Consider the following 51,185-nt stretch of genomic DNA (forward strand, 5'->3'; position numbering starts at 1 on the left):
GTTTGGTTTCGTCAGCTGCGACATCCGTGATCAGCTTCAGGCTGTATTGGCTGTAAATTCCGGCGCTGAGCCTTAATTCAACCTTCAGATCGATTCCTCCGCCCGTAATCCGGTAGCTGATTCCCGCCACCAGCATCGAGGCGCTGCATTTGATATGATCCTCTTTCGCCTGGTAGGGGCGGGCATATTCAAAATCCATCAGCCGTTCAAAATAGACGGGCTTATTGTCCGGATTCAGGGCAAGCACACAGATATTGAATTTCCCCTTATAATTGATCTGTCCGTTTGCGTAGTCGGCGGAAACAGTGTTCATTTCATTCCAGATATCGATAATTTTCGAAATCGGTATATCCTCCAGCGCCAGAGAACCCTTGTGAATATCGGTATCGTTGATGAATTCAACAGCATTGTCGATGTTTTTCTGTTTGGAGCTGATGTTCAGCTCGTACTGTTTGGAGTAGGCGTCCGTTACCATGGTAACGTCGGAATTCTGATAGGCAGAGGCGTTCACAAACACCCTGGCCTGAACGTCAAAGTAGGTCTGGTCGCCGGAATAATCGTTTTTGATCTGTGCTTCCAGCCCGGCAACCTTCAGCTGAATATTGAAGATACAGTCTTCAGAGGCTCCCTCACAGTCAACCATTTCATTGAACGGAAGCGCGTACTCCATCACTTCCAGAGCGGCTTCGTTATCGGCTGTGGAATACAGGAATTTTACGCATACCTCTCCCTTGATCATCAGCTTGTTTGCGACAGGGGTGTAGTCCTGAAGCACCGCGAACGCGTCGGAACGGACCAGATTATCCGCGGGCGGCTTGCCCTGCCCAAGCTCCAGCACCTCTTCCACCGTAAACTGCTGCTGAGCGAACCCGGCCATCTTGTTGATCTGCAGAGTGCTTTTCTGCTCTTCCACTCCCTCGCCGTCTATGTTGGAGACCACCTCGTTCTCCCCCTGCACAATTACTTTTGCGCATGCGGAAAAAGAACCGTGTATGTCCAGGCGCCGGGGACTGGTCGCACGGCAGTTAATATATTCCACCCTGGTAAACGCAAAAATCTGCGCGTTGTCGGCAGTCTGCTTCAACTGGATGGCGGCGGAAAACGACTGGCTGGTTTCATAGCAGTGAACAGCCGTACCGCCGGGATCAAGATAGAGTATTTTCACGGTGTAGCTGCCCTCCAGCTCCAGTCTGTCCCCTGTAATGCTTCTGGAGGTGATGTGCGGATAAACCTGACATTTCAAAATGCGCTGTATATCGGGACAGTAGTCAGGCAGGCTGATGTCGAGATCCACCGGCTGCTCCTGGCAGCCGTCATAAATCACTTCGCTGGCGGCTAACGCCTCACGGTTAAGCATATAATCCATAAAGGTTCTCTCCTTTTCCTGTTTCTACCTAATTGTTATTCTAATCTTGTACGGTTTATGCGCATTCGCATAAAAAATTACCGGCTGCATCAGCAGCCGGCATCCATTTTTTAATATTCTTTTTTTATGTTAAAAAACTTCCGTAATACAAATCCTAAAAATTTTGAGCTCTTCAAAACGACTACTTTCATCTCACAAACCTCCCATTATGTTCCACACCTTAAAAGTGTGATTCCCAATATGACCAAGATGATCGCTACTATAAACAGGATTAATCCCGTTGGGCAAAAACAAGAGGCAGCCAGCCCGAGCCCAAAAGCAACCGCGCATTTTGCAACCAAGCCATTATTTCGTTGCCCCATCCAGCTCACCGCCATCATAAAAATAAGACGATATTTCTTTTGTCTTATCCTCATTATATTCAGCGGCAAAGATTTTGGTTCGCTTATGACAGTAAAAAAATCAGGGCGTTTCCGCTGTGAACAAAAATCTGCGCCTGATCCTCCGTGATCTCGTTGCTGACGCCGAGCGGATAAGCGGAGGAAATAGACGCTTCCCTGAGCGGATATTTCATTCCTTCATAGCTCACCGTACAGAAACCGACGCCAAAAGGGAAAACGGAAACCGTCCGGCCTTTCATCCCGCTCAGCGTCAGCTTTCCGCCCGAAAGCAGGAATACCCGGCAGTCCCTGTCCGCAATCGCCGCTTTACAACCCTGGGAAGCCAGATACTGCAGCGCGCAGAAATTGGAAAAGGAATGATCGATCCTTCCGCCCAGAGCGCCGAAAAGGGTAAAATCACGGTATCCCCTTTTGATCGCTTCCCTGATGGCCGCCATCATATCGGTATCGTCTTTTTCTTTGTTCAGGCGGATCGTTTCAATGTCCTTCGGCAATTCATTTTTTACAGAGTCGAAATCGCCGATGAGCAGATCGGGTGTGAGATGATGCTCCAGCGCAACGTCCAGACCGCCGTCGGCGCAAATAATAAAAGAATGATCACGGTCGATTTCATTCAGAATTCCGCCGTATTCGCAGGGCGCCGAACCGATAATCACGCATTTTTTCATTTCATATTCCATTCTTTCAGATCTTTCACTTCATTGTACATGGCGACATAGCTTTCGTGACGGGATGTGCTGATCGTCCCCTCTTCCACCGCTTTCAGAACCGCACAGCCCTTTTCGCAGGTGTGGGAACAGGAGACAAATTTGCACTGATTCAGATAGGGTTCAAATTCCCGGAAGCAATACTGAAGGTTTTCCTTTTTCACCAGATCATAGCGTTCCACGCTGATGGAAGAGAAGCCCGGCGTGTCCGCAACATAGGTATTCTCCCCCAGCTTTAAAAAGGCAACCTGTCTTGTGGTGTGGCGGCCGCGTCCAAGCTTCTGGCTGATTTCTCCGGTCTGTAGATGGAAGCGCGAATCGATCCTGTTCAGAAGAGAGGATTTTCCGACCCCGGAATTTCCTGTAAAAGCGGATATTTTGCCCTTCAGTAGCTTCTCTACCTCTTCAATTCCCTCTCCCGTAGCCGAAGAAACCGTAAGCAGCGGGATCCCGGTCGTCTGATAAATATCGTTCAGCCACTGGCAGTCTTTCAAATCGCTTTTGGAGATCACGATCACAGGCTCAATCCCCTTGTCCTCCGCCGCCGCAATGGTTTTGTCAATCACCAGCGTGCTGGGGGACGGATCGCAGATCGACACGACGATCACCAGCTGATCGATGTTTGCAACCGGCGGGCGCACCAAAGAATTCTTCCGTGGGAGTATTTCCTCGATCGTGCCTGTCCCGTCTTTCTCCAGACTGACGGTTACATGGTCGCCGACGAAAGGGGTCACCTTATTTTTTCGGAAAACACCCCTTGCTTTGCATTCATACAGCGTATCGGCGGCCTCCACATAGTAGAAACCGCCGATACCTTTGAGAATGGTACCGTTTATCTTATCCATAAGCATCAGTCCGAAGGAGTGATGACGCCGCTCGGGATCTCGCTGCTTCCCCCCGTACTGCTGGCATTGTTATACGGATAGCTTTCCCCCGCCGTGGAAGTGCCCGCGTCAAAGTCAAGCGTAAACTCCTGATACTTGTTTCCGTCCAGCTGAATAATCAGCTGCTTTTTGCCGCTGCTGCCTTTAAAAGTAAGCTGGCATACGTCGTTATAGGACGGGTTCACGGTCTTTTCCGTCTGGAGCTCATTGCCCAAATACGCTTTCAGGTTGATGTCGTGCGTTACTTCCTTCGGGAGCTTGACAAAGACATCGATGGATTGCTCCGATTTCTTGCCAGAGCTGACGACAATGGATACCGCGCTGCCTTTCACAGCCTGCACACCGGGCAGCGGGGAGGTTTCGATGACCACGTCTTTCGCTTTATCGCTGTCGTCCCGTGCGGTAATGTCCCCGACTGTCAGACCCGCCGCGATAATTTCCGTTTTTGCATCCTCGATACTTTTGTCGATCACGGCAGGAACGGGCGTTTTTTCTCCCTCGCCGCCGGTGCTGACGTAAATCTTCACCTTGGTTCCCTCCGTGACCTGTGTCCCTGCGGGGGGATCGGTATTTTTGACATGGCCCTTATCGGTTTGGTCGTCCACCACGGGCAGGACCTCGTACAGCAGATTGACCTTTCCCAGATCGGCGATCGCTTCCTCCTGCGTCTTGTTGGAAACGTCGGGAACAGAGACCGGTTTGCCGCCCGCGTTAATGGTAAGGGTGATTTCCGCATTCGCTTTTACGGTCGTGCCCTCTTTGGGGCTTTGGCTCAGAACAATTCCCGTTTTCTGAGTGGAGTCGTTTTTTGTTTCGGTAACAAAGGTCAGATTTTTATACTGGTCGTTGTTCTTTACTTCTTCCTGTACCTCATCGTAGGTTTTTCCGGTAAAATCAGGCAGTACAATATTGCCGGCTCCGCTGTTGCAGCTGTGGAACAGCGCGGCGATGCCAAAGCCGATGACGACAATCAGAAACGCGGAGGCAATCCCCGCAATCACTAAAGAGGCAGCCGATTTTTTCTTCTTCTTTTTGGGCGCTCTGGACGGTTCCTCCTCATATTCGTAATTATCATTGTACGCGGAGGGTTCCGCTCCCTTTACCGTGTTGATCGCGTCGATATATTTGGTAGGCTTCTCGTCGATAAAATATTTGTACTGGAAGCTGATGCTGGGATTTCTCCGGAAAGCTTCGATATCCCTGAGCATTTCCGCAGCGGACTGATACCTTTGCGCGGGATTTTTCTGCATCGCCTTTAACGTGATTTCCTCCAGTCCTTCCGGTACGGAGGGGTTGATCTCCTTGGGGGGCTTGGGGTCTGCCTGCAGCTGCATAATGGCGACGGAAACAGCGCTGTCGGCTTCAAACGGAAGACGGCCCGTAATCATTTCGTAAAGCATGACCCCTACGGAGTAAATGTCCGCCTTTTCGTCGGTCAGATCGCCCCTCGCCTGCTCCGGCGCAATGTAATGGACCGAACCGATCGCTTTGTCCGTCATCGTCCGCGTTTCACTGCGCGAGAAACGGGCAATGCCGAAATCGGTCACTTTGATCGTGCCGTCCTGCAGCAGCATGATGTTCTGGGGCTTTATGTCGCGATGGACGATTCCCTTTTCGTGAGCGTGCTGAAGCGCGCGCAGAATCTGGACGGTAAAATGGATGGCCTCTTTCCATTTGATTTCCTTCTGCTGATCCAAATATTCCTTTAGCGTAATGCCATCGATAAATTCTTCGACAATATACTGGATTCTGTCACCAAAGCTGACGTCGTAAACCTTGACAATGTTTGGGTGGGAAAGCACCGCAATCGCCTTGGACTCATTTTTGAAGCGCCGGATAAACTCGTCGTTTCCCAAAAACTCGTCCTTGAGTATTTTGATCGCGACCGTACGGTCGTCGATCGTATCATACGCGCGGTAAACCAGAGCCATTCCGCCGGTACCGATCAGTTCATGTATTTCATAGCGTCCGTCGAGCCGTTTCCCTGTGTATTTATCCATAAAATCAACTCCTGTCAGCAGTAGTTTTCAATGATGACAACCGTAATGTTGTCACCGCCCCCACAGTCTTTCGCGAGCGTTACAAGCTTGTCTGTCAGGCTGTCGGCATCCGTGGTTTTGGACAGCGCAAAAATCTGTTTGGCGTCGATATAATTTGTAAGACCGTCCGTACAGATCAGAAGCATGCTGCCGGAACGAAACTCATTTTCGCAGTAATCAATTTGAATGGAAGGTTCGACACCCAGCGCACGGGTGATGATGTTTTTCTGGGGATGGATTTTTGCCTGCTGCTCCGTAATGTCCCCGTTATTAACCATTTCCTGTACCATGGAGTGGTCCGTAGTCAATTGCCGGATATTATTTTCCGTTATTAAATATGCCCTGCTGTCCCCGGCATGGGCAATATGGGCCACCCCGCCCGAAACGATCACCGCAACCACGGTCGTTCCCATACCGGCAAGCTGAATATGGTTCATTGCTTCGTCATGGACGGCAAGATTGGCGTTGTGAATCGCCGTCAGAATCAGATCCTTTACGGAACTGTCAGTCATCCCTTCCTGATAGGACGCGGCAATGCTTTCGGAAATTTTCTCTACCGCAATTTCACTCGCAACATTGCCTCCGTTGACGCCGCCCATTCCGTCACAGACAACGGCCCAAGCGGAATTTTCGGAAAAGGCGCCGCTTTTGCAGGCGTCCTGATTGGTTTGTCTGACAAGGCCAATATCACTTTTACTGAATACTCTCAACATTGGCCACCTCCTCTTTGTGCCTGCGTCTGAGCTGTCCGCAGGAAGCATTGATATCCGAGCCGAGCGTCCTCCGGACGGTAACGGTAATTCCTTTGCCCGAAAGGATACGGCTGAATTTTTGCAGTCGGTCGGCGGAGCTTTTTTGAAATCCGGTTCCGCCGACATCATTGACAGGAATCAGATTGACATGGCTGAGTATCCCGCTCAGTCTTCCCGCAAGCTCCCTTGCGCAGGCGTCGCTGTCGTTCACCCCGCGGATCATAGCGTACTCAAAAGAAATCCGGCGGCCCGTCATATCGGCATAGTACCGGCACGCCTTCATCAGTTCCTCCATTCCCCATTTCCGGTTGACCGGCATGGTTCTGGAACGGATTTCGTCGTTCGGCGCGTGCAGGGACACAGACAGGGTGAGCTGAAGCTTCTTTTCCGCAAGATCATAAATCTTATCCACAACGCCGCAGGTGGAAAGAGAAATGTGCCTCATCCCGATGTTCATTCCCTCATCGGAAGAAACCAGCTCCAGGAAACGAAGCACGTTCTGATAGTTGTCCAGCGGTTCTCCCATCCCCATCATCACAACATTGGATATCCGGATACCGGCATCCTTCTGGGCTGACTGAATCTGCGCAAGCATTTCGGAAGCCGTCAGGTTCCTGGAAAAACCGCTTTTCCCCGTTGCGCAGAACGCACAGTTCATTTTGCAGCCGACCTGTGTGGAAATACAGAGCGTGTGACCGTGATGGTAGTCCATCAGAACGCTTTCCACATATTCTCCGTCATTCAGGCGAAACAGATATTTTACGGTTTCATCCAAACGGGATTCCAGTCTTTTTTCTATCACAGCATTCGCTATGTAATATTTTTCCGACAGCTCCTGCCGGAAGGCTTTCGACAGATCGGACATTTGTTCAAAATCTTCCGCTCCGCGATGCAGCCATCTATAAACCTGCAAAGCACGAAAAGCCGGTTGGCCGTCAGCGGCAAAATCGGCTTTGATTTCTTCGAGAGTCATTGATTTCAGATCCTGCAAACTCAAGACATCCACTCCTGTTTTCTTCGAAAAGCCGCGATAAAGAAGCCGTCCGTCCCGTGAACGTGAGGCATCAGCGTCAGCTGGTTCTCCGGTTCCCCTTCGACGGCATGACAAACCTGACCGGGCAGATTGAGAGGCAAAGGCTCAAAGCCATGGCTGTTCCGAAGGAATCTTTCCGCCACCTCGCCGTTCTCTTTCGGGTTCAAAGTGCAGGTTGAATAAAATAAAGTTCCATTCGTCTTGACCAGTTTTGATGATTTACACAGAATAAGGTACTGCAAATCAGGCAAACTGTCAATAGCTGACGGTAATTTATACTTAATTTCCGGTTTTCTGCGAAGGATCCCGAGACCGGAACACGGCACGTCGCAAAGGACTTTATCCGCCGGGGGCAAATCGTCTTCCGCAGCGGAAGCGTCCCGTGCGGCGGCGCTGATTACAGAGAGCTTTAAGCGCTGCGCTCCCCGCCGGATCAGGTTCACCTTTCCTTTATATTTGTCAAAGGCGAGAAGCTCACCTTTATTTTCCATGAGCTCGGCCATGGTAAAGGCTTTGCCTCCGGGCGCGGAGCATACGTCGACGACCCGCTCGCCGGGAAGCGGATGAAACAGGAAGCAGCAGAGCTGAGAAGAAAGATCCTGTATGTGAAACAGGCCCTCCCGGTAGCTTTCGAGCTGGCCGATTGCGCCCGTCTGCCGCAATTCAACAGCCTGCTCCAGCCAAGTAACGGGAACAGCCTTTACACCTTCCGCATTCAGCTTTTCAATTAAGTTTTCCTCAGAAATATAAATATTATTCGTTCTGGCAAATACGGGCGGCTTTGAAAAAGTGCTCTCCAGCAAGCGGAGCGTACATTCCTCGCCATAGGATTTTTGCCACAGGGAAATCAGCCATTGCGGGCACGAATACTGAATGCTGAGAGACAGCAGCCGATCCTTTTCGGCATCGGGAATCTTTAAATTTTCAAGATTTCGGATCAGAGACCGAAGAACCGCGTTAATAAAGCCAGACGCCTTTACAGCATTGTTTTCTTTTGCAAGAATAACGGATTCATTGACCGCGGCCGACTTTGGAATTTTTTCAAGGTACAGAATCTGATAGGCGCCCATGCGCAGGATTTCCAGTACCTGTGGGGAAAGCTTTTTCAGCGGCATTTTAGAAAAACGGCTGATGAAGTAGTCCAGGGTGATCCGGCGTTCCAGCACTCCGTAAAAGATCGCGGAGGCAAGCGCCTTGTCGCGCGGTTCCAGAGAAAAGGAAGGCAGCGTTTTGTCCAGAACAATATTGGAATAGCCTTCGTTCACATCGACATGCAAAAGAGCGGCCAGTGCTGCGGCTCTCGCACTGTCCATCAATCCCGGCTCCTTCTGTTTCCGGCGAGCACAAGCAGCCTCAGCAGGGACATAATGGCGGTAAAGCTTGCAGCCAGATACGTCATCGCCGCCGCCCGCAGGACTTTTTTTGCGCCCTCCAGCTCATCAGGATACAAAATACCGGCCTCGTCCAGCGCTCGGATCGCCCGGAAGCTGGCGTTGAACTCAACGGGAAGCGTTGCGAGCTGGAACAATACGGAAAAACTGTAAAGGGCGATTCCCAGATTCACGACGAAATCGTACTGAACAGGCAAAAACAGCCCGACAATAATCAGCGGAACCGCGAGCCGGGACCCGAAATTCGTAACGGGAACCAAAACAGCGCGGATTTTGTTCGGCAGGTATCCCTGCGCGTGCTGGATGGCGTGACCCGCTTCGTGAGCGGCTACGCCAAGCGACGCAATGGAGGTAGAAGCGTAAACCTGGTCCGAAAGGCTGATCGTATTGTCCCGGGGATCAAAATGGTCGGTCAGGTTTCCGGAAACGCGCCGCACCTGTACGCCGGGAGCGCCGCCGAACTGCGCAACGCTGGAGGCCGCCTGTGCCCCCGTCATATTTCCTGCCGTTGAGATACGGGAATATTTTTCAAAAGTCGACTTTACCCGAAACTGTGCGATCATTGTCACAATCAGCGCGGGCACAATATATACGAAATATGTATAGTCAAAATAATAAAGTCCCATACCCATGATTCATCCCTCCGTTGTTTTCTTTATTTTACCATAAAATCTTCGCCGGTTGGATGCCCGCGAAGAAAATCTTTTCCGTTCATTTTTTTCCCGCCTTCGTATTGAACTTCCACAAGCTCAAGGGCGGTCTTTTCCCCGCAGCAAACGACAAACGAGCCGCCCGCCGCCAAAATTTCGCCGGGTTTTCCTTTGCATTGGCCAGCCGGTCCGGTCCTGTGAATTTTCAAAAGCCTGCCGTGGTAGGTCGTATTTGCCACAGGCCACGGGGAAAGCCCCCGGACCAGATTGTGGATCGTACCGGCCGGCTGATTCCAGTCGATACGGGAAAGCTCTTTTGTCAGCATGGAGGCATAGCAGGTATTTTCCTCGCTCTGCGGAATGCGCTGGATCGTTCCGTCCTCTACTTTCTGAAGAGTTTCGACGATCAGATCCGCGCCCATCAGCGAAAGCCGGTCATGCAGCTCGCCGGAGGTTTCCTCCGGACCGATCTCCGTCCGGGCGGTCAGCAACATATCTCCGGTGTCCAGCCCCTCCGACATATACATTGTGGTAACACCCGTAGCCTTTTCCCCGTTGATCACGGACCATTGAATCGGGGCGGCTCCGCGGTATTTCGGCAAAAGGGACGCGTGAACATTGATGCAGCCGTAAGGCGGGATCTCCAGAACCTCTTTCGGCAGTATTTTTCCGTAGGCGACGACGACGATCACGTCCGGCTTCAGATTCCGGATCGTTTCGGCGGCTTCGGCGGTGCGAAGCGTTTTCGGCTGAAAGACCTCGATATTTTTTTCGGCGGCCAGCACCTTGACCGGAGGGGGCGTAAGCGCATAGCCTCTCCCCTTCGGCTTGTCTGGCTGCGTAAAAACAGCGCGGACGTCATGCCCCGCGTCAATCAGGCTTTTCAGGCACGGAACGGCAAATTCCGGCGTTCCCATAAAGACAATACGCATTGAATCACCCGCTTTTCTTATTTTAACTTCGCCAGCTCTTCATCACTCAGCATATGAATCACATGCGATTTGAACAGAATGCCGTCCAGATGGTCGATCTCATGGCACATCACCGTGGCGAGCAGTTCTTCCCCTTCTATTTCAAAGGATTCCCCTTTGCGGTTCTGGGCCCGGACCTTCACATGCATCGGGCGCTTTGTAATGCCGTATTGCCCGGGGGCGGACAAACAGCCTTCCAAACATTCCTGCTCCCCGCTCTGTTCCAGAAAAACAGGATTGATCAGCTCGATCGGGCCTTCGCCGATGTCGATGACAACGGCCCTTCTCAAAATCCCCACCTGCGGCGCGGCAAGACCGACTCCGTCGGCGCTGTGCATGGTTTCCTGCATATCGTCCAGCAGGATTGCGAGCTTTTTGTCAAATTTATCTGCCGGACGGGAGACTTTATTCAGGAACGGGTCTCCCTCTTTTATAATGTTTCGTATCGCCATAATTATACCTCCAAGTTACATAATACTGTCAGGGTTCATATCCGCAAATACCGATACCGAGGAAAATTCTCGCACCCCCGCAAACCGAATCAGCAGGCGGGAGATCATTTCCCTGAATTTTGTACGATTGCGGCATTTAATGATCAATTTATATCTATATTTATTACTTACTTTCCCGATTAATGCCGGAGAGGGGTCCAGCACCCTCATCGGCTGCCAGGAATACTCGCTTTGTGCAAGAGTTCTCAGCATATTTAAAAAGACTTTGCTGGCTTCCCGCACCTTCGCTTCCGTACCGCCCACAAAACCGACAACACAAATATCTGAAAAAGGAGGATAGAGCATCGCTTTTCGGATCGCAATTTCCCCTTCATAGTATTCCTGATAATCCTGCCTGGCGGCAAGCTTGATAATATCGTTTTCCGGGGTAAAGGTCTGAATCATCGCTTTCCCCGCAAACTGACCGCGGCCCGAACGGCCGACTACCTGTGTCAGAAGGTCGAACGCGCGCTCATAGCTTCTGAAATCGTCGCTGTAAAGCGTCTGATCGGCCGAAAGCACACCGACAAGCGTAACATTTTCAAAATCAAGCCCTTTTGCGACCATCTGCGTCCCGATGATAATGTCGTATTCTCCTTCGGCAAACTGCCGGAGCTTTTTCTCGTAGGCAAACCGCGTCATCGTCGAGTCGGTGTCCAGCCTCAGTATACGCGCATCGGGCAAGAGCTCCCGCAGCTGCTGTTCAGCCCGCTGCGTGCCGTAACCGGTGAAGCGGACTTTATTTTCATGGCACTGGGGGCATTCCTTGATCAGGGGCATGGAATAGCCGCAGTAATGGCACATCAGGCGGTGATTGGCAGAGTGGTAGGTCAGCGAAATGCTGCAGTTCGGACACGTCATTACATGGCCGCAGGCCTTGCAGGAAACGAATGTGTTATATCCCCTGCGGTTCAGAAGAATAATCGACTGACGGCCGTTTTTCAGGTTCTCATCCAACGCCTGATGCAGAACCGAACTCAAAATCGTAGTGTTTCCGCTTTCCACCTCCGCATTCATATCCACCACCGTTACTTCCGGAAGGACGGCGTTGCCGTAACGGGTGGAAAGGACATTAAAGCCGTAGCGCCCGTTCTGTGCCAGATAATAGCTTTCAATGGACGGAGTCGCCGAGGACAGTACAAGCAGCGCCTTATGGTAAGCGCAGCGAAACTTTGCCACATCCCGCGCATGATAGCGCGGGGACGATTCCGATTTATAGGTGTATTCCTGTTCCTCATCCAAAATAACGAGTCCCAGATTTTCAAACGGAGCAAAAACCGCCGAACGCGTCCCAACCGCGATCAGCGCTTCCCCGTTCCTGACTCTTTTCCATTCGTCCATGCGCTCCCCAAGGCTCAGTCCGCTGTGAAAGACAGCGACGTCCCTTCCGTAGCGCTGGTGAAACAAAGAGATCGTCTGAGGGGTAAGGGAAATCTCCGGTACCATCACGATCACGCCGCGGCCGTCCGATCTGACCGCATCGATCAGCTTCATAAAAACGGACGTTTTGCCGCTGCCGGTAACACCGTACAGCAAAGAAACGCCGCCGCTGCCGGAAGCGTATTGCCGGTATAAATTCGCGTATGCCTGCTGCTGCTCCGCGGAAAGGACGATGTCTTCCGCGGGCCCGCCGTTCTGGATATGATCGTAGGGATTCCGATAAATTTCAACCTCGTAGTATTGCGCGAGTTCCTTTTTGACCAGCGCGTTCACAACCACGGGGGTAACACCCGCAAAATAACAGAGTTCCTTTAAAGAAGCGCTGCCGACGTCGCTGAGAAGATCGTAAACGCTTTTCTGCTTCAGCGTCAGTTTATGCGGTTCCTGATTTTCGGTTAACCGCACCATTTTCTGCGAGGCGTCTCCCACCTGCCGGACTGTTCCGCTGCTTTTGACCAGGATGTTCGCCTTACAGAGCTTTTCGGGGATATTGGAATCACCGGAAAGTCCCAGCTCCTTTAAAAGCTTATCACGGTCGACGCCGGCGCCGGCATGGGAAAGATAGAGAACGATCTGCTTTTCAACTTCGTCCAAGCCGTCCATATCCAAAGAAGGAATGGGAACGGCAAGCGAATACTCCGTCCTGATTTTAAAATTGATTCCCGTTGGCAAAAGCAGCTTGACGGCATCATAAAGCGTGCAGAAATAATGCTCCTTCAGCCAAAGAACAAGGCGGAGCGCCTCCTGGGAAAGGAGCGGAGCCGGGTCCAGAAGCTCCAAAACCGGCTTCAGCTTTTCCGCGCTGTCCCGACGGGTCAGGGCGAGGACCATTCCCTGCCGCTTGCTGTCGGCCCCGCCGAAAGGCACCATTACACGGCATCCCGGCTTCACCGCTGCGAGAAGCCCGGAGGGAACCGTGTAGTCAAAAGCTTTATCAAAATGATAAACGGTTTTCTCTACCGCTACTTTTGCAATGGTAAAATCGGACATTTTATACCTCGCCGGATTATTCTCTGGAACGGCTGTCGGGCTCGACGATCCTGTATTTATTTTCCATCAATTCGTGAACGGCCATATCAACCGGTTTTTCAATCAGGATTTCTCCCCTGTTTTCAGCATCGGCCGCAATTTCTCTCGCTCTTTTTGCAACAGCGATCACGAGGGAATAACGGCTTTGATTTGGTCTTACAATCAAATCTGCGGATGGTTTAAGCATGATTCAGTATCCTTTCAATTAAAAGATGATCTCTCTTTACCTTATGCTTTTCGGCACAAATAATGTGAGTAATTTCGTCGACCGCATGATCGACCGTATCGTTAATCACAGCGTAATCGTAGTGGACCGCTTCCAGGATTTCCTTTTCGGCGGCGGCAAGCCTTTTTTGTACCGCTTCTTCGCTTTCCGTTCTGCGGTCCTTCAGCCGCTGCTCAAGCGCCGCGAGCGAGGGGGGAAGGATAAAAACACTGACGCTGTCGGGACATTTCCTTTTAATCTGGGACCCGCCCTGCACTTCGATTTCCAAAATGACATCATCCCCATTTGCAAGCCAATGATCAATCGGTTTGCGCGGAGTACCGTAAAAATTTCCGCAGTATTCCGCGCTTTCAATCATTTCGTCCTGTTGCGTCATTCTGATAAATTCATCTCTGTCCACAAAAAAATAATCTCTGCCGTGGACTTCTCCCTCACGGGGCCGACGGGTTGTGGCCGATACGGATAAGCGGATATTCGGATTCTTTTCCAGCAGCTTTTTCAGGATCGTATCCTTCCCCGCACCTGACGGACCGGAAAAGACAACCAGAAGCCCCTTATTCTTCATCGTCTTCAAGCTCCTCGTCGGTGAGGTCCTCTTCGCGGTCGTTCAGCCTGTTGGCGACGGTCTCCGGCTGAACGGCGGACAGGATCACATGGTCGCTGTCCGTGATAATCACCGCTCTGGTGCGGCGGCCATAGGTTGCGTCGATCAAAGTGCCGCGCTCCTTCGCGTCCTGTATCACGCGTTTGATCGGAGCGGATTCCGGACTGACAATCGCAACAAGCCGGTTGGCGGAAACCATGTTGCCAAATCCGATATTAATAAGCTTCATAAAGACATCCCCCTCCATTGCCTTGGCAATGATTACTCTATATTTTGTATCTGTTCGCGGATTTTTTCAATCTCCGCTTTGATGTCCACAACCATGTACGCGATTTGGGAATCAATGCATTTGGAACCGATGGTATTCGCCTCACGGTTCATTTCCTGTACGATAAAATCCAGTTTCCGGCCGATCGCCTCATTGGAATTCAGCATATTGGAGAACTGTTCAAAATGGCTGCGAAGCCGTACGGTTTCTTCAGAGACAGCGATCTTATCGGCAAAAATAGCCGTTTCGGTCAGGATTCTCTGTTCGTCGATATTGCTGTCGCTCAACAGCTCGGTCAGCTTCTGGGTCAGCTTCTGCTGATATTCGCTTACGGTCTGGGGCGAGCGCTCCTCGATTTTCCCGACCGTCTGCAAAATCGATTCCGCACGCTGCAAAACATCCGCCTTTAAGCGTTCCCCCTCTGTTTCCCGCATTTTCAGAAACGCGGTCAGCGCCCGGTCGGTGACCTGCCGGACGGAATCCCAAATGATCTGCTCGTCTTCGGGCGCCTTATGGACGGTGAAGATGTCGGAATACCTTGAGACGGTCCCCACGGAAATGTCGTCCCGCAGATTGTACCGCTGCGCAAGCTCCCGCAGCGCATTCACATATCCCGCCGCCAGGGAATGGTTGACCAGCACCTGGGCATCCGTGTCCTCCATGGTCTCAATGGAAGCATAAACGTCGATTTTTCCTCTGGAAATTTTGCTTTGCAGGTAGGATTTCAATTTTTCATCCAAAAAGCCGTATCCGCGGGTGATTCGGGATGAAAACTCAAAATATCTGTGATTCACGGATTTAATTTCAATGATGATGTCCCTTCCGCTGATCACTTCTTCGCATCTTCCAAAGCCCGTCATGCTTTTTATCACGCAGTATCATCTCAATTCACTTTCAATTTATCGTGCAGGGTTCTCTTTCATTTTGAACAAAGAGCATTATTAATAATAATATCAGTTTTCCATAGGAATTGTCAACTAGAGCAAAACAATTCAGCCCCAATTTTGGGGCTGAATTGATCGGGAAAAGGATATTAGACTGGATGAACCATTTTTTCGGCGTCCGCGTGCTTTCCGTCAATGCCGTATTTTTTCTCCGCGCGTTTCTTGAAGAAGTCGGCAGCGACCTTCGGGAACTGAGCGTAGGAAAGAACGTCTTCCTCCTGCTCCGTCCACTGGGCGCACTCTTTGCGGAGGGATTCAAGTTCGGGCTGCAGCAGGTCGGCCGGACGGCACGTGATTCTCGGCGTGTCGCCGATGATCTTCTTCGCAAACTCGTCGTCGATCGGCAAGGGAGTGGAGCCGTATTTTCCGGCGACCAGATCCTTGAATTCATTCGTGCACATTTTGTAACGCTCGCCGGTAATGACATTGTACACGGCCTGTGTGCCGACGATCTGGGACGTAGGCGTAACCAGCGGCGGATAGCCGGAATCCTTGCGGACACGCGGGACTTCCTGGAGGACCTCCTCCAGTTTGTCTGCCTTGCCGGCCTGCTTCAGCTGTGAAAGCAGGTTGGACAGCATTCCGCCCGGCACCTGATAAATCAGGGCCTTCGTGTTTGTCGCCAGCATACTGGGGTCGAGCAGTCCGCTCTTGATGTATTTCGCCCTCAGGGTCATGAAATATTCCCTGATTTCGTTGAGCAGAACCAAATCCAGGCCGGTATCGTATTCCGTTCCCTTGAGCGCCGCCACCATGGACTCCGTCGGTGTATGGGAGGTCCCCAGCGCCAGGGGAGACATAGCCGTGTCAAGCAGATCGGCACCGGCTTCCACGGCCTTCAGCTCACACATGGAAGCAAGGCCGGAGGTATAATGCGTATGCAGCTGAACCGGGATTTTGACCGCGGATTTGACGGCCTTGACAAGGTCGTAGGTTTCGTAAGGCGTTAAAAGGGCGGCCATATCTTTAATGCAGATGGAATCCGCTCCGGTTTCCTCGATCCTCTTCGCATAATCGATATAATATTCATGCGTAAAAATCGGGCCGGTCGTGTAGGAAATGGCGACCTGTGCGTGAGCGCCCTCTTTTTTGGCGGCCTTGATGGCGACATTCAAATTCTTGATGTCATTCAGGGCGTCAAAAATTCTGATAATATCAATACCGTTCGCTACGGAGCGCTGGACAAAATATTCCAGTACGTCGTCGGCGTAATGGCGGTAGCCAAGCATATTCTGCCCTCTGAAAAGCATCTGCAGCTTTGTGTTTGGGCAATTTTTGCGCAGGGTCCTCAGCCTTTCCCACGGGTCCTCGTTCAGGAAGCGGAGACAGGCGTCGAAGGTGGCGCCGCCCCAGCATTCCAGGGAATGGTACCCGACCTTGTCAAGCTTATCAAGGATGGGCAGCATGTCTTCGATCGGCATTCTGGTTGCAATCAAAGACTGGTGGGCGTCGCGCAGGACGGTTTCGGTAATTCCAATTTTTTTAGCCATGATAATACCCCCTTACTGGAGGGAAACAAGAGGAGTGCCGGAATCGACACTGTCCCCTTTGTTTACATGAACCGCCGCGACGGCAGCGTCGTGCGGAGCCATAATCTCATTCTCCATTTTCATCGCCTCTAAAACAAGCAGGACGTCTCCCTTTTTCACAGCCTGGCCCGGGGCTACGTTAACGGAAACGATCGTGCCCGGCATCGGGGAGGAAATCAGTTCCGCATCGGCCGGAACAGCCGCTTTCGGAGCGGGAGCCGGCGCCGGTGCAGCGGGTGCACTTGCCGGAGCAGGAGCGGGGGCCGCGGCCTTGGCAGCCGGGGCGGCGGGTGCGGATGCCGGGGCAGAACCGCTTACTTCTTCAACCTGAACATCATAAACAGTGCCGTTGACGGTTATTTTAAGGTTTTTCATATGTTTGACCTCCTAAATAATTCAAATGGATCCGCGGTGACTATATCTGAATGTTGCTGTGTTTCTTGGGAAGACCGGAAACTCTTTTGCCCGATATCATCTGCAGGGCGGCAATCACGCGGATTCTTGTTTCCTCCGGCAGAATAATATCTTCCACAAATCCGTGGGCGGCGGCGCCAAACGGAGACGCTTCCGTCGTTTTGTATTCTTCAATCAACCGCTTACGGTCCTCAGCGGGATCGGCGGAGCCCTTCAGACGGTCATTCCAGAGAAATACGGCCGCGGTTTCCGGTGCAAGCGGAGAAACCACTGCGTTCGGCCACGCCATGGTATAATCGGCATTGGCTCCGCGCCCGGCTGCCGCAACGTAAACCGGACCGTAAGCCGATCCGGTAATGACGGCGACTTTTCCGGTCGTCGCTTCCGAATAGCAGCTGGACAGCTTGGAAGCTTCCCGCAGGGAAGTGAATTTTTCAGCGTTTACAAAGGTGACGACCGGCAGTGAAAACGCGTCGCAGAACCTTACAAAGCGCGCCGCCTTTGCGCAGGCATCCGCATCCAGCACACCGGTCAGGGCAACGACGCCCGTGGTTGAGCCGTCGATCTCGGACAGTCCCGTGACAGCGGCTTTACCATATTTTTCACTGAGCTCCAGAAAGCTTTCGTCATCGCAAACCGCCGACAGAATGGAACGGAGATCGGAATCATCGGTCAGGTCGGCCGTATCGGCGGAACCCTGGATATCCAGAATCGGGGCCCCGGAAAGATTATTGGAGGGCAGAAGGGTAATCAGCTTGCGCACGGAAGAAATCGCGTCCTGCTCGTCACCGGCAGCAAGATGGCAAACGCCCAGCTCTGCGGCCTCATCCGCGGAACCGTGTTCCCCGTTGGTATCGATGGTCAGCTCGCCCTTATCCGACATCACCACAATATCGGCGCCGGCGGCGATCATAGCGGACGTGCCGATACAGGGACCCAGCACGAGTGAAATCTGGGGAACAACGCCCGAAAGCTGATTGGCGGTCAACAGAATGTCGCCGTAAGCCGCCAGCATATTACCGCCCTCTTTCAGCCGTCCGCCGATAGAATCGTAGATCCCAACGACGGGAAGTCCTGTTTTAAGGGCAAGATTGTATAATTTTTTGATTTTTGCAGCCTGTGCGCTCGACATGGAGCCGCCCGCAACATCGCTGTTCTGGGAAAAAGCGTAAGCGGGGACGCCTTCAATTGTACCATAACCCGCGACAACTTCCGTATAGTCTTCCCCTGACCTGGACAAGCTGTCGATTTCATTGAAGCTGCCTACGTCAAATAAAGTGCTGATACGTCGATAGCCTGTCGCGTTTTTCGCCGTGTCACGGGCGGTGCGCAGCCGTTCCGAACAATCGACCTTACTCATTTTCAATTCCTCCGTTTTATATGAATTCGCATGTAAAAAAATTAACGAAATCAAATTAAGTATAATATATTACAAAGAAGTTCGCAAGTATTTCCGGAAAATTCTGTTTATTTTTTACATATCTTTATAAAATTCGACAGAGGACTTGTGAATTTATCATTTGACCATAGAAAACCGCATCCGGAAAGGAACTCCTGAAGACCGTCGATCCGGGATTCCATCCGATAGGCGCCGATCGTCGCTCCGTAGGAGGCGGCGGCCCGGAGCATACTGTCCGCGCACAAACGGCCAGGGGCATCCAGCTCTTCCAGACTTTCACACCCGGCGATCTCCATTTTCAGCATCCGGATCACCGAAGACTGCATGTCGACGACCACATAGCCCAGCTCCCGATCCCCTTCCCTCATCATGAGAACCCGCGCGTTATTTTCTGCGGCGGGGACGGTCCGTATGATTTGGGCGGCTCTGTCCTGGTCGTTTAATATCAGAATGGAAATCATCCTTTTCACTCCCCGCTTCTTTTTGCTGCTTGTCCGCTTTTGCCCCGGCGGTAAGCTTTTTGACTTCCTCAGCGGTAAGGGGCCGCCACGTTCCGGGCTGGAGCATTCCGAGCTTTACGGGACCGACCGCAATCCGCTTCAGCCGTGCTACTTCCAGACCGAGCTGTTCGCACATTTTGCGGATCTGGCGGTTTCTTCCTTCGTACAGCACGATTTCCAGCACCACGCGCCCCGCCTCCTGGGAAAGAACGTTGACCTTGGCCGGTGCGGTTTTTCTGCCGTCGATTACGATGCCCACCGCTATCTGGGTCAGCTGGTCTTCCGAAATGGAAGGATGCACCGTTACGCGATAGGTTTTGGGAATATGCAGCGACGGGTGGGTCATCGCGTTGGCAAATTCCCCGTCGTTCGTCATCAGCAGAAGCCCTTCGGACTCCCGGTCCAGACGCCCCACCGGATAAATACGCTCCGGCACATCCTTAATGAGCTCGGCCACGCATTTGCGGTCCATCTCGTCACTCATGGTGGTGATAAAGCCGCGCGGTTTGTTCAGCATGATATAGACCGGCTTCACATGAGTGTCCAGCAGCCTGCCGTTCACGCTGACCTTATCCTTTTTCGGATCTACCTTATCGCCGATTTTTGCTGTAACGCCATTCACCTTTATTTCCCCGGCGGAAATCATTTCTTCCGCCTTTCTTCTGGAAGCAACCCCGCAGTCCGCAAGCATTTTTTGCAGCCTAACATCTTTTGCCATCGTGTCATACATCCTTTATATTTCATTTATAGAAACAGATTTTTTACCCAGTCCCAAACTATCTGGAAGCTGTTTTTGTGGATCGCAGCTCTCGGAACCTGCCCGTCGGCAATCAGATCCGTTGTGGCAAGCGTTTTCCCGTTCAGCGTGTACCGGACAACGCCGAGCGTCTGCCCTTCCCGTACGGGCGCATAAAAAAAAGAGGGCAGTTCGACAGTCCTTTTTATATTCGGTATTTCATCAGCGGTCACAACGATTTCTTTCCCCTCGCTGCCCTTCACCATAATCCGGTTTGACGAACCGCCCACAACCGGGATCCGCACTGTGAAAGAGGAGTCGTCAACGGGATACGAGGACAATTGCGCGAACCCGTAATTCAGCATTTTCTGATGATCGTTCCAATCGTCCGGCGCATCCAGCGTAACCGCGACCAGACAGACCCCATCCCGCTCCGCCGAGGAGACCAGGCATCTTCCGGATTTTTTGGTAAAGCCCGTTTTCACCCCGATACAGCCCTCATACATGCTCAGCAGCTTGTTGTGATTGGTAAAGCGGATGGTCTGAGCCGGATTCACATATTGCACGGTGACCGCCTTTTGGGAGGCGATTTCCGCAAAATCGGGATTCTGCATCGCCGCCATGGCCAATTTGGCCAGATCGCTGGCCGTTGTATAATGCGCCGAATTGTCCAGGCCGGAGGGCGTGACAAAATGGGTATCCTTCATGCCCAACTGCTGCGCCCGCTGATTCATCAGCTCCGCAAAGGCCTCTAAGGAACCGCCTATGGCAATGGCCGCGGAATTGGCCGCGTCATTTCCCGAAACGACCAGCATTCCTTCCGCCAGAGATTTCAGACTGAGCTTGTTGCCGGGCTTCAGACCCATGGAGGAACCCTCTACCCGAACCATGCCGTCCGTTATGGTAACGATTTTATTATCCACCGCGGCGGTTTCCAGCGTAATCAGGGCAGTCATGATCTTTGTCGTGCTTGCCATGGGCCGTTTGTCATTTTCGTTCTTCGCGTACAGTACCCGCCCATCGTCCGCGTTCATCAATACCGCCGATTTTGCCGAAACCTGCGGCTGGCCCTCCGCCCATACGGAAACCGGAAAGGAAAAAGAGAAAAAGAACAGACATAACCATAAAGATATTTTCTTTTTTAACAAAACAACCACCTGCCTATCCATTTATATGCAAGCGGTTGCTTCAATATTGAAAAATTATATTTGCGGGTCGTCCAGTTTCACGCCTTTTGTCTGTGAAACATCCTCCCCGTTTTTGTTTTCAGTGTTTTTTGCTTTTTTTCCTTCGCCTTTTTTGTTAAAAAGGCCGTTGATTTTATCGACCACCTCGGGGAACATGCCGATCACTCTGTCCGCGGTATTGTTGTACGGATCAATCTGCAGCATTTTCACCGAGCCGTTGCAAATCGTAATGAAGGCTACCGGATTGATGGAAACGCCGGCTCCGGTACCTCCGCCGAAAAAGTTCTTTTCCGACTGGACTTTACTTGGGAAGTCAGAACCGCCGGAAGCGAACCCATAGCTGATCTTGGAGATCGGAATAATAATGGATCCATCCGGTGCGGTAATCGGGTCGCCGACAATGGAATTGATGTCAACCATTTGTTTGATTTTTTCCAGAGTTGTATTCATCATGCCTTCAATAGGATGATCGCTCATTTTTAATGCACCGCCTTATCTGTCGTTTTATTTATTTTCGCCGGGTTTTTTATATTTATTTTTTTCAGCAGCATCAGTGATTTCAATAGCGCGGGCAGCATGGACGAAAGAATAAAAAGCAGCTTCGTTTTTATTTCGCAGGTAAAGAAAATCCGGCTCTCCTTCTCATTGAAGTCGGGAGCGATATGGATATGATAGTCCTTGCATTTCACCCGGGTAACAAGCACCGACATCGCGGGATAAACCACGGAACAGGTGCATCCGTAGGAAATGGCGGCCTGCGCGGCGTCTTCATCCGCAACCGCAATATCGACAAAAATACGCTGAATGACGACGTGAGAAAAAAGCTTTTTCGCCGCCCCTGTGGCAACGGAGGCAAATTCACTGATGATGTTCAAAAAGCCGGATAAGCCCTTCCGCTTTATTATGTCCCTGAATTTTGAATATGCGTCACTTTTTCCCTTTGTTTCTTCCTTTCCAGTTTTTTCCGGTTCCCCGGCTTCCCGGGGTTCCGGCGGAATTCGATAGCTGAAAAACAAATACTTGATTTTCGCGGAAAACTCCTGTTCAAAGCAGGCGGAAACAGAAACGGGAAAGAGCAGAAGGACAAAAAGGAACAGGGCAATTCCCAAAATAATCCATAAAGCTGTCATAATGCCTCCTGCCGTTCATCCATTTATCCGGTCATCCGGCGGAAACATCCGCCATTTCCTCTGCCTCGTTTTCCTCCCGCCGAGATTTTTCAAGAGGAGGAAGCTCGCTGAGAGAAGAAATATTCAGGCACCGCAAAAAATTCGGCGTGGTGCCGTAAAGCAGCGGCCTGCCCGGAAGCTCCAGCCGGCCCCGCTCTTCGATCAGTCCCTTCGCAGTCAGACTTCCCAGCACGCCGGAACAGTCCACACCGCGGACCTGCTCCACAAAAGCCTTTGTTACCGGCTGATTATAGGCGACAATGGCAAGCACCTCCATGCCCGCCTGGGACAGGGGGGTGTTGCGGCGCATATCCAGAATCTGTCGGACATATCCGGCATATTGGGGATTGGAGCACATCTGATAATGATCTTCCAGCTTTACAATCTGGACGCCCGCGCCTTCGCGGTTGAACTCGTCCATTAAATTTTGAAGCATTTTCGCGGCGGTGGACTTGTCCAGGTCCAGCGCATCCGCTATTCTGTCAATGGAAACCGGATCTCCGCTTGAGAAAAGAATCGCTTCTATTGCTCCCTGAAATTTCTTGATCTCCAATTTTTCACACCGCCATTGATTAATTTTACCACCGCGCTGCAACTGCCGCCCTCAATGCGCACCCGCTTCCCTTTCACCAGCTCCAGGACCGCCAAAAAAGTAGCCACCAGATCGGATTTGTCCCGTTTTTCCTCAAACAATTCTTCATATCTGATGCCGTCCCTCTGCCAAAGGCGGCGCAGCACATAGATGATCCGGGAGGAAACCGTTACGGTTTTGTGCGTAATAAGGTGGGAAAACGCTTCGGGAGGCGGCGGAATCAGGCGCCTGCCCCTCCCCACCGCGTTATGATAAGCATGAAAAAGCTCCGCGGGCGTATGATTGCGCCGGTAAGTGGGATCAACCTGTATTTCAGCAGGTTCACGGACAAAAGCGTTAAAGCTGAAATGTTCGGCTAAAACCCGCGCGACGCGCTTGCATTCCTGATATTCCAGAAGCTGTCCGCTCAGTTCCCGCCGAAGCTCGTCCGCTTCCTCGTGCTTCGGGAGCAGATAAACGGTTTTCATATAGACCAGCCGCGCCGCCATCTCCAGAAAATCGCTCGCGATATCCATATCCTGTTCCTTCATTGCCTGTATGTGCTCCGTGTACTGGTCCAGAAGCTCGGCAATCGGAATCTCACAGATATTCAGCTTGTTTTTGGCAATCAGATAGAGCAGCAGGTCAAGAGGCCCTTCAAAAACAGGCAGCCGATAGGATAGTTTTTCCATGATTCTTCCCTTTTATAACAGGCCGAACAGTTTGAACGGAAGCTCCGCCAGCCACAGCACAACGTTCAGGCAGGCGTTCTGCAGGACGGCAAGGGGAACGCGGAGCATACCGCTGAACAAGACCACAAAGGCGATCATGATGATAATGTTCTGGTACCTGTAATAATTGTAAAGCGCCTTACTGGACAGAAAAGCGCCCAGAATTTTGGAGCCGTCCAGCGGCGGCAGCGGAATCATATTGAACACCGCGAGGGCGACATTGATCGTGATATAGGCGATAAAGAAGGTCTGGACAAACACAGGGACATTTGCTTTCAGCGCAATCCAAAGCCCCTGATAAATCACGGCGCCGACAAGAGACGCCAGCAGGTTGGACAAGGGTCCCGCCAAAGCCGTAATGGCCATGTCGCGTTTCGGGTTTTTAAAGTACCGGGAATCAACCGGAACCGGCTTCGCCCAGCCAAAGCCGAACAGAAGAAGGAACAGCGAACCGACCGGGTCAATGCTGGCGAGCGGATTCAAAGTCAGTCTGCCGCTGTATTTGGCAGTTTTGTCGCCAAGCTTGTAGGCAACCCAGCCGTGCGCATATTCGTGCAGAGGCAGAATGCAGAAAATGATAAACAGGGTAGCCAGTATTTGGGATAAAGCGGAAGCCATGTCAAACGGCTGTCCTGAAAAAACATCACTTATCATGTTAAACAGCATATCATAGTCTCCTTTATGGGATATTATTATAATACCTTTCGCCCTAAAAAACAAGCAAGGCGATAAAAACCGGAAGATTTATCGCTGAAATTCATTTTCCTGGGATAATATCATCAAAAAAGCCCCGAAAAGGCTTGCAATTCCATTTATTATCTGATAGAATACTACTGTTGCGATTCTATAAACAGTCCTTTTAAAGGAGGTGCAGACACATGGCAAAATGTGATGTTTGTGGCAAGGATATGGCTTTCGGTATTAGGGTCTCCCACTCACACAGACGTGCGAACAGAACTTGGAAGCCCAATATTAAACGTGTTAAAGCAGTTGTGAACGGTACTCCTAAGCGTATTTACGCCTGCACCCGTTGCTTGCGTTCCGGCAAGGTAACCCGGGCCGTCTGATCGAAAAACATTATGTTTAGAGGAGCCTTGAAGGGCTCCTTTTTTCTGCGTAAAAGAAGGGATAAAGCAGTGCCGCTATGACCGATTCATAGCGGCACTGCTTTTATGTTTTGTGATTAATCGTGATTTTCTTTTCGGTCCCGTTCTTGATTCTTTCAATATTGGTTCTGTGCTTATAGATCAGAACAAAACCCATACAAAATGCAACGGCGGTCGTTATCCATACATAAGAAATCGGAACCGGCCCGGCGGCCGCCTGGTTTCCCCTGAAATCGATAAAAAAGGTAATGATGAATGTGGCAACCGGGAAAGCCGCCGCCGCGCAGATGGAGGACAGAGAGACAATCTGGGTGCTCAGGAACAAAGCCAGAAACACACCGATCACGATCAGGAACACACGCCAGTCGATCAACGCGATCATTGCGGCGCTGGTCAGTACGCCCTTTCCGCCTCTGAAACCGAAATAAATCGGATAAATATGTCCGAAAACGCAGGCCACACCCGCAATATAGGCGCCGTACTGCGCCACGACGTGCGGGTTTATCGCCAGAGGCGCCGCAGCCTGGCTGCAGACATACTGAAAAACCGCCCTGCCGATCATAACGGAAACCGCGCCTTTGGCAAAATCAAAAATAAAGGTAAAAATCGCAGCCTTGACGCCGACGGAACGCAGGACATTGGTCGCCCCCGCGTTTCCGCTGCCCAGCGTGCGGATATCCACATTATTATCGAATACTTTTGTAAAAATGATAGAAGAACTGATACTTCCTAAGAAATATGAAACAAGCGCTACTAAAACCGATGGCAGTGCAAAATCCCTAAGATAACTGAACATCAGTAACTCCTCCTTACTTATCTCCTCGCTCGCGCACAATCAGCCGGATGGGGGTGCCTTCCAGTCCAAAAGTTTCTCGGATTCGGTTTTCAAGATACCTTTGGTACGAAAAATGGAACAGCTGTGCGGAATTTACAAAGCATACAAAGGTAGGCGGTTTGACCGTCGCCTGTGTCATGTAATAGATTTTCAACCTCCTTCCCTTGTCCGTCGGCGGCTGGACTCTGGCCACAGCCTGCGCCAGGACATCGTTGAGCATGCCTGTGGCAATCCGCATGGAGTTGGAGTTCGCGGCATGCTTGATCAGGTCAAAGAGACGGTCGAGCCTCTGACCTGTTTTTGCTGAAATAAAGATCATAGGGGCGTAGGACATAAAAGAAAAATCGTCCTCCAGCTTTTTGCGGTATTCTGTCATGGTACGGTCGTCTTTTTCTATGATATCCCATTTATTGACGACAATGACGCAGCCCTTCCCCGCTTCGTGCGCCAGACCGGCCACCTTGGAATCCTGGTCGGTAAACCCGACCGAGGCGTCTATCATGATCACGCAGACGTCGGCCCGTTCTATCGCCATCTGCGCACGGATGACACTGTATTTTTCAATGGAATCGTCCACTTTGCTTTTCCTGCGGAGCCCTGCGGTATCGATCAGCGTAAAACGCCCGTACTGATTTTCAATGGTCGTATCGATCGCGTCCCGCGTTGTGCCGGCAATGTCGGAAACGATGCATCTTTCCTCGCCGGAAATTTTGTTCACAAGGGAAGATTTCCCCACGTTCGGCTTGCCGATGATGGCGACTTTAATGATTTCACTGTCGGTCTCGTCTTCTTCCTCGGCGGGAAGATGCTCCACAATCCTGTCGAGCAGATCGCCGGTACCGTGGCCGTGAACGGAGGAAACCGCTACCGGGTCGCCGAGCCCCAGATTGTAAAACTCGTAAAATTCTGCCGGAGGTTCCCCGATCGTATCGCACTTGTTGACGCAGAGGATCACGGGTCTTCCGCTTTTCAGCAGCATAGCCGCGATATCGGAGTCAGTGGCCACAACGCCCGTACGGATATCCGTAACAAGCACAATGACGTCCGCCGCGTCGATCGCAAGCTGGGCCTGCATCCTCATCTGGGTTAAAATTACGTCGCCGGAATCGGGTTCAATACCGCCCGTATCGACAATGGAAAAGGTTCGGTTCCCCCACTCGCATTCTCCGTAGATTCTGTCCCTGGTAACCCCCGGGGTGTCGTCTACAATGGAAAGGCGTTCACCGATCAATTTATTAAAAAGTGTCGATTTTCCGACATTTGGCCTGCCTACAATTGCAACTACAGGTTTAGCCAATCACATCAACTCCCTAATACTGTATTCAAAAGCTCATATCCGTCATTGGGAGATACGGTAACTTTTATATTCAAGGCTTTGCTCAGATCGTCAAGGGAAAGATCATCCAGAAAAATATCTCCCTCGCGGCGAAGCATAACGGCGGGCACAATCAGCTCGTCGCCTAAGTCTTTCCCTTTTAACTGCCGTATGATATCGGTACCGGTTATCAGCCCCGTAACATTTATGGTCTCCCCAAAATAATGATTCATGATTGGAATAAGATTACATGCTAAATTATTGCATTTTATTCTTAATTCGTCAAGTAAAGAGTTCAGAAAATTATAAACGCTTGTCCCTGTTACCAGCGTAACCCGGCGGGGTTTGGAAGGAGCCTGAAAATCCTCCAGAGCGCTCTCAAATTCCTGCTTCAGGTTCGCCATCAGGCCCACCCCGTTTTCCAGCTGGTCAAAATCGCCGTAGAATTCGGCGGGCGGGATGGGACGCCCCGCCTTCAGGTAGAATTCGTCCGCGGCGTAGCAGATTCTTTCCCCGAACTCGTCCGTAAAGCGGTCCCCGAATTCCTCCAGAATCCGGACGGCCGCTTCCGCGGAATCCCTGTCGAACGACTCAAGCGGGAACAGCCCTTCCCGGAACCGTGTCAGGCCGACCGGCACGGCGGCAATGCTCTGCACCGCCGGATAGAGGCTTCCCAGATCGGTCAAGCTGCGTTTTAACTCTTCCCCGTCGTTGATTCCCCTGCAGACGACGAGCTGCGTATTCATCTTGATGCCCGCCTGCGCGAGCCGGTACAAGATTTGGAGCGATTCCCCGGCGAACCGGTTCCCCATCATTTTTACCCGAAGCTCGGGATTTGTGGTGTGAACCGATATGTTCACGGGACTGATGTGCATTTTTATGATTCTGTCGACATCATGATCGCTCATATTGGTCAGCGTAATATAATTTCCGAACAAAAAAGAGAGACGGGAATCATCGTCTTTGAAGTAAAGGGTACTGCGCATTCCCTTCGGCAGCTGATCGATAAAGCAAAAAATACATTTGTTGCGGCAGGAATGCTGATCATCCATCAAATAAGTCTCGAATTCCAGCCCGATCGATTCGTATTCCCCTTTTCGGATGGAGACCGTACGGGGATTCTTGCCGCCGTCCGTCAGCAGAAGGGACAGGTTTTTGCTCGTCTCGTAAAAACGATAGTCCAGAACGTCATTAATCTCATTGCCGTTGATGGAAACAAGCGTTTCCCCCGGCAGTATCTTCTTTTTTTCGGCAGGGCTGTCCCGATCGACCGATAGAATCTTAACTGACATAATAACTCCTCTGCTGCACAAAGATTTCATAAAAAAATAAGAGAAGGATCGCTCCTTCTCTACATTTTTGGAAAATCAAACAAAGCTTATGCTTCTTTTTTGATTACTTCCCTGCCGTTGTAGTAACCACAACTGCCACAAACTCTGTGCGGAGTCTTCCACTCGCCACATTTAGGGCATTTCACCAGAGCAGGAGCACTCATCTTCCAAACATTTGAACGTCTTTTATTCTGCCTTGCACTCGACAATTTTCTCTTTGGTACCGCCATCTTCAGCACCTCCTTATAAAACTCAGACTAATCTATTAGTTTTTTAAGAGCCTCCAAACGAGGATCAATCTGATGAAAATCACAATCGCATGTTCCCTCATTCAAATTTTTCCCGCAGGAAGGACACAGGCCTTTGCAATCATCGCTGCATAAATACTTGGACGGCAGCTCAAGCAAAATATCCGCCCGGATCAGCTCGTCCAAATCCAGCTGGTAATCGGGAACCTCCACATAGCTGACGTCGTCCTCGTTTTCCAAAGACAACACCAGGGTGTGCCAAAAGGTATTATGACAGCATTTGTCGATCTGCTTCATGCATCGGTCGCACGGAATGGAAAATTCAAACGAAACCTCGGCGTTAAGCTGCGCAAAGCCGTCCTGACCTTTCACGGTACCCCGTACCTTCACAGGCGAAACAAAGGGATGATAGCCATTGATATCGGCAGATGACAAATCCAGCAGGTAGTCAAAGGAACAGCTTTCCTCCCTGTCGGAAAACACCTTTTTCAAATCAAGAAGCATAATTACACCTCAGCACTACATTAGCTTATTATATAGATTTATCTATGTTTTGTCAATAGAAAATTACAATATATTCATATTCATAAAGAAGCTGCCGAAGACGAAACGCCTGCGGCAGCATTATGAAAGAAAGGTTTGCCCTTAGCTTTGAACGGAGAAGGAGCGGATTTCCTCCGGCAGCTCCTCTTTGCTCGCGGAAACAAGAAGCGAGATCGTAGTATCGGCCTGCGTGGAAAGGGCATTCATTTTTTCCGTAAACTGTACGAGGGCTTTCATATCATGCCCAATTATCTTTAAGGTGGAATCAACAAAAATATCCGTCAAGTCATAGTTGCCTGCACAAATACCGCTGATAAAACCAACGAGTGCGTCTGCACCCTGAATTCCGTATGCGTCGCTGTCGATCAGCCTTACCTGATGGGATAAATCGTAGGTCAATTTCAGACCTTTTTCAATGACTACAACATTGCCGTTTGATTTTTTGGCCGCGTCGTTTGCACTTTCGATCAGCTTTTTTGTTTTTCCTGAACCTTTTTTGCCAACGATAAGAGTTATCATGAAAACTCCCCCTATATTATATTATTTCCGCAAAAGCGGAGAAAAACCCTGCTTTTGCTAGTTCTTTAATCTCGCCTCCAAAGCACTCTTTTCCGATTCATAACCCGGCTTGCCAAGAAGGGCGAACATGTTTTTCTTGTAGCTTTCAACTCCGGGCTGGTTGAAGGGATTTACGCCGAGCAGGCTTCCGGAAATCGCACAGGCCTTTTCAAAGAAATAAACCATGTAGCCGAGCGTCTCTTCAGAAAAATCGGGTGCACGGAGTACAACGCTGGGGACACCTCCGTCAGCGTGTGCCAGAACAGTTCCCTCAAATGCTTTTTCATTGACATAGGCCATGCTCTTTCCCTGCAGAAAGTTCAAGCCGTCAACATTTTCCGGGTCCGTTTCTATAAACAAATCTTTTTTCGCTTTATCGAATAAAACAACCGTCTCAAACAGGGAACGTCTGCCGTCCTGAATGTATTGACCCATGGAATGCAGATCGGTCGAGAAAATAACCGAAGCCGGGAAAAGGCCCTTATGATCCTTGCCTTCGCTCTCGCCGAACAGCTGCTTCCACCATTCGCACATCATAGCGTAACACGGCTCATAGCTGACGAGGACTTCGATCGCCTTTCCCTTGCGGTATAAAAGGCTGCGGGCGGCTGCATACTGATAGCACGCGTTGGTGTCCAGGTCCGGATTGTTCAGCTCCTGCTGCGCCTTTGCCGCGCCGGCCATCAGCGCGTCGATATCGGCTCCGCTGACCGCGATGGGCAGAAGGCCGACGGCCGTCAGCACGGAGTATCTGCCGCCGACGTCATCCGGAATCACAAAGGTTTCATAGCCTTCCTCCCCCGCAAGCTGCTTCAAGGTACCGCGCGCCTTGTCGGTGGTGCAGTAAATCCTCTTGCGCGCTTCTTCCCTGCCGTATTTCTCCTCCAGAAGCTTGCGGAGCACCCGGAAAGCGATCGCCGGCTCGGTCGTAGTGCCGGATTTGGAAATCATGTTGATGGAAACGTCCCTGCCCTCGCAGAGCTCCAGAAGCTCGCTCAGCGCGGAAGAGCTGATACTGTTGCCGGTAAAATAGATATCCGGGGTATTTTTCCTGCGCAAATTATAATTCGGGGAATTCAGAAATTCGATTGCCGCGCGTGCGCCGAGGTAAGAACCGCCGATGCCGATGACAATAAAAACATCGGTATCCGACTTGATCTTTTCCGCCGCCGCTTTGATACGGGAAAATTCCTCTTTATCATAATCGGAAGGAAGGTTTACCCATCCGATAAAATCATTGCCCACACAATTTCCTGAATGCAGGGCCTCATGGGCCTGACGGATCTGCGGGGCAATCGCCGTGTATTCATTTTGTCCGATGAAACTTGAAAGATGTTTTAAATCCAGTCTGACAGACATTTTAGTTTCCTCCTAAATGATACCTTCGATATGATTATATTACAATATATTGGCTGCATTTGCAAGGAGGAGCACTATATTTTATAATTATTTCATAAATTCTGTTCAGAGCATTTTCAGCAGATATTTTGCCAAGAGCCGGAAGGCGGAGCCAAACGTTATTTGGGAAACGGCATCTTTTGCACGGATATTATACTCCTTCACCACCTCGTCCCCGAGCTTGCAGGTGATTTTTCCCACGACCTGGCCTTTTGTCACCGGGGCCGTGATTTCCGGCTGAAAAGAAACGCTGTATTTGATTTCTCCGGCCTTTCCTTTCGGCACCAGAATGCTGCCGTCCGTTTCGGCGGTCGTTTCCACCGTATCGCTCATTCCGTTCAGCACCGGGACGGGCTTCACGGCCTCCTGCGGAACGGTGGGAATAGTCACGGACCAGTTGGCAAAGCCGTAGTCCAGCAAAGCGGCCGCAGCAGAAAACCGCGTCTTCGTGTCCGCTGCGCCCAGCACAACCGAGATCAGCTTCACGTTGTCGCGCTCGGCGGTGGCCGTCATACAGCTGCCCGCTTTTCCGGTGGTTCCGGTTTTCAGCCCGGTGATCCCCTTATAGGTTTTCAGAAGCTTATTGGTGTTGACCAGCTGAGTCTTGCCGTCACGGATATTTTCCATCCAGATTTTTGTATAGTCGAATATTTTCGTATGTTTTATCAGCTCACGGGACATCAGCGCGACATCGTACGCGGAGGTGACGTGCCCGTCTTCGTCGAGGCCGTTGCAGTTCTTAAAAAGGGTATCCTTCATGCCGAGGTCCTTTGCCTTCTGATTCATCTGCTGCAAAAATTCATCCTCGCTGCCGGAAACATACTCCGCCAGCGCTACGGCCGCATCGTTCGCACTGGCGACTACCGTAGCTTTCAGCATGTCGTCCACCGACATCGTCTCCCCCGGCTTCAGCCAGATATCGGAGCCGCCCATGGACGCCGCGTGCTCGCTGGTGGACACCATATCGGTAAGCTTGATTTTACCGGAGTCAAGCGCTTCCATAATGAGAATCAGCGTCATGACCTTCGTAATAGACGCGCAGGGGCGCTTTTCATGTGAATTCTTCTCGTAAAGTATTTTTCCGGTCTGCGACTCCATCAGTACGGCTGAAGGGGCTTTCACCTCCGTGTCGGACAGTGCAGCCGCTTTCACCGGCAAAACGGAAACAAGCATCAGAACCACGAGGAAGCATGCCGACAATTTTTTTAACTTCATCTCCAGCACCTCCAATTTATTAGTAATTCTTATGCCAAAAAAAGAGGTTCTATCCATAAAAAATGAGGCCGAATCAAATTCGGTCTCATTTTTACCGTCTGACAGGGATTCCTTTTTGCGAGAGATATATTTTCAGTTCCGGAATCGTGATTTCCCCGAAATGGAAGAGTGAAGCCGCCAGAACCGCGTCCGCTTTTCCCGCGGTGAACGCGTCGTAAAAATGCTCAGGTTTTCCCGCCCCGCCGGAAGCAATCACCGGAATATTGACGCTTTGCGAGACCGCCGCGGTCAGTTCCAGATCATACCCGTTTTTGACCCCGTCACAGTCCATGCTGGTCAGAAGGATCTCCCCCGCGCCCAGCCGGGCCGCTTCCACAGCCCATTCCACGGCGTCTTTTCCCGTATCGACGCGGCCTCCGTTTTGATAAACCGTCCAGCCGCCCTCTTTCCTGCGTTTCGCGTCAACCGCGCACACGACGCATTGGCTGCCGAACTTTTCCGCGGCCTCGCTGATCACGGCGGGGCGGTTCAACGCGGCGGAATTGACGGAAACCTTGTCCGCGCCCGCCCGCAGCAGGGCTGTAAAATCATCCACCGTTCTGATTCCTCCGCCGACTGTGAACGGAATAAAAATCTGTTCGGCCACCCTGCTGACGATGTTCAGCATGATGCCGCGTTCATCGGACGACGCAGTAATATCCAGCAGCACAAGCTCGTCCGCCCCCTGTTTGTCATATTCGATGGCGGCCTGCACCGGATCTCCCGCATCGCGCAGATTGACAAAGGAAGTTCCTTTTACGACCCTGCCGCCGTTTACATCCAGGCAGGGGATAATCCGTTTTGCATACATAATCATAACCTCCGCGCGAAAATCAAGAGACAAACGATACGAAATTTTTCAGCATCCGCAAGCCTGTTTTCCCGCTTTTTTCCGGATGGAACTGGGTTGCGAACAGGTTGCCGCGCTGGACGGAGGCGTCGATGGCGACCCCGTAATCGGTGGTGGAAGAGACGACCCCCGGGTCTTCCGCTTTCAGATAGTAGGAATGGACAAAATAGACATAGGGATCGGGTTCCAGATTTTGAAAAAGACCGCTGTTTTCTTTTACGGAAAGAGAATTCCACCCGATATGCGGGATTTTCAGCCCCGTCTCCGCGGGAATCCTTTGAATTTTCCCTTTTAATACGCCAAGCCCGCTGATTCCCGGAGTTTCCTCGCTTCCTTCAAAGAGGAGCTGCAAACCGAGGCAAATTCCCAGAAAGGGCTTGCCGCTCTCTATAAAATCGAGCACCGGGGTCACGAAATCGGCTTTTTTCAGGCAGCTCATTGCGTCGCCAAACGCACCCACACCGGGCAGTATCGCGGCGGAAGCGTGTTTCAGCTCCTCCTTGTCCGCCGTGACGAGGATGTCACAGCCGATAAAATGAAAGGCCTTTACAACGCTCTGCAGGTTTCCGGCACCGTAATCGATCACAGCAATCATCATACATTATCCTTTTCATTAGGTCCGAATAAGACAAAACTCTTGATTTTGCAAACAAGGACGAAACTTTCATCCAATTGTACCTCAATTTTATCATGAATAAAAACAAAACGCAATTGATTTAACATATTAATTTATTACTCTATTAAAGTAAAAACTTGTCCGCCGTTATAATTGACATCGTTTCAATAAAAAGGTAAAATATTATTTATGTCTCTTTTGATTCGGAGGAAAAAACATGGATTACCTTTCATTGGTCGGCATCGCTTTGGGACTTGCCATGGACGCGTTTGCAGTCAGCATTACCAACGGAGCGACGACCCGAAAAGTTACGCCGAGATTCTCTTTAAAGCTCGCGTTCAGCTTCGGACTTTTTCAGGCGTTTATGCCCATGCTCGGCTGGCTCATTGGCAAAGCGGGAGAAGGTTTTATCAATGCGGTGGATCACTGGATCGCTTTGATTCTTCTTTCCTATCTGGGAATCAGAATGATGATGGAATCCTCTAAAGAGCCGGAAGAAAAAAGCGCCGGTCAAAGACAGAACGACATCGGTTTCAAGACCCTTGTTACTCTTTCCGTTGCGACAAGCATTGACGCTCTGGCTACTGGAATCCTTCTTCCGTCCGCAGTGGGCGCCAAAACGGCAGCCCTGATGCTTTCTTCCGTTGGAATCATCGGAGCCGTTACCTTTTTTCTTTGCCTGATAGGCGTCTATATCGGAAAAAATTGCGGGAAGCTGCTTTCTTCAAAAGCGGAGCTGTTCGGCGGAATCGTCCTGACGGGCATTGGCGTCAAGATTTTCGTGGAACACATGTTTTTCACGTGATCTGATATGCGGCGCGCATCGCTTCGATCCGCCTGAGCATCTCGTCTTTCAGCGTCTGCGGTGACAGAACGATCACCCGGTCCCCGTACTGCAGCAGCCATTCGATCAGACCGTCGCTGACATACACGGAGGCTCTCACGGTGAAAGCGTTGCTGTCGTGACAGGAAAACTCGATGTCCCCGCCGAATTTATCGACGATCGTTTCGAGCAGGCTGTTGGAGCACCGCAGCACAATGCGCTCCTGTTCCCCGTTGTACATATTGAATGTTCTGCGCAGATAGTCCGCAGTATCGAAATAATCCCGATAGGAACAGACCTCGCTGAACGGACGCGCCTCCAAAGCGGTCAGGGCAATCCGTTTCATCCGGTCCAGCCGGTAATTGCTGACCGTATCGTATTTTTCATAATTCCCCGCCATGTAATATTTATCGTTCTCCCACAGAAGCGCGTATGGGCTGATGGTAAATTCCCGTCCCTCATCCAGCTGCGCTTTTCCGTCCGCAATCACGCGGTGGTGATAGAAAAACGACAATTTTTTACGCTGGGCAATTGCCCGGTTGATGGTATCGATATTATAATAGATTTCTTCATTGTCAAATTTGATGCGATGGTCCACATAGATCTGTTTCAAAACCGTTTCAGCCTGATGACAGCTGAGGAGCTCGCAAAGCTTGTCCGTCAATTCGGCTGTTTTTTTATTGGTGATAAAGGGCGCCGTGAGCACGGCGTCCATCAGCAGACGGACTTCAGCCAGTTCAAAATCGCGTTTTGCTATAAAAAAGCCCTGCCGCGGGGAACGGGTATAGACAATATCCACCCCGAATTTCGTCAGGATATCAAGATCGCGGTAGACGGACTTCCGTTCTGTCCCGATCCCCTCCTGCTCCAGCAGACCGCAAAGCTCCACCGCGGAAACCGGATGCTCATCATCGGAATATTTTCTCAGCAGCTTTAATAAGAATAGAAGCTTCCTTTTCGCGCCGCCATGGTCTGTCAAGCGTTCCACCTGCTTTCCTTTTTTCAAATTATTTTACCATAATAAGGTAGGATTTGGTACCATTCTTTACCAATCTGTCAAAAAACGTATCTTTTTACCATATTGGCCCCTAAAAGACATATTTTGATGGAAAGGAACTTGTAATTTTTGGTGGAAATGATATAATATTAACAAAGTATTTTTTCGGAGGATTGAAGAATGGCTGTAAAGATATTGACTGCGCGGCAAGCGGCCGATCTGGTGCCAAACAATATTAATTTCGCGACAAACGGATTTATGGGCGCCTCGGTTGCCGAGGAAATCGCAGAGGAAATTGAAAACCGTTTTCTGGAAACCGGCGAACCGAATAACCTTACCCTGCTGTTTTGCGCCGCCCAGGGCGACGGAAAAACAAAGGGCCTGAACCATTTTGCCCACGAGGGCCTTGTGCGCCGGGGAATCGGCGGCCACTGGGGGATGGCGCCCAGGCTCGGAAAGCTGGTCATTGAGAACAAAATACTGGCGTATGATTTTCCCCAGGGCGTTACCAACCATATGTTCCGCGATACGGCGGCACATAAACCGGGAACCATCTCCCAAGTGGGCCTCGGCACCTTTGTCGACCCCCGCAGTCTGGGCGGGAAGCTGAATCCCCTGACACGGGAAGCGGAGGACTTAGTCAGCTTAATGGAGATTGAGGGAAAAGAATATCTTTTTTACAAAACCCATCCTGTCGATTTCGCCATTCTGGGCGGCACCTATGCGGATGAGAACGGAAATATTTCCATAGAGCGCGAAGGCGTCCGCGCGGAAACGCTCGCGGTGGCTCAGGCGTGCAAAAATTCCGGCGGCACCGTGGTCGTCCAGGTCGAAAAAGTTGTGGCAGCGGGATCCCTCGACCCGCAAAAAGTGGAAATCCCGGGCGTTCTGGTGGATGCGGTAGTCGTCGTCAGCGATATCAAATATCATATGCAGAACTATGGCACGCAGTATAATCCCGGCTTCTCCGGCGAACACAGAATGGGGCTTTCCGAATTTACCCCGGCTCCTCTGAACAATAAAAAAATCATTGCCCGCCGCGCGGCGATGGAGCTGAAAGACGGCAGCATTGTCAACCTTGGGATCGGCATCCCGGAATACATCTCTTCCGTCGCTCAGGAAGAAGGCATCACCAACAAATTTTCTTTGACCGTGGAGTCCGGTCTCTTTGGCGGAAACCCGCAAAGCGGTATTGACTTCGGCGTCAGCCTGAATCCCGAGGCCATGATTTCCATGCCCTCCATGTTCGACTTCTATCAGGGCGGCGGACTCGACCAGGCGTTTCTGGGCTTTGCCGAATCCGATAAGGAAGGCAATGTAAACGTATCCAAATTCGGCGCGAAGCTGCCCGGATGCGGCGGATTCATCGATATCTCCCAAAACTCCAAACAGGTGTTTTTCTGCGGGACCTTTACGGCGAACGGTTTAAAAACCGAAATAAAGGACGGCAAGCTCCATATTTTGCACGAAGGCAGCGCCAATAAGTTCCGTGAGAGCGTCGAACATATTACATTCAGCGTGAAAACAGCCATCAGGAACCATCTTCCGGTTATGTACATTACGGAACGCGCCGTGTTCAAGCTGACAGAGGACGGCGTTATGCTGACGGAAATCGCCCCCGGCATTGACCTGGAAAAAAATGTGCTTGCCCATATGCCAATGAAGCCGATCATATCCCCCGATCTGAAACAGATGGACGCGCGTATCTTTATAGACGAAAAAATGGGTCTGAAAGAATAAGCCTGAAAACAGACTCCCATTCGCCTGAATAGAATGATGAGGGAGTTCCCCGGTAAAGCCGGGGAACTCCCTCATTTCGTACATAGAAAGGACACCGTGTATACCATAATACACGGTGTCCTGATTTTAGCAGTGCGAGATCACGCGTTGCGGGCGGCCATTGCCTTTTTGACCTCTTCTGTAAACAGAGGCAGGATTTTGGTAACGTCCCCGACAATACCGTAATCGGCTACTTCAAAGATCGGAGCGGTTTCGTCCTTGTTGATTGCAATAATCACGTCGGACTCTTCCATGCCGGCAAGATGCTGGATAGCGCCGGAAATACCGCAGGCAATGTAAAGGTTCGGGCGGACCGTCTTCCCTGTCTGACCGACCTGAATATCTTTCTCAACCCAGCCGGCGTCAACACACGCTCTGGAAGAGCTGACGGTGCCGCCGATCGCGTCGGCCAAATCCTTGAGCAGGGAGAAATTTTCGGGGCAGCCCATGCCGCGGCCGCCGGAAACAAGGATTTTTGCATCCTGGATATCCATTTTATTGGATACCTTCTTGATGATATCGACGATCTCTACATTCTGATGATCCGCGCCGATTTCAAGATCATACTTTTCGACCGGAACCTCCGCGCCTTCGATCGGCTTGATCTTCTGCATAACGCCGGGGCGCACGGTTGCCATCTGCGGACGGTGATCCGGGCAAAGGATCGTCGCCATGATGTTTCCGCCGAAGGCGGGACGGGTCATTCTCAGGTTCTTGGAGCCGTCGTCCGCGATTTCGAGCTTCGTGCAGTCGGCGGTCAGGCCGGTCTTTACTCTGGCGGATACGCGCGGAGCCAGGTCACGGCCGATTGCGGTTGCGCCGTAAAGGACAACTGCGGGTTTGTATTTTTCAATGACGTGATACATGCTGTGTGCATAAGGCTCCGTGGCATAAACCTCGAGCGCCTTGTTGTCGACCATGATAATCTTATCGGCGCCATGTCTGGCCAGCTCTTTGCAAAGGCCGGATACGTTGTAACCAAGCAGAACAGCGGTCACTTCCGTTTCCATATCTTTCGCAAGTTCCCTGGCTTTTCCAAGAAGCTCAAAAGAAACGCCGGCTATTTTGTTGTCGACCTGCTGTACGAAAATAAATATGCCTTTATATTCTTGAATATCCATACTGCTCACCACTTTCAACTATATAATGAATTTTTCTCTGAGTTTCTCGAGCATATACTCAGCCGACTCCTGTGGGTCAAGGTTTACAAGCTGACCCGCCGCCTTCAAGCTCTTTGTAAATGTCTGTGCAACTCTGGTTGGTGAGCCTTTTAATCCGATCTGAGCGTCATCCACTTCAATATCCGCACGGGTAATGGTTTTGACCTCTTTGCTTCTGTATGCGTCAAAAATCCCGCCCGGGGTCATGTAGCGCGGCTGATTCAATTCGCTTAAAGCAGTAATCAGGCAGGGCATTTTCACCTTGAGGATATGATATCTGTCTTCATACTGGCGTTTTACGGTGATGGAATCGCCCTCGACCTTGATCTCCTCCGCATAGCTGACATTCGGAATGCCGAGGTGCTCAGCAATCTGGGGGCCAACCTGCGCGGTATCGCCGTCAATGGCCTGACGGCCTGTGATAATCAGGTCGTATGGAAGTGTTTTGACCGCCGCGGCGATCGTAGTGGAAGTCGCCAGAGTGTCGGCGCCGCCGAAAGCCCTGTCCGTTACCAGAATCGCTTCGTCCGCGCCCATCGCAAGCGCTTCGCGCAGAGCGGCGTCGGCCTGCGGCGGGCCCATGGACAAAACGGTAACATGCGCGCCCTGCTCGTCTTTCAGGCGAAGGGCGGCTTCCAGGCCGGCCTTATCATCGGGATTGATGATGCTGGGCACGCCTTCTCTGATCAGTGTTCCGGTTACCGGGTCCAGCTTCACTTCGTTGGTGTTTGGAACTTGTTTTATGCAAACAACAATATTCAAAGATTGTCACTCCTTTTGGGCTTTTATCGTTATTTAAGTTCGTTCGAGGAAATAACCATGCGCTGAACTTCGCTGGTACCTTCGTAAATCTCGGTGATTTTGGCATCACGCATCATGCGCTCAACTGGATATTCTCTCGTGTAACCATAACCGCCATGAAGCTGAACTGCTTTTGTGGTAACTTCCATTGCAACTTCAGCCGCAAACAGCTTTGCCATTGCAGCTTCTTCTGAATAAACCTTCTGGGTATCCTTTGCCATAGCGGCGCGATAAACAAGCAACTGGGCCGCTTTGATCTTTGTTGCCATATCCGCGATCTGGAACTGTGTGTTCTGGAATTTTGCAATCGGTTTGCCGAACTGCTTTCTTTCCTTTACATACTTGACGGTTTCCTCATAAGCGCCTTCCGCAAGACCCAGAGCTTGGGCAGCGATGCCGATACGGCCGCCGTCGAGTGTGTTCATAGCGATTCCAAAGCCCTTGCCCTCTTTACCGAGCAGGTTTTCCTTCGGAACAATGCAGTTTTCAAAAATGAGCTCACAGGTAGAAGAACCGCGGATACCCATTTTCTTTTCCTTCTTGCCTACGCTGAAGCCCGGGAAATCCTTCTCAACGATGAACGCGGAGATGCCCTTTGTTCCCTTGCTCTTATCGGTCATGGCAATGATGATATAAGTATCGGCATATCCGGCATTTGTGATAAAGATTTTGCTGCCGTTCAGCACATAGTGGTCACCCTCCAGGACAGCTTTCGTCTGTTGCATGGATGCATCAGTACCCGCGTTCGGCTCTGTCAGAGCGAAAGCGCCTAATTTGTCACCCTTTGCGAGCGGAACAAAATACTTTTCAATCTGCTCGGGAGTACCGAATTTTAAAATCGGGGAAGCGCCCAGGGAAGTATGTCCGGACACAACCACGCTGGTCGTGCCGCAAACCTTCGCAATCTCTTCAACGAACATGATATAAGCAAGCGTATCGCAGCCCTGGCCGCCGTATTCCTTCGGGAAGGGAATTCCCAAAAAACCATATTTGTGCAGTTTTTCTACTGTTTCTACAGGAAAGCGCTCTTCTTCATCCAGTTCCTGGGCAAGAGGCTTTATTTCATTTTCAGCAAATTCTTTGTACAGCGTACGGAGCATCTCATGCTCCTTGCTAAGTACGAAATCCATACTCGTTCCTCCAAAATCTATAATTTGCAGCAATCAGCAATCTTTATTTTGTATAATCGTAAAAACCCTTACCGGTTTTTCTGCCCAGCAATCCGCCGCGGACCATTTTTCTGAGTAAGGGGTGAGGACGGTATTTGCTGTCGCCCGTTTCGGACTGAAGCACTTCCATAACAGCAAGAACGACATCCAGACCGATCAGATCGCCCAAAGCCAGGGGGCCCATCGGATGATTGGCGCCCAGCTTCATTGCCGTATCGATATCTTCAGCGGAAGCGGTGCCGTCAGCATAGATTCCAACCGCTTCATTGATCATAGGAACAAGGATTCTGTTGACAACGAAACCGGCAGCTTCCTTGACCTGTACAGGAGTTTTACCGATTTCAACGGAGATAGCCTTGATTTTTTCGACCGTCTCGTCCGGAGTCGTGATGCCGGCGATCACTTCGACCAGCTTCATAACCGGAGCGGGATTGAAGAAATGCATGCCCACGACCGCTCTGTCGAGCCCGTTGGAAATTTCGGTAATGGAGAGAGAAGACGTATTGGTGGCAAAAATCGCATCGGGCTTGCAGATGCCCTGCAGCGCCTTGAACAGTTCCTTCTTCAGATCCATTCTTTCAAGCGCGGCTTCAACAACCAAATCACAGTCGGCGACAATCTCTCTTGTCCCGGTTGTGATTTTTGCGAGGACTTCGTCCGCTTTTGCCTGATCCATCTTTCCTTTGGCAACAAGCTTCTCAAAGCCTTTGGCGATTTTCTTTTTTCCGCCGGCGGCAAACTCTTCGTTAATATCGCAAAGCTTAACCGTATATCCGTCGGTCTGAGCAAACGCCTGAGCAATTCCGGAACCCATGGTGCCCGCGCCAATAATACCAACTTTCATTTTAATTCCTCCTGATTCAATATAATTTATGAAAAATTATTGATTTACAAACGGATCCGGTTTACGCTTCTCGCAGAAAGCCGTCATGGCGTTTTTCTGATCTTTCGTTTCAAAGCAGGTGCCGAACTGAGCGGCCTCAATGGCAATTCCGGAATCGATGTCGACCTGGATGCCCTCATTGACCGCTTTTTTGGTGGCACGGACGGCGATCGGAGCGTTGCCCGCGATCCTGCCGGCCAGCTTCAGAGCTTCCCCCATCAGCTGATCCGCCGGATAAACCGCGTTGACTAGGCCCAGCCTCAGCGCTTCCTCCGCCTTGACCTTACCGCAGGTGTAGAGCATTTCCTTGGCTTTGCCGATGCCGATGGTACGGGCAAGCCTCTGGGTTCCGCCAAATCCGGCGGTAATGCCGAGGCCCGCCTCGGGCTGTGCAAACACCGCGTTTTCAGCGGCGATGCGGATGTCGCAGCTTAAAGAAAGCTCGCAGCCGCCGCCAAGAGCAAATCCGTTTACCGCGGCGATCACCGGGATCGGGAAGGTTTCAATTTTTCTGAAAACGGCGTTGCCCTTTGCGCTGAAGGCCTCCCCCTCCGCCCGTGTTTTGCTGCTCATCTCGGCGATATCCGCCCCGGCGACAAAGGACTTCTGTCCGGCGCCGGTAATGATCAGGCATCTGGCAGTATCGATGGAAACACTGTCCAGCACAGCCTCAAGGTCGGTCAGGACTTCGCTGTTCAGGGCATTCAGCGCCTTTTCACGGTCAATGGTAATAATCCCGACAAAATCCTTTTGCTCGTATTTTACGTAACTCATAATTCAATAACCTTCTTTCTGCAGTTTATCAATTATTCGTCATCGCCCATTTTTACGATTGTGGAAACGCCCATGCCGCCGCCTACGCAGAGTGTGGCAAGGCCGTACTTGGATTTCCTGCGCTGCATTTCATACAGAAGGGTAACAAGGATTCTGCATCCGGAACATCCGACAGGGTGGCCCAGCGCGATCGCGCCGCCGTTTACGTTGACCTTGGACTGGTCGAATTTCAGATCGTGCGCAACGGCAAGAGTCTGGGCGGCAAAAGCTTCGTTTGCTTCAATCAGGTCCATATCGTCCACTGTCATGCCCGTCTTCTCCATGACCTTGCGGGTGCTGTAGATCGGGCCGAGGCCCATGACGGAAGGATCCACACCGGCGGAAGCACCGGCAATCCAGGTTGCCATCGGTTTTACGCCGAGTTCTTTTGCTTTTTCTTCGCTCATCAGAACGATAGCGGCAGCGCCGTCGTTGATGCCGGAAGCGTTCGCGGCGGTAACGGTGCCGTCCTTCTTAAATGCCGGCTTCAGCTTGGAAATACCTTCCGCTGTAACGCCTGCGCGGGGGCCTTCGTCCTTTGCAAACAGGACGGTTTCTTTTTTTACTTTGACCGGAACGGGAACGATTTCTTCGTCAAATTTGCCTTCCGCCTGTGCCTTTTCGCACTTCTGCTGGCTGAACGCGGAAAATTCGTCCTGCATTTCACGGGTAATTCCGTACTGCTCCGCAACGTTTTCAGCAGTGATGCCCATGTGGTAATGGTTGAAGGTATCTTCCAGGCCGTCGTGGATCATGGAATCGAGCAGCTCGCCGTTGTTCATACGATAGCCGAAACGGGCGTTCTTCAGAAGATACGGAGCGCCGGACATGCTTTCCATACCGCCGGCTACGATGATGTCGGCTTCGCCGGATTCAATCAGCGCTGCCGCAACGTTGACGGTTTTCAGAGCGGAACCACAGAGATTGTTGAGGGTGAACGCCGGAACGGTTACCGGAATGCCTGCGTAAACAGCGGACTGACGGGCGACGTTCTGGCCAAGACCGGCCTGATACACACAGCCCATAATGACTTCGTCAACCTGCTCCGGTGCTACGTTTGCACGCTTCAAAGCTTCCTTAATGACGATGGTACCGAGGGTTGGGGTCGGGACGTTGGAAAGTGCGCCGCCCATCTTGCCGATGGCCGTACGGCACGCGCCGGCTAAAACAACTTTTCTTGACATAAAAATTTTCCTCCATTCATGTTTTTGCAATTCGTCCAATTGCGAAGCATCATGTTCTTCAATTTGCAATATTTTACTGAACGCGGGTATGTGTTAAATATATCACAATATCCTTCGCTTTGCAATACAATTCAAATGAATATCTCAAAAAGTGTTACAAAATTATCAAAAATTGTCACATAAATAAAAGCGGCGCATGTAAAAAACCAGTAAAATTCTATAAGAAAGCAAAAAAAACCGGCTCTGTGAGCCGGAATTCTTTTAAAATTATGAAGGATGATGTCAAGATCGCTGCATATTTACAAAAATCCACATCCAATCTTTGCTCCTTATCAGCATAAAAAAGCTTTGATTCACCGAGCAAAACCAAGAAAATCCTTCGTAAAAGCCTCCACTTCCGACTTTGGCGTAGCCCAGGAAGTAACCAGACGAATCGCTGAAACGGATGCATCGATCTTTGCCCAAAATTCAAAGCCGTACTTTTCCCTGAGCTTTTCGATCAAAGAATCCGGAAGAATCGGAAAAATCTGATTGGTCGGAGACGGAGACAAAAATGGAAATCCCGCTCGGGCAATCCCTTCCCGAAGGAAGACCGCCATTTCGTTTGCGTGCTTTGCCAGATCGAAATATAAATTATCCCGGAACAGTTCTTCAAACTGGACGCCCAGGACCATCCCTTTGGCGGCAATGGCTCCCCTCTGCTTCTGCAGATAGCGGAAATCTTCTTTCAGCTCCGGATTGCAGATCACAAGCGCTTCTCCCAGTAAAACGCCGTTTTTGGTCCCCCCGATATAAAACGCGTCCGTAAGATCGGCCAGATCCCGCAGGGTCAGGTCATTTTCGCCGCAGGTAAGCGCCGAGGCCAGCCTTGCTCCGTCCAGATACAAATAAAGCCGGTTGGCCCTGCAGAATTCGCTTAACGCGGAAAGGGAAGCCTTGGTGTAGATCGTTCCGATCTCGGTTGAGTCGGATACATAGACCAGCTTCGGGCGGACCATATGCTCATCCGTATGTCCGTCCAGTACCTTCCGAACCATTTCGGGCGTCAGCGTTCCATCCTCCGTATGTACCGTCAATACTTTATGTCCCGTAGCCTCTATGGCCCCGGTTTCATGCACGTTGATATGCCCTGTTTCGGCGGCCACGACGGCCTGATAAGGACGCAGAAACGCGGAAATCGCCGTCAGATTCGTCTGGGTCCCGCCTTCCAGAAAATGCACCGCAACATCGCCGCGTCCAATGCGCTGCCGGATCAGGTCCGCCGCGTGCAGGCTGTGGCAGTCATTTCCGTACACGGCGTTCTGCTCCCGGCTGGCTTTTGTGAGCGCCTCCAAAATCCTCGGGTGGGCCCCTTCACTATAATCATTCTGAAAACTGTACATTTCTACTCCTCCGCCATCAATGATTTTCTATAAAACATTTGATTTCCTGCCGTAATCCCCGAACGGTGCCCTGCACAAGCTCTTTGGAGCCCCCGCCCCTTCCGTTGAAAGCCTGATTCAGTTCCTTTCCAAACGCACGGACATCTTCCTTTTCGCTGCCCAGTGCGTACTGGTATCCGGCAGCGTCATCCCCCGAAAGGACGGCGGCGACGCCCGAACAGCGATCGCACAGCAGCAGGCAAAAGGTACGGAGATCCGCCGGTGCCAGATCCGGTTCAAACAAACAGATATTTTCCGCCCCTTCCGGCACCTGGTCGCATTTGGAAGCAAAAATCTGATTTTTAAGGGAAGTCAGCTGCTGCTTCAAAGCGTTGGTTTCTTCCAGCAGATGCTCCACCGCTTCTTTTATTTTATCCGGCTTCGCAGACAGAAGCACCGAAACGGCGCCGACGCTGTCTGTTTTTTCATTGTAATCCTCCGCCGCTTTTTTCCCGCATAAAAGGCCGACGCGCGTGCCGCCTTTATAACGCTGGGAGGATACCAGCTTAATGATCCCGATCTCCCCGGTTTTTGCAACATGCGTGCCGCAGCAGGCGCAGACGTCGTACCCGGGGATTGTAACGATGCGCACTTCCCCGGTCAGCTCTTTCTTGCTCCGGTAGGAAAGCGCCGAAAGCGCCCGCGCGTCGGGATAAGATGTTTCAATGGAAACATTCCGGTAAATCGCTTCGTTCGCCAGGGCTTCAGTCAGCGAAAGATCCTCCTGGCTGAGCTCTCCGTTAAAATCGACGGTGACTGCTCTGGCTCCCATATGAAAACCGACGTTGTCGAGACCGAAAAGGCGGTTTACAATCCCCGAAACGATATGTTCCCCCGAATGCTGCTGCATCAGCGTAAACCGGTGCGGCCAGTTGATCCCGCCTGTTACCGCAGAGCCAACGGGAAGCGGCCTGTCCGTCGTATGGACGATCCAGCCGTCCTTCTCATGCACATCCAGGACATTGACCGTGTTCAGCACCCCGATATCCGCGGGCTGCCCCCCGCCCTCCGGATAAAACAGCGTTCTGTCCAGCACAACACCGTAATGCTCTCCCCGCTCTTCACAGCGGAGAACCTTTGCACGGAAGGTTCTGAAATACGTATTTTTATAATATAATTTTTCCGTTCCCTGATTCATTCCATTTCCAGCTTTCCTAAAAACTTCACAGTTATCATCCCCGCCGCTCCGGCGCTGTCCCAACTCTTTGCGGCTATTATAGCACAGAATCGAAAAAGGGCCAACAGCTTATGCTGAGGCCCTGACAAAATGAATTTCAAAGTTCGAAACAAATCCTAATCGTTCAGAGAATTCTGAGAATTGACGGAAACAAAACGGTCTCTCCAGACACACCATCCGGTTACGGCGGCAATCACAATACATCCGCCCAGAAGGGCGAATTTTCCGGGCTGCTCTCCGTTAAAAAGAAAGACCCAAAGGGGATTCAGCAGCGGTTCGATCGCGCCGACCAGCGAACACGCGAGCGGCGGACAGTTCTTCACCGCAAGCCCGTACAGGATATAAGGGATGCCAAGCTGTACGACGCCCAATGCCAGAATACTGATGACCGCAGTCGAAGAGACGGGAGTCGGAAAGACAAAAATCATCGGAACGCCGATCACCGCGGTAAGCAGATGGCCGAAAAGGATCCCGCTCATACGCGAGTCATCATCCGTACGCCCGGTAATCACATACATTCCCGCCATAAACAGTCCGGCGAGGATCGCAACGCAATTGCCAATCAGCTTACCCGCGCCAAGCTTATCAAAGAAAAACAGAGAAATTCCAAACAGCGTCACCACCACGGCAATCAGATCCGCCCTGTGGAAATGCTGATGGAAAACCAGCGCGGAAATAATCAAAATGAAGACGGGCGAGGTAAACTGCAGCACGATGGCGTTGGCGGCCGTGGTCATTTTATTGGCGGAAACAAAGGCAAAAAATGTTGCCGCAATACAGACGCCGCTCTGAAAGGAGGACAAATTCAGCTTAACCCGGCGCCCGGTCATACGCATAAAGATCAATACCACAGCTGCCGCGATCAGGCTGCGAAATCCCGCGATCACCATTGCGTTCCACGGAACCAGCTTGATGAAAATGCCGGCAATGCTCCACAGGCTGGCACAGACGGCCATGAGCCCGACGGAACGCCTTTGGGAAGAAGATGAAGCCATTCTACATATCCTCTTAATATCTGAATTTGCTCATTCAGCGCGTCGGGCAAGCCCCGCGCCTTTCACACCTCAATATAATACTTGAATTGCAATAAAATTGCAATAAAAAATGACAAAAATCACGGCATCTAATTTGTCACTTTAAAAGGATTTATCTTGAAAAATATCAAAATGCACAATATTAAGATGAAAAAAACGTCTATTTTAATCTGTATTTACAGGGTTCATCGTGATATAATGCAAAATAAATGAACATTTTATTAACAAGGAGTTGGTACCATGCAATTCACCGTCACATTTTTCCTGTTGATTTCCATCGTGATCTCAGCTCTCTCTTTTCTCTTCGCAGGCTGGCTGTATCAATGGGTCAAGAAACGCCCGTCTTCCAACAAACGTATTGCGGAAGTCGGCACCTTGATTAGAAACGGAGCAAATACATTTCTAACCAAAGAGTATACGGCTCTTGCGAAATTCGCCGGTATTGCGGCAATCCTTATCCTTATATTTCTGCCGGCGCCGATTTGGAAAGGGAATCCTCTTGACAACCTGGTAATGGCTCTGGCGTATCTGTGCGGCACTGTTTTTTCCGCAATCGCAGGTGTCATCGGCATCAGAATCGCCACGATTGCAAATGTGAAAACAGCGGAAGCGGCGCAAAACGGCATTAAGCCGTCCTTCATGTCAGGATTCCGCGGGGGCGCCGTCATGGGCATGGCCGTCGTGGGCGGCACCCTGCTCGGCGTCACGCTGGTGATGCTGATTACAAACAATACGACCGCCCTGCTTGGCTTCAGCTTCGGCGCAAGCTCCCTTGCTCTGTTTGCAAAAGCCGGAGGCGGTATTTTCACAAAAACAGCCGATATCAGCGCCGACCTGGTCGGCAAGGTTGAGCTCGGCATTCCGGAAGACGACCCCAGAAACCCCGCGGTCATCGCGGACAACGTAGGCGACAATGTGGGCGACGTCGCCGGTATGGGCGCCGACCTGTTTGATTCCAACGTCGCTTCCATGGCGGCCGCGCTTGTCATTGCGGCCTCTCTGGACAAAGCAGCAGGCGGGACCGTCAACACAAGCACGGTGTTCTGTTACGCGGCCCTCGGTCTGCTGGCGTCGATCATCGGCGTTGCGACCGCCAGAATGGGCAAACACGGCAACCCGACAAAGGCGCTGAACAGCAGCACCTATGTGACGACGGCACTGTTTGGTGTTTTGACGGCGCTCGCCACCTGGGCATTCCACTTCCAATGGCGCATTTGGGGCGCGAGCATAGTCGGCCTTCTGGTCGGCGTCGTCATCGGGATCGCAAGCGATTATTTTACAGACGACACGAAAAAGCCTGTACATAATGTGGCCAAAGCATCCGAGACCGGCCCGGCGTTTACCATCCTGTCCGGTATTTCTTACGGATTCCTCAGCACTCTGCCCGCCATGATCGGCATTGCGATTTCCGCTCTGGCGGCTTATAAGCTCTGTGACCCGATCGGCCCCGGATATGCCATGTACGGCATATCGATGGCGGCGGTCGGCATGCTCTCCATCGTCGGCATGATTATCTCCAACGACGCTTACGGGCCCATTGTGGATAACGCGCGCGGACTTGCGGAAATGGGCAACCTGGGCGACGAAGTCCTGGAAATTACGGATTCGCTTGACAGCGCGGGAAATACCGTTAAAGCGGTTACAAAGGGATTTGCAATCGGCGCCGCAGGCTTAACCGTTATTGCCCTGCTCGGCGCATTTATCAGCCAGGTAAATGACGCTGCGGCGGTACTTGGATTAGAGGGAATAACCGGCTTCGACATCATGAACCCCATCGTTTTCTTCGGGCTGCTCATCGGCGCCGCCGTGCCTGCGGTATTCTCCGCAATGCTGATGCTCGGCGTGGACCGGAACGCCCAGAGAATGGTTTCTGAAATCCATCGTCAGTTCCGGGAAATCCTCGGCCTGAAGGAAGGCAAAGAGGGCGTTGTTCCCGAATACGACAAATGTATTGAGATTGCCACCTTCGGCGCTTTGAAGGAATTGATTCCGGCCGGACTTGTCACGATCATCATCACCGTGCTGGTCGGATTTATCGGCGGCGTCCAGGCCATCGGCGGATACCTCGGCGGCAATATTATCAGCGGCCTGCTTCTGGCGCTGTTCATGAGCAACGCCGGCGGACTTTGGGATAATTCCAAAAAATTCATAGAGTCCGGCAACAACGGCGGCAAGGGTTCCGACGCGCATAAAGCGGCGGTCGTCGGCGATACGGTCGGCGATCCTTTCAAGGACACCGCGGGTCCCTCGATCAACACACAGATTACCGTGGTTTCTCTCGTTGCTTCCCTGATGTCCACTCTGTTCCTGACTTTGTCCATCTTCCATTAATCAACGATTGACCTCATTCCTATAAAGAGGCTCCCGGCTGAAACCAGCCGGGAGCCTCAATTTGTTGAAAAGGATGGCACCGGTTGAACCGCCTATATCGCAGAACCATTTCGCAGCGCTATCTTGTTTTTGCCACTTTGCTTTGCTGAATAAAGGGCCGCGTCGGCGGCCTTAAACAATTCCGCAGGGTCTGCGCCATCGTGCATATCCGCGACGCCGCAGCTTAAGGTGATGGTTCTGCCATTCAATTCAGGCAGCGTTGTTTCCTTCATGGTGGTCAGGATCCCCCCGCACACCTTGACCGCCTCATGGACAGAGAAGCCCGGGAATAAAAGAACAAATTCATCTCCGCCCACCCGGAACGCGTAGATCCCTTTATGTACAACCTTTCTTAATACAGCCGCAAACCGGAGAAGCACCTTGTCGCCGGCCGCATGGCCATAGAGGTCATTGACCTGTTTGAAATCGTCGATATCCAATACCGCCATGGACAGATCCGTATTGGCCAGACGGCATTCTTTCATGAATCTTGAAAGAGATTCCTCGTAGGCTTTGCGATTGTACAGGCTGGTGAGGGGATCCAGCCTGAGTTCTTCTTCCAAGTCCATCTTTTCCTCCCGCATATTGTTCAGATTGGAGATACTGTTTTTGCCGTAGATAATGAGAACCTTAGCCAGAAAATAGGATGCCAATAACAGCCCGGAGGCGGTGAGCATTTCTACCCAAATCCAAAAACCAAAGTCGCGCTCGGACGCAGTATGCATCCACAAGCTGCTTAGGACGAGAAGAACCTGCGCTCCAAAATAGGTGCGTCTCGTCATCTTTATATTTGCGTATAGAGCAGAGAGCATAATCGGCAGAATAAAAGAGGTCAGCAAAACAGCGACGATCTTGTGCTGTATACAAAGCAGCGTACAGAAAGCCAGCATGAGAAAAACCGAAATATATTCTTTTGCGGCCAATGAAACCCTCTCCGAACGCACAAGCATGTCCGCGGCTAAATTTTCGATCAGCATAATGGAAGACGGCAGCAGGATATAACGCATCCAGTATCCGACCGGGTCATGCCCCGTTTTACCGAATGCGAAAAAATACCAGACTGCAATCAGCACCAGCAGGTTTATAAAAATGGTTATATAGCATGCGGAAACCAGCAGACGGCACCAGTATCCGCTGTTCCCATCCGCTTTGTCCGGGATTGCTGCGGGGCTTTTATCAGAGTACATCAAAGCACCTTCTTAAGTATATTGCTTGCGATATACCGCTGCGCAATGACCCTTTTCAACCAAATTCTCATCACGCAAAACGTCATTAAATAAATCATCTTTGAGCCGGAGCTGCCTGACAAATTCCAATTTATCGGCAAGATCAGGTACCGTTTCATCTATCATATCATATTGTTTTGCATAAAAAAAGACATATCTTCCCCTTAGCGGAAGATACGTCTTTTTGTGGTAACAGCGGGAAAAGGATTTTCACTATGCCAGAGTATTGTTCATAGCTACCGATAAATTGAATTTGCAGACAGGTTATTCGTAATCAATTCTCTCGATTTTAAAAATCACCGGTCTTGTACCATCAGAGCAGCAGGCGATCATCGTGTTTTCTTCTTTCATCCAATTTTTCATAATCGAACCGCCTTGCAAACCGGTATAAATATATCGGGAAATTGCATCCCATGCTTCTGAGCAGTGCGGCATTTTAGGCCCTCCGGCAACTGCATTGGGATCAGCATTTGTTTTGATCAGGGTATTTAGCCCCATATGCCAGAAATCATCTCGGTCGTCATCACGCTCAAAAACAAATTCATCTCCAACATTGTAACAGGGACAAGCTCCTGAATTTGGGTCAGCGCAATATTGCCGCTGAAATTCCGGATACAGTTTTTTGTCTATCACAGTTACTTTTACTTTATGCTTCATAATCCGCCTCCCAATTCCAATTGATCTATTTGATTGAATGGACCTTAAATATATCATACCATACTTTATTACATAAAAAAGACATAACTTTCCCTGACGGAAAGCTATGTCTTTTTGGTGCGAGGGGGGGGACTTGAACCCCCATGAAATTGCTTTCACATGGACCTGAACCATGCGCGTCTGCCAATTCCGCCACTCTCGCGTG

General features: G+C 51.0%; 52 protein-coding genes and 1 tRNA gene. 4 read left to right on the plus strand and 49 right to left on the minus strand.

The features are described 5' to 3' along the window. The 26 genes from ACQGQ5_RS14110 to ACQGQ5_RS14235 form a co-directional block, all read right to left on the minus strand. Positions 1-1,366 (minus strand): DUF3794 domain-containing protein (locus ACQGQ5_RS14110; protein WP_455737135.1); only part of this gene is annotated, 1,366 nt, incomplete at its 3' end. A gap of 445 nt (positions 1,367-1,811) precedes the next feature. Continuing rightward, positions 1,812-2,447: a thiamine diphosphokinase gene (locus ACQGQ5_RS14115; RefSeq protein WP_455737136.1), complete on the minus strand. Its 636-nt coding sequence runs from the start codon at positions 2,445-2,447 to the stop codon at positions 1,812-1,814. Continuing rightward, on the minus strand, positions 2,432-3,319 hold the full coding sequence (gene rsgA, locus ACQGQ5_RS14120) for a ribosome small subunit-dependent GTPase A (RefSeq protein ID WP_455737137.1): 888 nt from the start codon (positions 3,317-3,319) through the stop codon (positions 2,432-2,434). The genes ACQGQ5_RS14115 and rsgA overlap by 16 nt, the downstream gene beginning before the upstream one ends. A gap of 5 nt (positions 3,320-3,324) precedes the next feature. After that, on the minus strand, positions 3,325-5,358 hold the full coding sequence (gene pknB, locus ACQGQ5_RS14125) for a Stk1 family PASTA domain-containing Ser/Thr kinase (protein ID WP_455737138.1): 2,034 nt from the start codon (positions 5,356-5,358) through the stop codon (positions 3,325-3,327). A gap of 14 nt (positions 5,359-5,372) precedes the next feature. Continuing rightward, positions 5,373-6,110, minus strand: a complete 738-nt coding sequence (locus tag ACQGQ5_RS14130) for a Stp1/IreP family PP2C-type Ser/Thr phosphatase (RefSeq protein WP_455737139.1) — start codon at positions 6,108-6,110, stop codon at positions 5,373-5,375. Then, positions 6,091-7,122, minus strand: coding sequence for a 23S rRNA (adenine(2503)-C(2))-methyltransferase RlmN (gene rlmN, locus ACQGQ5_RS14135; protein WP_455737178.1), 1,032 nt, complete (start codon positions 7,120-7,122; stop codon positions 6,091-6,093). The genes ACQGQ5_RS14130 and rlmN overlap by 20 nt, the downstream gene beginning before the upstream one ends. Before the next feature lie 20 nt (positions 7,123-7,142). Next, entirely contained in the window at positions 7,143-8,495 is a 1,353-nt protein-coding gene (rsmB, locus tag ACQGQ5_RS14140) for a 16S rRNA (cytosine(967)-C(5))-methyltransferase RsmB (RefSeq protein ID WP_455737140.1), read from the minus strand. Further along, entirely contained in the window at positions 8,495-9,199 is a 705-nt protein-coding gene (locus tag ACQGQ5_RS14145) for a zinc metallopeptidase (RefSeq protein ID WP_455737179.1), read from the minus strand. Before ACQGQ5_RS14145 ends, rsmB begins: the two co-directional genes overlap by 1 nt. Positions 9,200-9,228: 29 nt before the next feature. Then, positions 9,229-10,155 (minus strand): methionyl-tRNA formyltransferase, encoded by a 927-nt coding sequence (gene fmt, locus ACQGQ5_RS14150; RefSeq protein ID WP_455737141.1) that lies wholly within the window; start codon positions 10,153-10,155, stop codon positions 9,229-9,231. 17 nt (positions 10,156-10,172) lie between these two features. Then, complete coding sequence (gene def, locus ACQGQ5_RS14155; RefSeq protein ID WP_455737142.1) at positions 10,173-10,646, minus strand: peptide deformylase; 474 nt, start codon at positions 10,644-10,646, stop codon at positions 10,173-10,175. Positions 10,647-10,661: 15 nt separating this feature from the next. Continuing rightward, positions 10,662-13,115: a replication restart helicase PriA gene (gene priA, locus ACQGQ5_RS14160; protein WP_455737143.1), complete on the minus strand. Its 2,454-nt coding sequence runs from the start codon at positions 13,113-13,115 to the stop codon at positions 10,662-10,664. Between the two features lie 16 nt (positions 13,116-13,131). Then, positions 13,132-13,341: a DNA-directed RNA polymerase subunit omega gene (gene rpoZ / locus ACQGQ5_RS14165; RefSeq protein WP_455737144.1), complete on the minus strand. Its 210-nt coding sequence runs from the start codon at positions 13,339-13,341 to the stop codon at positions 13,132-13,134. After that, on the minus strand, positions 13,334-13,945 hold the full coding sequence (gmk, locus tag ACQGQ5_RS14170; RefSeq protein WP_455737145.1) for a guanylate kinase: 612 nt from the start codon (positions 13,943-13,945) through the stop codon (positions 13,334-13,336). Before gmk ends, rpoZ begins: the two co-directional genes overlap by 8 nt. Next, positions 13,935-14,213 carry an extracellular matrix/biofilm regulator RemA gene (gene remA, locus ACQGQ5_RS14175; protein WP_219966407.1) on the minus strand — a complete coding sequence of 93 codons (279 nt, stop codon included), beginning with the start codon at positions 14,211-14,213 and terminating at the stop codon, positions 13,935-13,937. The genes gmk and remA overlap by 11 nt, the downstream gene beginning before the upstream one ends. Before the next feature lie 32 nt (positions 14,214-14,245). Continuing rightward, a complete protein-coding gene (locus ACQGQ5_RS14180) occupies positions 14,246-15,124 on the minus strand; it encodes a YicC/YloC family endoribonuclease (protein WP_455737146.1) in 879 nt (292 codons plus the stop codon). A gap of 161 nt (positions 15,125-15,285) precedes the next feature. Beyond that, positions 15,286-16,686, minus strand: a complete 1,401-nt coding sequence (locus tag ACQGQ5_RS14185) for an oxaloacetate decarboxylase subunit alpha (RefSeq protein WP_455737147.1) — start codon at positions 16,684-16,686, stop codon at positions 15,286-15,288. 12 nt (positions 16,687-16,698) lie between these two features. Next, positions 16,699-17,100, minus strand: a complete 402-nt coding sequence (locus tag ACQGQ5_RS14190) for a biotin/lipoyl-containing protein (protein WP_455737148.1) — start codon at positions 17,098-17,100, stop codon at positions 16,699-16,701. A gap of 40 nt (positions 17,101-17,140) precedes the next feature. Next, positions 17,141-18,499 (minus strand): acyl-CoA carboxylase subunit beta, encoded by a 1,359-nt coding sequence (locus ACQGQ5_RS14195; RefSeq protein ID WP_455737149.1) that lies wholly within the window; start codon positions 18,497-18,499, stop codon positions 17,141-17,143. A gap of 107 nt (positions 18,500-18,606) precedes the next feature. Next, a complete protein-coding gene (locus ACQGQ5_RS14200) occupies positions 18,607-18,999 on the minus strand; it encodes a hypothetical protein (protein WP_455737181.1) in 393 nt (130 codons plus the stop codon). Next, on the minus strand, positions 18,923-19,756 hold the full coding sequence (locus ACQGQ5_RS14205) for a pseudouridine synthase (RefSeq protein ID WP_455737150.1): 834 nt from the start codon (positions 19,754-19,756) through the stop codon (positions 18,923-18,925). The genes ACQGQ5_RS14200 and ACQGQ5_RS14205 overlap by 77 nt, the downstream gene beginning before the upstream one ends. 26 nt (positions 19,757-19,782) lie before the next feature. Next, complete coding sequence (locus ACQGQ5_RS14210) at positions 19,783-20,943, minus strand: D-alanyl-D-alanine carboxypeptidase family protein (protein WP_455737151.1); 1,161 nt, start codon at positions 20,941-20,943, stop codon at positions 19,783-19,785. A 33-nt stretch (positions 20,944-20,976) separates the two neighbouring features. Continuing rightward, positions 20,977-21,438: a GerW family sporulation protein gene (ytfJ, locus tag ACQGQ5_RS14215; RefSeq protein WP_455737152.1), complete on the minus strand. Its 462-nt coding sequence runs from the start codon at positions 21,436-21,438 to the stop codon at positions 20,977-20,979. Positions 21,439-21,440: 2 nt separating this feature from the next. Beyond that, positions 21,441-22,091 (minus strand): DUF2953 domain-containing protein, encoded by a 651-nt coding sequence (locus ACQGQ5_RS14220; protein ID WP_455737153.1) that lies wholly within the window; start codon positions 22,089-22,091, stop codon positions 21,441-21,443. A 31-nt stretch (positions 22,092-22,122) separates the two neighbouring features. Continuing rightward, the gene (gene scpB / locus ACQGQ5_RS14225; protein WP_455737154.1) at positions 22,123-22,683 is read right to left on the minus strand and encodes an SMC-Scp complex subunit ScpB; all 561 of its coding nucleotides are present in this window, start codon (positions 22,681-22,683) and stop codon (positions 22,123-22,125) included. Continuing rightward, complete coding sequence (locus ACQGQ5_RS14230) at positions 22,653-23,393, minus strand: segregation and condensation protein A (protein ID WP_455737155.1); 741 nt, start codon at positions 23,391-23,393, stop codon at positions 22,653-22,655. Before ACQGQ5_RS14230 ends, scpB begins: the two co-directional genes overlap by 31 nt. Positions 23,394-23,405: 12 nt before the next feature. Then, a complete protein-coding gene (locus ACQGQ5_RS14235; RefSeq protein WP_455737156.1) occupies positions 23,406-24,098 on the minus strand; it encodes a site-2 protease family protein in 693 nt (230 codons plus the stop codon). Positions 24,099-24,310: 212 nt separating this feature from the next. On the opposite strand from ACQGQ5_RS14235, the gene rpmB reads away from it, so the two are divergent. Next, entirely contained in the window at positions 24,311-24,499 is a 189-nt protein-coding gene (gene rpmB / locus ACQGQ5_RS14240; RefSeq protein ID WP_081928271.1) for a 50S ribosomal protein L28, read from the plus strand. A 103-nt stretch (positions 24,500-24,602) separates the two neighbouring features. Here the strand turns inward: rpmB and plsY are convergent, their stop codons facing one another. The 10 genes from plsY to hisH all read right to left on the minus strand — a co-directional run bounded on the left by plsY (position 24,603) and on the right by hisH (position 33,465). After that, positions 24,603-25,334: a glycerol-3-phosphate 1-O-acyltransferase PlsY gene (plsY, locus tag ACQGQ5_RS14245; RefSeq protein WP_455737157.1), complete on the minus strand. Its 732-nt coding sequence runs from the start codon at positions 25,332-25,334 to the stop codon at positions 24,603-24,605. A 13-nt stretch (positions 25,335-25,347) separates the two neighbouring features. Beyond that, positions 25,348-26,670, minus strand: coding sequence for a ribosome biogenesis GTPase Der (gene der, locus ACQGQ5_RS14250; protein ID WP_455737158.1), 1,323 nt, complete (start codon positions 26,668-26,670; stop codon positions 25,348-25,350). A 5-nt stretch (positions 26,671-26,675) separates the two neighbouring features. After that, positions 26,676-27,980, minus strand: coding sequence for a DUF512 domain-containing protein (locus ACQGQ5_RS14255; protein ID WP_455737159.1), 1,305 nt, complete (start codon positions 27,978-27,980; stop codon positions 26,676-26,678). Between the two features lie 86 nt (positions 27,981-28,066). After that, on the minus strand, positions 28,067-28,249 hold the full coding sequence (gene rpmF, locus ACQGQ5_RS14260) for a 50S ribosomal protein L32 (protein ID WP_455737160.1): 183 nt from the start codon (positions 28,247-28,249) through the stop codon (positions 28,067-28,069). A 27-nt stretch (positions 28,250-28,276) separates the two neighbouring features. Then, a complete protein-coding gene (locus tag ACQGQ5_RS14265; RefSeq protein ID WP_455737161.1) occupies positions 28,277-28,771 on the minus strand; it encodes a YceD family protein in 495 nt (164 codons plus the stop codon). A gap of 141 nt (positions 28,772-28,912) precedes the next feature. Continuing rightward, positions 28,913-29,329, minus strand: a complete 417-nt coding sequence (locus ACQGQ5_RS14270) for a hypothetical protein (protein ID WP_455737162.1) — start codon at positions 29,327-29,329, stop codon at positions 28,913-28,915. Between the two features lie 57 nt (positions 29,330-29,386). Further along, positions 29,387-30,727: a glucose-6-phosphate isomerase gene (locus ACQGQ5_RS14275; protein ID WP_455737163.1), complete on the minus strand. Its 1,341-nt coding sequence runs from the start codon at positions 30,725-30,727 to the stop codon at positions 29,387-29,389. Between the two features lie 105 nt (positions 30,728-30,832). Then, positions 30,833-31,981, minus strand: a complete 1,149-nt coding sequence (locus ACQGQ5_RS14280; protein ID WP_455737164.1) for a D-alanyl-D-alanine carboxypeptidase family protein — start codon at positions 31,979-31,981, stop codon at positions 30,833-30,835. A 91-nt stretch (positions 31,982-32,072) separates the two neighbouring features. Beyond that, the gene (gene hisF, locus ACQGQ5_RS14285) at positions 32,073-32,831 is read right to left on the minus strand and encodes an imidazole glycerol phosphate synthase subunit HisF (protein ID WP_455737165.1); all 759 of its coding nucleotides are present in this window, start codon (positions 32,829-32,831) and stop codon (positions 32,073-32,075) included. Between the two features lie 22 nt (positions 32,832-32,853). Next, a complete protein-coding gene (gene hisH / locus ACQGQ5_RS14290) occupies positions 32,854-33,465 on the minus strand; it encodes an imidazole glycerol phosphate synthase subunit HisH (RefSeq protein WP_455737180.1) in 612 nt (203 codons plus the stop codon). A 238-nt stretch (positions 33,466-33,703) separates the two neighbouring features. On the opposite strand from hisH, the gene ACQGQ5_RS14295 reads away from it, so the two are divergent. Beyond that, complete coding sequence (locus ACQGQ5_RS14295; RefSeq protein WP_455737166.1) at positions 33,704-34,291, plus strand: manganese efflux pump MntP; 588 nt, start codon at positions 33,704-33,706, stop codon at positions 34,289-34,291. Here ACQGQ5_RS14295 and ACQGQ5_RS14300 read toward each other — a convergent pair. Next, entirely contained in the window at positions 34,284-35,288 is a 1,005-nt protein-coding gene (locus tag ACQGQ5_RS14300) for a helix-turn-helix transcriptional regulator (RefSeq protein WP_455737167.1), read from the minus strand. The two genes, ACQGQ5_RS14295 and ACQGQ5_RS14300, sit on opposite strands and share 8 nt — an antisense overlap. A 198-nt stretch (positions 35,289-35,486) precedes the next feature. Here ACQGQ5_RS14300 and ACQGQ5_RS14305 point away from each other — a divergent pair, with 198 nt between their 5' ends. Next, entirely contained in the window at positions 35,487-37,046 is a 1,560-nt protein-coding gene (locus ACQGQ5_RS14305; protein WP_455737168.1) for an acyl CoA:acetate/3-ketoacid CoA transferase, read from the plus strand. Positions 37,047-37,186: 140 nt separating this feature from the next. On the opposite strand, the gene ACQGQ5_RS14310 is transcribed toward ACQGQ5_RS14305, so the two are convergent. From ACQGQ5_RS14310 to ACQGQ5_RS14350, 9 genes are all read right to left on the minus strand, one after another. Beyond that, positions 37,187-38,206 carry an electron transfer flavoprotein subunit alpha/FixB family protein gene (locus ACQGQ5_RS14310; protein ID WP_455737169.1) on the minus strand — a complete coding sequence of 340 codons (1,020 nt, stop codon included), beginning with the start codon at positions 38,204-38,206 and terminating at the stop codon, positions 37,187-37,189. Between the two features lie 18 nt (positions 38,207-38,224). Next, positions 38,225-39,007 (minus strand): electron transfer flavoprotein subunit beta/FixA family protein, encoded by a 783-nt coding sequence (locus tag ACQGQ5_RS14315; RefSeq protein WP_275715710.1) that lies wholly within the window; start codon positions 39,005-39,007, stop codon positions 38,225-38,227. A gap of 29 nt (positions 39,008-39,036) precedes the next feature. Further along, positions 39,037-40,176, minus strand: coding sequence for an acyl-CoA dehydrogenase (locus ACQGQ5_RS14320; RefSeq protein ID WP_275715708.1), 1,140 nt, complete (start codon positions 40,174-40,176; stop codon positions 39,037-39,039). Between the two features lie 43 nt (positions 40,177-40,219). Then, entirely contained in the window at positions 40,220-41,059 is an 840-nt protein-coding gene (locus tag ACQGQ5_RS14325) for a 3-hydroxyacyl-CoA dehydrogenase NAD-binding domain-containing protein (protein ID WP_275715706.1), read from the minus strand. A gap of 36 nt (positions 41,060-41,095) precedes the next feature. Further along, positions 41,096-41,872: an enoyl-CoA hydratase-related protein gene (locus ACQGQ5_RS14330; protein ID WP_455737170.1), complete on the minus strand. Its 777-nt coding sequence runs from the start codon at positions 41,870-41,872 to the stop codon at positions 41,096-41,098. Between the two features lie 32 nt (positions 41,873-41,904). Further along, a complete protein-coding gene (locus ACQGQ5_RS14335; RefSeq protein ID WP_455737171.1) occupies positions 41,905-43,095 on the minus strand; it encodes an acetyl-CoA C-acetyltransferase in 1,191 nt (396 codons plus the stop codon). A 353-nt stretch (positions 43,096-43,448) separates the two neighbouring features. Continuing rightward, positions 43,449-44,477, minus strand: coding sequence for a threonine aldolase family protein (locus tag ACQGQ5_RS14340; RefSeq protein WP_455737172.1), 1,029 nt, complete (start codon positions 44,475-44,477; stop codon positions 43,449-43,451). Between the two features lie 16 nt (positions 44,478-44,493). After that, positions 44,494-45,654 (minus strand): alanyl-tRNA editing protein, encoded by a 1,161-nt coding sequence (locus tag ACQGQ5_RS14345; protein ID WP_455737173.1) that lies wholly within the window; start codon positions 45,652-45,654, stop codon positions 44,494-44,496. 155 nt (positions 45,655-45,809) lie between these two features. After that, positions 45,810-46,688, minus strand: coding sequence for a DMT family transporter (locus ACQGQ5_RS14350; RefSeq protein WP_455737174.1), 879 nt, complete (start codon positions 46,686-46,688; stop codon positions 45,810-45,812). Positions 46,689-46,967: 279 nt separating this feature from the next. Between ACQGQ5_RS14350 and ACQGQ5_RS14355 the strand changes: the two genes are divergently transcribed. Beyond that, positions 46,968-49,058, plus strand: coding sequence for a sodium-translocating pyrophosphatase (locus ACQGQ5_RS14355; protein WP_455737175.1), 2,091 nt, complete (start codon positions 46,968-46,970; stop codon positions 49,056-49,058). Between the two features lie 92 nt (positions 49,059-49,150). Here ACQGQ5_RS14355 and ACQGQ5_RS14360 read toward each other — a convergent pair whose 3' ends face one another. The 3 genes from ACQGQ5_RS14360 to ACQGQ5_RS14370 all read right to left on the minus strand — a co-directional run bounded on the left by ACQGQ5_RS14360 (position 49,151) and on the right by ACQGQ5_RS14370 (position 51,182). Continuing rightward, positions 49,151-50,284 (minus strand): GGDEF domain-containing protein, encoded by a 1,134-nt coding sequence (locus tag ACQGQ5_RS14360; RefSeq protein ID WP_455737176.1) that lies wholly within the window; start codon positions 50,282-50,284, stop codon positions 49,151-49,153. Between the two features lie 303 nt (positions 50,285-50,587). Next, positions 50,588-50,980: a TIGR04076 family protein gene (locus ACQGQ5_RS14365; RefSeq protein WP_455737177.1), complete on the minus strand. Its 393-nt coding sequence runs from the start codon at positions 50,978-50,980 to the stop codon at positions 50,588-50,590. A gap of 115 nt (positions 50,981-51,095) precedes the next feature. Further along, a tRNA-Leu gene (locus ACQGQ5_RS14370) sits at positions 51,096-51,182 on the minus strand. Positions 51,183-51,185: the final 3 nt, after the last annotated feature.

The sequence above is a fragment of the Caproiciproducens sp. genome (assembly GCF_053840905.1).

What these genes read in the sequence shown, in the direction of transcription:
- ACQGQ5_RS14115 (WP_455737136.1), bottom strand. Translation starts at nt 2,447, where the DNA reads ATGGAATATGAAATGAAAAAATGCGTGATTATCGGTTCGGCGCCCTGC.
- rsgA (WP_455737137.1), bottom strand. Translation starts at nt 3,319, where the DNA reads ATGGATAAGATAAACGGTACCATTCTCAAAGGTATCGGCGGTTTCTAC.
- pknB (WP_455737138.1), bottom strand. Translation starts at nt 5,358, where the DNA reads ATGGATAAATACACAGGGAAACGGCTCGACGGACGCTATGAAATACAT.
- ACQGQ5_RS14130 (WP_455737139.1), bottom strand. Translation starts at nt 6,110, where the DNA reads ATGTTGAGAGTATTCAGTAAAAGTGATATTGGCCTTGTCAGACAAACC.
- rlmN (WP_455737178.1), bottom strand. Translation starts at nt 7,122, where the DNA reads ATGACTCTCGAAGAAATCAAAGCCGATTTTGCCGCTGACGGCCAACCG.
- rsmB (WP_455737140.1), bottom strand. Translation starts at nt 8,495, where the DNA reads ATGGACAGTGCGAGAGCCGCAGCACTGGCCGCTCTTTTGCATGTCGAT.
- ACQGQ5_RS14145 (WP_455737179.1), bottom strand. Translation starts at nt 9,199, where the DNA reads ATGGGACTTTATTATTTTGACTATACATATTTCGTATATATTGTGCCC.
- fmt (WP_455737141.1), bottom strand. Translation starts at nt 10,155, where the DNA reads ATGCGTATTGTCTTTATGGGAACGCCGGAATTTGCCGTTCCGTGCCTG.
- def (WP_455737142.1), bottom strand. Translation starts at nt 10,646, where the DNA reads ATGGCGATACGAAACATTATAAAAGAGGGAGACCCGTTCCTGAATAAA.
- priA (WP_455737143.1), bottom strand. Translation starts at nt 13,115, where the DNA reads ATGTCCGATTTTACCATTGCAAAAGTAGCGGTAGAGAAAACCGTTTAT.
- rpoZ (WP_455737144.1), bottom strand. Translation starts at nt 13,341, where the DNA reads ATGCTTAAACCATCCGCAGATTTGATTGTAAGACCAAATCAAAGCCGT.
- gmk (WP_455737145.1), bottom strand. Translation starts at nt 13,945, where the DNA reads ATGAAGAATAAGGGGCTTCTGGTTGTCTTTTCCGGTCCGTCAGGTGCG.
- remA (WP_219966407.1), bottom strand. Translation starts at nt 14,213, where the DNA reads ATGAAGCTTATTAATATCGGATTTGGCAACATGGTTTCCGCCAACCGG.
- ACQGQ5_RS14185 (WP_455737147.1), bottom strand. Translation starts at nt 16,686, where the DNA reads ATGGCTAAAAAAATTGGAATTACCGAAACCGTCCTGCGCGACGCCCAC.
- ACQGQ5_RS14190 (WP_455737148.1), bottom strand. Translation starts at nt 17,100, where the DNA reads ATGAAAAACCTTAAAATAACCGTCAACGGCACTGTTTATGATGTTCAG.
- ACQGQ5_RS14195 (WP_455737149.1), bottom strand. Translation starts at nt 18,499, where the DNA reads ATGAGTAAGGTCGATTGTTCGGAACGGCTGCGCACCGCCCGTGACACG.
- ACQGQ5_RS14200 (WP_455737181.1), bottom strand. Translation starts at nt 18,999, where the DNA reads ATGATTTCCATTCTGATATTAAACGACCAGGACAGAGCCGCCCAAATC.
- ACQGQ5_RS14205 (WP_455737150.1), bottom strand. Translation starts at nt 19,756, where the DNA reads ATGGCAAAAGATGTTAGGCTGCAAAAAATGCTTGCGGACTGCGGGGTT.
- ACQGQ5_RS14210 (WP_455737151.1), bottom strand. Translation starts at nt 20,943, where the DNA reads ATGGATAGGCAGGTGGTTGTTTTGTTAAAAAAGAAAATATCTTTATGG.
- ytfJ (WP_455737152.1), bottom strand. Translation starts at nt 21,438, where the DNA reads ATGAGCGATCATCCTATTGAAGGCATGATGAATACAACTCTGGAAAAA.
- ACQGQ5_RS14220 (WP_455737153.1), bottom strand. Translation starts at nt 22,091, where the DNA reads ATGACAGCTTTATGGATTATTTTGGGAATTGCCCTGTTCCTTTTTGTC.
- ACQGQ5_RS14230 (WP_455737155.1), bottom strand. Translation starts at nt 23,393, where the DNA reads ATGGAAAAACTATCCTATCGGCTGCCTGTTTTTGAAGGGCCTCTTGAC.
- ACQGQ5_RS14235 (WP_455737156.1), bottom strand. Translation starts at nt 24,098, where the DNA reads ATGCTGTTTAACATGATAAGTGATGTTTTTTCAGGACAGCCGTTTGAC.
- rpmB (WP_081928271.1), top strand. Translation starts at nt 24,311, where the DNA reads ATGGCAAAATGTGATGTTTGTGGCAAGGATATGGCTTTCGGTATTAGG.
- plsY (WP_455737157.1), bottom strand. Translation starts at nt 25,334, where the DNA reads ATGTTCAGTTATCTTAGGGATTTTGCACTGCCATCGGTTTTAGTAGCG.
- ACQGQ5_RS14255 (WP_455737159.1), bottom strand. Translation starts at nt 27,980, where the DNA reads ATGTCAGTTAAGATTCTATCGGTCGATCGGGACAGCCCTGCCGAAAAA.
- rpmF (WP_455737160.1), bottom strand. Translation starts at nt 28,249, where the DNA reads ATGGCGGTACCAAAGAGAAAATTGTCGAGTGCAAGGCAGAATAAAAGA.
- ACQGQ5_RS14265 (WP_455737161.1), bottom strand. Translation starts at nt 28,771, where the DNA reads ATGCTTCTTGATTTGAAAAAGGTGTTTTCCGACAGGGAGGAAAGCTGT.
- ACQGQ5_RS14270 (WP_455737162.1), bottom strand. Translation starts at nt 29,329, where the DNA reads ATGATAACTCTTATCGTTGGCAAAAAAGGTTCAGGAAAAACAAAAAAG.
- ACQGQ5_RS14275 (WP_455737163.1), bottom strand. Translation starts at nt 30,727, where the DNA reads ATGTCTGTCAGACTGGATTTAAAACATCTTTCAAGTTTCATCGGACAA.
- ACQGQ5_RS14280 (WP_455737164.1), bottom strand. Translation starts at nt 31,981, where the DNA reads ATGAAGTTAAAAAAATTGTCGGCATGCTTCCTCGTGGTTCTGATGCTT.
- hisF (WP_455737165.1), bottom strand. Translation starts at nt 32,831, where the DNA reads ATGTATGCAAAACGGATTATCCCCTGCCTGGATGTAAACGGCGGCAGG.
- hisH (WP_455737180.1), bottom strand. Translation starts at nt 33,465, where the DNA reads ATGATTGCTGTGATCGATTACGGTGCCGGAAACCTGCAGAGCGTTGTA.
- ACQGQ5_RS14295 (WP_455737166.1), top strand. Translation starts at nt 33,704, where the DNA reads ATGGATTACCTTTCATTGGTCGGCATCGCTTTGGGACTTGCCATGGAC.
- ACQGQ5_RS14305 (WP_455737168.1), top strand. Translation starts at nt 35,487, where the DNA reads ATGGCTGTAAAGATATTGACTGCGCGGCAAGCGGCCGATCTGGTGCCA.
- ACQGQ5_RS14310 (WP_455737169.1), bottom strand. Translation starts at nt 38,206, where the DNA reads ATGGATATTCAAGAATATAAAGGCATATTTATTTTCGTACAGCAGGTC.
- ACQGQ5_RS14320 (WP_275715708.1), bottom strand. Translation starts at nt 40,176, where the DNA reads ATGGATTTCGTACTTAGCAAGGAGCATGAGATGCTCCGTACGCTGTAC.
- ACQGQ5_RS14325 (WP_275715706.1), bottom strand. Translation starts at nt 41,059, where the DNA reads ATGAAAGTTGGTATTATTGGCGCGGGCACCATGGGTTCCGGAATTGCT.
- ACQGQ5_RS14330 (WP_455737170.1), bottom strand. Translation starts at nt 41,872, where the DNA reads ATGAGTTACGTAAAATACGAGCAAAAGGATTTTGTCGGGATTATTACC.
- ACQGQ5_RS14335 (WP_455737171.1), bottom strand. Translation starts at nt 43,095, where the DNA reads ATGTCAAGAAAAGTTGTTTTAGCCGGCGCGTGCCGTACGGCCATCGGC.
- ACQGQ5_RS14340 (WP_455737172.1), bottom strand. Translation starts at nt 44,477, where the DNA reads ATGTACAGTTTTCAGAATGATTATAGTGAAGGGGCCCACCCGAGGATT.
- ACQGQ5_RS14345 (WP_455737173.1), bottom strand. Translation starts at nt 45,654, where the DNA reads ATGAATCAGGGAACGGAAAAATTATATTATAAAAATACGTATTTCAGA.
- ACQGQ5_RS14350 (WP_455737174.1), bottom strand. Translation starts at nt 46,688, where the DNA reads ATGGCTTCATCTTCTTCCCAAAGGCGTTCCGTCGGGCTCATGGCCGTC.
- ACQGQ5_RS14355 (WP_455737175.1), top strand. Translation starts at nt 46,968, where the DNA reads ATGCAATTCACCGTCACATTTTTCCTGTTGATTTCCATCGTGATCTCA.
- ACQGQ5_RS14360 (WP_455737176.1), bottom strand. Translation starts at nt 50,284, where the DNA reads ATGTACTCTGATAAAAGCCCCGCAGCAATCCCGGACAAAGCGGATGGG.
- ACQGQ5_RS14365 (WP_455737177.1), bottom strand. Translation starts at nt 50,980, where the DNA reads ATGAAGCATAAAGTAAAAGTAACTGTGATAGACAAAAAACTGTATCCG.